Source organism: Candidatus Omnitrophota bacterium (assembly GCA_041648975.1).
In the GTDB taxonomy this organism is placed as follows: Bacteria; Omnitrophota; Gorgyraeia; order 2-01-FULL-45-10; family 2-01-FULL-45-10; genus JAQUSE01.
The window spans coordinates 1-57,671 of sequence record JBAZNZ010000005.1; the positions used below are offsets into that span (position 1 = coordinate 1).

Genomic DNA, 57,671 nt, shown 5'->3' on the forward strand with positions numbered 1-57,671 from the left:
TATTATGGTGCATAGCCTAACCCTCCTTATATACCGACGAGAATCGGTAGTTGGTGACGGTTCTGTTCTATCACCATCATAAGGATTCGGTTGGGCTTTTTCAATCATAATTTGGACACGAGTGATTTTCTATCTCAATTTTCCGCTTCTCTTCTCCGAGCACGGACAATTTCACTTTGACATATTTTTTCGGCAAAAGACCTTTGACCTTATCCGCCCATTCTATCACTGTTACGCCGCTGCCGTAAAAATATTCCTCATAACTCTCGGCGTCTATTATACTCGATCCGTCCAGCCGGTAAAGATCGAAATGATACAGGGGCAGCCGGCCTTTGTATTCCTTTATTATAACAAATGTGGGGCTGTTGACATAGCGGACGTCCTTTACCTTCAGACCCTTCGCTATCCCCTTCGTCAGGACGGTCTTACCCGCGCCGAGGTCGCCGATAAGAGCTACGACGTCGCCTTTCTTTAATTTTACCGCGAGCTTAACGCCTATAGCTATCGTCTCTTCTACACTATTAGAAATATATTTCATGCTTGCCCTGGAAATGGAGGTAGCCTTTCGGCTTCAGTTCCTCGACCTCACCCTCTTCTCTTATGAGCTTATATCCATGCTTCTTGTCGATAACCTCTCCTATCAACGCGACCGACGTCGGCATACGATCGAGAGCCGTTTTAAAGAACCGCCGCGCCTCTTTTACGCTCATCGTGAAGAGGAGCTCGAAATCCTCACCCTCATAAATGGCTTTATCGAACGAACGCTCTTCTCTTGAAAGAGGGACAGCGCTTTCGTAGATCCTGCCGCCGACGCGGCTCGAACCCAATATCCGCCAGAGGTCTATAATGAGCCCGTCGGAAATATCTATCATCGAATTTACCTTAAAATCCCTTACGAGCCGCCGGGCCTCTTCGACTCTCGGCGTAAAACTCAAGTGCTTTCTTTTTATGGAGCCGCCTATCGAACCCGTTACCAGGATAAGGTCGCCTGCCTTTGCACCGCTCCTTAAGACAAGGTTCTTCTTCTCGACCTCGCCTATCAGTGACACATCTATTACTAATTTCTTCGACCTGGTAGTGTCGCCGCCAACTATGCTTACGTTGAATTTTCGGGCAAGGGAGGCCATTCCTTTATATACGCCGTCGGCAAATGATAAAGGCAGTTCAGGGTCGAGGCCTATCGAGACGACCGCGTATTTAGGCAATCCTCCCATCGCCGCGATATCGCTTATATTTCGGCCGAGCGCTTTCCATCCAATTTCAAAGGGCGTTGCGGCTTTGCGCCGAAAATGGACGTCCTCGACGAGCATATCGCATGTAAATAACAGGTATTTATCTTTTGTCCATTTAATGACCGCCGTATCGTCGCCGATGCCTTTCACCACACCGCTACCCGGCCTGGTCTTTCTCGCAAGGCGTCTAATCAAACCGATCTCACCGGCGTCTTTTATCTTCATCTCTAAGAGCCTCTTTTCGCCAATGTCTTCAAATAGGGTTTCCTAAATATCCCCTTCTCTGTCACGATCGCCGTTATAAGCTTGTTCGGCGTAACATCAAACGCCGGATTATAGACCTTCACCTTTGCAGGGGCTATCCTCTTACCGGCGATCATCCTCACTTCATTGCCGTCGCGTTCTTCTATCGGGATATCCTTGCCGCTCTTCAGCCGGAAATCGAACGTCGAGAGCGGAGCGACTATGTAAAATTTAACCCCGTGATATTTCGCCAGCACAGCAAGACTGTAAGTGCCGATCTTGTTGGCGGCGTCCCCGTTCGCGGCGATCCTGTCAGCGCCGACGAATATCTTGTCTATCTTACCCTTTTCCATGAGACTTGCGGCCATGTTGTCGCAGATGAGTGTCGTATCGATATGTTCATGCATCAATTCCCATGTCGTGAGCCGCGCTCCCTGCAATAGAGGCCTGGTCTCGTCGGCGTATACCTTAAAGCGTTTACCCTGTTTCTTTGCCTCGAACAGGACCCCGAGAGCAGTGCCGTAATCTGCTGTCGCCAATCCTCCGGCATTGCAGTGCGTCAGGATATTGTCGCCGGACTTTATCAGGCGCTCGCCGTACCCGGCCATCCGCCTGCAGCTCGCTTTGTCCTCCTCGACGATCCTGATCGCCTCTCTCTTCAAGATCTTTTTGATCTCGCCTACCGGAGCGTTCCTGTTCTCCTTCGCGACCCGTTCCATCCTCTCAAGCGCCCAGAAGAGATTGACGGCCGTCGGCCTGGACGACGCCAGATATTCAGTGACTCCGCGCAATTCTTTGAAGAACTTCTGGAAATCTTTCGCTTTCGAATCTTTTACCCCGAGGACCGCGCCCAGAGCTCCGGCAATGCCTATGGCCGGCGCGCCGCGTATCTCGAGGGTCTTGATCGCCCTCCAAAGCCGTTTTACATCGCCGCAGTCGACGTACTTCAATTCGCGCGGCAGCCGCGTCTGGTCGACGTAGCGTATCTTATTATTCTTCCATCTGATAGTATTTACCGGCATGTTACCCCCACACCATCTTGGTAAGGATATTGCGTTTTATCCCTATCGCCTTATACGGACAGACCTCCTGGCAGCACAGGCACCTGACGCATTTCTTATAATCGATCGCGCATGAATCTCTTTCTATCTTTATTGCGCTGACCGGGCATGTGATCTTGCATAGGTTGCATCGCGTGCAGACCGAGACATCTATGTAAGGTTTGAACCGTATTAATGAACCGAATCCTTTTGCGACCGCCTGCGGAATAAGTTTAAGCGCGGTCGTCTGCGGTAATTTAAAATCAGCAGCCGCAAAATCGCCTATCTTCTCACCAACTATCTCTATGCGCGACAGGTCCGCTTCCCCGTATCCCATCGCGTAAGCCTCTTTAGTAATTAATATATCGAACGGCTCCAGCCCTATCATCTTCGCGATGCAGGAATCGATAGCGACAGCGTCGGGTCCGGCCATTACCAGCCCCATGTTCCGGGGGTATCCTGCGGAAGGGCCGTCGCCTTCCATGGCAGTGATCCCGTCCAATACCGTTAGATGAGGCTTAGTGATAGAATATACCTTTGCGATCACTTTGGCAAAATCTTTTTCTTTCGGCGCCCTTGAGTGGCATTCGGCCTTGTATAGCCCGACGACCATACCGTACGTGTTCTTAATAGCCGCTGTGAGGATCGTTATGCCGTGTGTCTTCAGTTTGGGCAGAGATATTATGCACCCGCAGTCGAATACATAACGGCTTATCGGTATGCCGTCCACGGTTTTTGAGCTCGTGAACTTTACCAGTTCCACGGCCTCCTCACGCGCCATCTTCCGCATGCCGGACTTATTGAATACCTCGTCGATGTTCTTGCCATACCCGCCGGGCGAATCGCCTATAAGCGGCGTCGCGCCGGCAGACTTCACCAGCCTCACGACAGCTCTGACTACCTCCGGATGCGTATCTACAGCGTCATCGGGGGGCCTGGCTGAAAGGAGATTAGGCTTCAACAGAACCTTCATGCCGGGTTTCACGTAACTTCCGATCCCGCCAACGAGGTCAACCGCCTTTTTCACGGCTTCGAAGACCTTGGTCGTATCGTAATCCGCGCATTTGGCCAACGCAACTTTAGTCATTATTTATCATTCTTTCAGCTCTAACCTAAGCCTCGCTATTCGAGCACTGAAAATATTCGCTCCTTATGAAATTTTTCCAACCTATGCCCAATGGCCATCTCGGCCGTGGGCTTCGCCTAATTTTACTTTCAAGAATGATCACTTTTTCATTAACTAATACGTATTATACAGTTCTTCTGGGCACCCTGCTCCAATATACTTTGGGTAATAGCTATAATCTTAGCAAAATTTACGGCTCCCGCCTGCCAGCAAGATACTCTTTCAGGCGGGCAGGCAACCCACATGGCCTCGTGGCCATACAGCATTATGCCGACTGTAAAAATTTACCACTCGCTCCACCTGGGAAATTTTTCGCTCCTCAGGTGGCAGAACTTTTGGGCGATTGCCGGAGCTTCCCGACCTGCCCCCTAAAAAATTTCTTCGCGCCCGACTCAGATGGCGGAACTTTTGTGGTTCGCCTGAAGCGACTGTTAAAATTTTCGATACCTATTGGCGGTTTAGCAAGGACTCGCAAACCTGTCAATAGTATCAGTCGGTCCGGGTTGCGAGGCCATCGAAAATTTTCAGAGCAAATTTGCGCGCCCTCGCAAATTTGCGGCAAGCGGAAGGCGGCCACAAAAGTAACCGCCTGACTTCTGAGGGAGCGAAAAATTTTTCATGCACTCACCATCTTGGTAAGTAAGACGAGCATCACCATGCCCAGGTTGTGCATAATGTGCACCGTAATTGATGAAACGAGCGTCCCGGTCTTCTCATACAGGTAAGCCAGCACGATGCCGAGGACCATGATAGGCAGAAATCCTACTAAGTGCGCGTGCAGCCCGGCGAATACGGCCGCGGTTATGAGCATCGCCCATATGATCCCGGCCCGTTTCTTAAGGGCATTGTACATGAATCCCCTGAAGAAGAGTTCTTCGACCACAGGTCCGGCTATAGCCGCGAATAGTGTAGTGAAGATAAGGAGCGGCGCGTTCTTCTCCTTCAGGAACAATTCCACTATAGGCTGTTTTTCCGGCATGTATTTTAACGCGGTTATCACAGCTACCGTGATGATCAGGATGGCGACCAGGATGGGGACCGCAGCGATATACCCGACTATGCCGTAAAATACATTACGGGAAAAATTTTTTGCGGATATCCCGAGGGAGGCGAGCTTCTCTTTATACTGGCCGACGGCAAAATATAGGATAAATACTATCACAAGCGTATCCAGGATGCTCGAGTTCACCACCATACGGAAATTATCGTTCTTAATAATTGAAAATATGCGCACAAGCGCGGATTCGGTAAGGGTTACCATGTAGCCGAAGAACAAGCACAGGATGGCTACCTTAGCCACATCCAGGATGCCCCATTTCACTGGCTGGGGAACGTAAGTCGCGATATCGATCTTTTTCCTGCTCAGCCTGACCGAAACGAGCGCGCCGAGCACGAATATCCCGAGGAGAAGCACCGCAACGATCAGGAGCGATACCATGCCGAATACCATGGCCAGCCCGGGCTCTTCCTTGAACTTCTCCTCCATCTCCTTGCGCTTGACGAGCATCTCATCGTCAAGCGTCTTCGCCTTCTGCGGCTGACCCGACTCCAGCGACGCGAGCTTCCTGGCCTTTTCTTTTGCGCTATCCGGGACAGCCGCGATCACAACATTCACCAGGATGATGAATATCAGCAGGAGTATATACAACCGTTCCCTTTTAATAAGATCGTTCAATCTGTTCATGATCAACCCACTATGCCCAGTTTTCTATGCCTGAACTTCGCGCCTAATGATAGGGCTATGCCCTCGCATTTTTTGACATCGACGCCCGGCAGGTCTAGGCACGTCGCCTCCGCTTCGATATTATTCTTAACGCATGAGGCGATAAAATCCATGACATGCTTATGCGTTCCGGGGCCGAATTGCGGTCTGCAGGCTTCATTATAAATATTTTCAGTGTCGGCGTTGAGGCTGACCGATACCTTGTCGACCAGTCCCGCAAGCTCGCCCGCGATCGGCCTAGAATTTATCAGGTCTCCATGGCCGTTCGTGACCATCCTTATGCGGCCGCCGCGCGCCTTCACTTCCTTCGCAACAGCCTTTACTACATCGAGCCTCATCGTCGGCTCGCCGTAGCCGCAAAATACTATTTCCCTGTATCTCTTAGGGTCGCCTACGCATTCCAAGATCTCTTCCGTCGACGGTTCCCGGTCAAGCTTGAGGTTGTGGCCTTTGACGAACGAGGTCCGGTTTCTTATGCAGAAATCGCACGCGTTCGTGCAACGGTTGGTTATGTTAAGGTAGAGCGAATCCCTGATCTCATACGCTATCCTGGAAGGCTCAGGCGCCTCGAGGCCGAAAAGCCTGCAGGCATTGTGGGTCGTTATCCTCGCTATGTCATCTTTGGACAGGCCGAGTATCTGCGATAATTCCTCGGCCAGCCGCGCTATGTTCGACGGTTCGTTGCGCTTGCCTCTCGATCCCTGAGGCGCCAGGAACGGCGCGTCGGTCTCGAGCAACAGCCTCTCTACCGGAACGGCCCTCGCGGTCTCGCGCAGCTTTTTGGCGTTCTTGAACGTAATGTTGCATGTGAACGAAACGAATAGCCCGAGGTCGAGGCATTTTTTCAGGAACGCCTCGTCTCCGGAAAAGCAGTGCATGACGCCGCTTAAGCCCTCTTTCTTTTCTTCGTTCAGGATCTTAAGGACGTCCTCGTCGGCTTCCCTGGCGTGGATGATTAGCGGCAGGTCTAATTCGCGGGCAAGACGTATAAAGGTCCTGAAGGCCATGGCTTGCGCGTCCCGCGGCGAGAGGCCCTTGTAATAATCGAGTCCCACCTCCCCGACGGCGACCACCTTGCTGTCTTTTGCAAGAAGCCTGAACTCAGCTATTACCTCATCCGTAACGGACGTTGCTTCGTGGGGATGGACGCCTAATGACGTGTAGATTATGGGGTAACGGCCCGCGAGCTCTACCGAACGCCGCGTCCCCTCAATGGAACTGCCGACGTTCACTATCTTACCCACGCCGGCTTTTACGGCTCTATTTATGACTTCATCCCGGTCGCTGTCGAAATCGCGGAAATCGAGATGGCAGTGCGTGTCTATGAGCATTTAATTATGATAACCCTTTTGTGTAAAGTTAATTGTGTAATGTGTAATGCATCACACATTACACTTCGCACATTACACAAATGTAAATCATGCAGCTAAACCTCTATCCGTGGGAACAAAGGCTCCGCCTTCTTTAACATTCTCCCAGCTTCCAGCTTCCCCCAGGCCATCTCCTTTTCAAAATCCATCTTTTGAAGATCTTCCTCAAGGCCAAGCTGCCTGTATATCCGCTGGGCGGTTCCCGGCATAAAAGGATATACCGAAACAGCCGCTATCCTTAACGCTTCCAGAAGGCTGTATATCACCAGAGCAAGCTCATCGGTCTTGCCTTCCTTGGATAGGGCCCAGGGTTTGGATTCTTCGATATATTTATTGGCGATGTTAATTACTTCCCATATCTTCGACAACGCGTTCACAAAATCGAAATTCGGTATCGACCTCTGCATCTCGCCCGCCAGATCACTTGCTTTTTTCTTCAATACCTCCCCCTGACGCTTGATTTCCGGCACCTTGCCCCCGAAATACTTTTCCGCCATGGTCAGGGTGCGGTTCAGGAGATTCCCCAGGTCGTTGGCAAGGTCGCTATTGTAACGCCCGACCAGGGTCTCCTCACTGAATACTCCGTCGAGGCCGAAAGAGACCTCGCGCAGAAGGAAATACCTGTATGGGTCTATGCCGTATTTATTTATCATCTCCAGCGGGTCGACGACATTGCCTTTGGATTTCGACATCTTCTCGCCCTTCACTATCCACCATCCGTGCGCGAATATTGCCTTCGGCGGCTCTATGCCGAGCGCTTTCAGCATGATCGGCCAATAAACCGCGTGGTGGCGCAGTATGTCCTTCCCGATCACGTGGAAATCGCAGGGCCATATTTTTTCAAAACGCGGCATGTCGTGCGGATATCCCGCGCCCGATATGTAATTTATAAGCGCGTCGAACCAGACATAAGTGACATAATCCCTGTCGAACGGTATCTCGATCCCCCAGGCCATGCGGCTTTTCGGCCGCGATATACAGAGGTCAAGCAGCGGTTCTTTGAGGAACCCTAAGACCTCGTTCTTGCGGAAATCAGGCCTTACGAAATCGGGATTGGCCTTTATATGGTCTATGAGCCATCCCTGGTACTCTGAGGTCTTCAGGAAGTAGTTCGCCTCGTCCAGTCTTTCAAGCGGCCGTTTGCAATCCGAACATATGCCGTCCGGGCTCTGGCTCTCGGACCAGAAAGTCTCGCACGGCGTGCAGAACCAGCCCTTATAAGCCTTCTTATATATCTTTCCGTCTTTATACAATTTTTCGAGTATCGCCTGAACGGTCTTTTCGTGATAATCGTCCGTTGTCCGTATGAAATAGTCATACTGTATGCCGAGCTTCGTCCACAGTTCCTTAAATACGGGAACGATCTCGTCGACGAAACGCTTCTCTTCGCCGGCTTTGTATCCGCGTTCAATAGTTGACTTCTCTATCTTCTCACCATGTTCATCGGTCCCGGTCATGAAGAATACGTCGCGGCCGCTTCGTCTCATGAACCTGGCCACGGTGTCACAGGCTATCTGGGTATAGGAATGGCCTATGTGGGGTTTGGAATTGACATAATAGAGTGGGGTTGTGATGTAAAATTTTTTCATATCAATCTGATATTCCGTAACGTTAGGGAAAGTTAATTAAAGTTACGTAAGGTTACATCCCTTGATTTTCGCAACTTTACGTAACCTTCTCTAACCTTACATAACCTTATGTAACATTATTTATAGCTCACCTCGAACAGCGTCCCATCCTCGAGTTCAACGGTCGCGGACCGTTTTATCGCATTGATGCTTATGACCTTGCCCATGCCCTTTTCTGTCTTGATCGATTCGCCTTCACGCGGCATCCCTTTCATGAGGTCCTTGTATGTCTTATGCTCGTATCCCAGGCAGCACATAAGACGGCCGCAGAGGCCGGATATCTTTGTCGGGTTGAGCGGAAGGTTCTGCTCCTTGGCCATCTTTATGGTCACGGGCTCGAAATCCTTAAGATACGTAGCGCAGCATAGCGCCCTGCCGCACGGCCCGAGCCCGCCGAGTATCTTCGCCTCATCGCGGACGCCGATCTGTTTCAGCTCTATCCTCGTCTTGAACGCGTTCGCGAGGTCCTTTACGAGATCCCTGAAATCGACCCTGCCCTCGGCGGTGAAATAGAACATTATCTTCGAGCGGTCGAACGAGAACTCCGCGTCGATGAGCTTCATGGCCAGACGCCGGTCGTGTATCTTTTTGGAGCACGTATCCATTACCTCCCTGATCTTCTTCTTGTTCTTATCTATCTGGTGCATATCCCAGGGGTTGGCTTTTCTTATCACGCGTTTCAACGGCTCTTCGACGTCGGAATCCAGTATAGCCTCCGTATCCGACAGGACATGTCCGTAATCCAGCCCTCTATCCGCTTCAACGATGACGCAATCTCCCACCTTGAACTTCATGCCGCCTGTAGAGAAATAGGTTATCTTACCCGCCTCGCGCAGCCTTACCTGTATTACTTCGTACATATTTTCCTCTCAAAATATACGTTTTATTGATCTTAATTCAATTTCAACCCCAGCGCCGCCATCGCAAGTTTCGTATTGGCGCTCTGATCCAGCATCTCACCCGTCGATATTATCTGCTTTATGGCGTCGTCGAGCATATCGAATTCCGCATCTCTTGCTGAAAGCTCGATCGCTGAGCGCTCATCGAAATTGATGAATTCCGGGGCGCCTTCGGTCCCGGCTTTCGCTACTAATAGGTCCCTGTACCATGAAAGCATTATCTCGAGCCGCATCTTCAATTCCGTCTTGGACAAGCCGTCGGTCTCCATCTCCAGGAACCTCTTCTTCTTCAGAGCCTCTATTACCTCTTTACGCTGTCCCGAAAAATCAGCGTTGTCATAAAGAAGGGCTTTCCCGGCGCTGCCGCATGAAATACGCGACAGGATGTCCGCTTTCGCCCCGTCTATCTTATGCCTTTTCGTAAGTATATCCTTGACTGTCCCAGCCTGGAGCGGGAAAAATTTAACGTGCTCGGCGCGTGAGGCGATCGTCGGAAGAAGCTCCCTGACGCTCTTCGCCAGTAATATCATAACCGTTTGCGGCGGAGGCTCTTCCATGGTCTTTAACAATGCGTTCGACGCCTGCGAGGTAAGATACTCAGCCCCGTCTATTATATATACTTTTGTATGCGCTTCGTAAGGTTTCAGCCAAATCCGTCTTTGCGCCTCCCGGATCTCTTCTATGCCTATAGAAGTTTTCTCCTTTTCCCTTTCGCCGGTGTCTGCTAAATTCAGCACGATTACATCGGGGTGATTACCAGCGTCTATCTTCCTGCACGAAACGCATTCATCGCACGCTTCGACAAGCTCAGCGTGCGATCCTGAGCCTGCCGAAGGATCGCAGGGGGCGTCTTTTCCTCCGCAATTGAGCGCCTTAGCGAAATTCAGGGCAGCCGATCTCTTTCCGACGCCTTCAGGGCCGAAGAATATGTACGCGTGCGCGACCCTGCCTCCCGCGATGGAGCTCTTAAGGAAAACTACGGCTCTATCCTGCCCTAGTATGTCTTTGAATGACACGGCCTACCTCTCGTCTGACAAGTTCTTGAGTTCCGTCGATAGTCGACGTAACACTTATGATTTTCATCCTGGCGGGATCTTGCCCGGCCAATTTCAGATAACCGTTACGCACCCTCTTGTGATAAGCGATATCCTTCTTCTCCATCCTGTCAACGCCTTTTTTTCTGGCGCGCCCTAGTCCGGTCACGGCATCTACATCAAGCAGTATCGTCAGGTCAGGTTTTAAACCACCCGTAGCCGCCGTATCCAGGGTTTTGATCGTCTTCATTGGGACCTTTCCGCCGTATCCCTGGTAGCTGAACGTCGCGTCATTGAACCTGTCGCATATCACGATCTTCTTCTTCGCCAGGCACGGCCTTATCAGCTCTTCCACAATCTGCGAGCGGCTAGCCTCAAAAAGAAACAATTCCGTAAGGTCGGATATTTCAACACCCCTGGACCTCAAAAGGACGTCCCTTATAAGCTCGCCGGCTTTGGTCCCACCAGGCTCTCTCGTTATTACGCAATCGTAAGAGAGTTTCGAAAGATGATCATAGATAAGGCGCGCCTGAGTGCTCTTACCGCAGCCCTCAACACCTTCGAACGTTATGAATAAGCCGCGTTTCAGGCCTTTCTTCGCCATACAGTGCCTTCTTTAGTGTCTTCGAGAAGCACGCCTTTGTCCGAAAGGGTCCTCCGTATATCATCGGCTTTCTTAAAATCTTTTTCGTTACGCGCCTTGTCTCTCTGGCTTATCAATTTTACAACATCCGCCTCGTCTACCTGTCCGCCCGAAACGCTCTTTGCCAGGTCAAGCCCAAATACGAAACTTAGCTCTTTTATCAGCTTTCCTATGCCCGATATTACGGCCTTCTCATCTTTTGAGAATTCGTCTTTGCCCTGCATCAACTTATTGGCATGCGTTACAAGGTCGAACAACGACGCGAACGCAAGAGGCGTATTGAAATCATCGTCCATCGCCTCTTCGAATTTTTTTCTGAAATTTTCGATAGAAAATTTCATCCCGTCGCCGCGACGAATAGGAGCGGCAGAGGAACTACCTCCTATATCTTGACTTTTCTCAACACGTCCTATCTTCTCGAAGAGAATGACAAACCGTTCCTTCTGGCTCTTCATCTCGCTTATCTTCTCTTCGGTGTAGTCGACCGGATGCCTGTAATGGGTATTAAGGAAGAGAAGCTTCAGATAATCAGGGTCACGGTATTTAGCGATAAAATTTTGAATCGAAATAAAATTACCCAGCGACTTCGCCATCTTCTCGTTATTTATGGTCAGAAGGCCGTGATGCATCCAGTATTTCGCGAATTTCTTCCCGGCTCCTTCGGACTGCGCTATCTCGTTCTCGTGATGAGGGAATATCAGATCCAGGCCTCCGCCGTGTATGTCGAATTCATCTCCGAGGATATCGGAACTCATCGCGGAACATTCTATATGCCATCCAGGCCGGCCATTCCCCCAGGGGCTGGGCCAGGACGGCTCTCCCTCCTTTGCGCTTTTCCATAACGCGAAGTCGAGCGGGTCTTTCTTCTTCCCACCGGACGGTACGCGCGCGCCTACCTCCATCTTATCGAGCGACTGGCGCGACAGCTTTCCGTAATCCTTCGCCTTTTTTATGTCAAAATATACGTCCCTGCCCGATTCATAGGCGCATCCTTTTTTAATGAGAATCTCTATGAACTTAATCATCTTAGGAATGTACTCAGTAGCCTTCGGCTCTACGTCGGGTTTCCCTATGCCGAGAATCTCCATATCTTCACAATATGCTTTATAATATTTTTCTGCTACTTTTCGTGTCTGTTCGGCAAGTCCGCCTGATGTTTCACTGCTTTCTTTAATAAATGTATTCGATAGAACGAACTTATTTGCCTTATCTATTATCTTATCATCTACATCCGTTACGTTCCTGACGAACTTGACCTTCAGCCCTTTATATATAAGATAGCGACGAATTACGTCGAATATGTAGGCGCTCCTGGCGTGGCCTATGTGCGGCTCGTCATATACCGTTGGACCGCAGACATACATGCCGACTTTATCAGGTTTGAGCGGGGCGAATTCCTCTTTAGTCCTGGTGAGAGAATTGTATATGCGCATCATAAGTTATAAGTTATAAGTTATAAGTTATAAGTTCCATGCTTACAACTTATAACTTACGACTTACAACTATCTTTTCTCCAGTTTATCCAGCCTCTCCCTCAACTCATCCATCTCCTGCAATATTGGATCAAGGACATGTATATGGTCGAGGCCCACATCTATCTTCCTACCTTCCTGTTTCGTTATTCTCCCGGGAACGCCCACAACGGTAGAATTAGGCGGGACATCTTTTATAACAACGGCGTTGGCGCCTATATAGGAATTATCCCCTATCGTAATATTTCCCAGGACCTTTGCGCCGGTCCCTATTACAACGTTATTCCCGATGGTCGGATGGCGCTTGCCTTTTTCCTTACCTGTGCCGCCGAGCGTTACCCCCTGGTAGATGGTTACATTATCTCCCGTTATAGTCGTCTCACCTATGACCACGCCCATTCCGTGGTCGATAAAAAACGATTTGCCTATCTGTGCCCCTGGATGTATCTCTATGCCCGTAAAGAACCTGCCCGTCTGCGACAACATCCTGGGCAATAACGGTATGCCGGCTTTACGTATGGCATGGGCAATCCTGTATATGACCATGGCGTGAAGTCCGGAATATGTCAACAAGACCTCGATGAAACTCGCTGCTGCCGGGTCGCGCTCAAATATGGCGTCTATCTCTTTCTTGAACACTATTGCCACAACGGCCCAGAATGTCGTGAATGCCGCAATGAGAATAAACAATACCTTCAGGCAAATAGTCATCATGGTCACCTCTTTTCCTCCAGCATCACAGTGGCGAACGCGGCTATAGCGTCGCCTCTACCGATGGAGCCCACGCCTTCATTGGTAGTCGCTTTTATATTTATCCGCTCTTTCGGCATCCCCAATATCTCCGATATGGTCTGGCTCATCTTATCATTGAAAGGAAAGACCTTGGGTTCTTCGGCAAGGATCACTGTATCGACATTGATTATCGTGAACTTCTTTTCCAGGACAAGTTCGGCCGCCCTTTTAAGTATCTTCCTGCTAGGCATATCTTTATACTGCGGATCCGTATCCGGGAAATGCTGACCTATGTCTCCTAAGCCGAGCGCGCCCAGTATTGCGTCCGATATCGCGTGGATAACGACATCTCCGTCCGAATAACCTATTAAACCCTTTACATAGGGTATCTCGACGCCGCCCAGGAATAACTTCCTATCCTCGACAAGCCTGTGTATATCGTAACCTATTCCGACCCGCATAACAGCACCTCCGCAAGTTTCAGATCTTCTTTCGTCGTTATCTTTATATTGCGGTAAGAACCCATTATGACCTTCACCCTACCGCCTGCCATCTCTACAAGGCCAGCGTCATCCGTGGCTTTTGCATGCTTAAGCCTTCCGTACGCCTTTTGTATCAGATCCCGTCTGAATACCTGCGGCGTCTGGGCTCTGAATACCCTGTTCCTGTCGAGCGTATCCTTTATAAAAAGCCCGCTATCGACGAGCTTTACAGTATCGCTCTCAGGCACCGCAACTATACAGCCGCCTGTCTTTCTTGCCGCGCGTATGGATTTTTCTATTAAATAACTTTCGATAAAAGGCCTTGCCGCGTCATGGATGAGGACAATATCGGCCGAAGGCCCTATTCTTTTCAAACAATTCCTCACGGACTCCGAGCGCGTCTTTCCTCCGACAACCACGTCCACTACTTTCTTAAAACCGCACTTTTTTACAAGTACCCTGAACCTCGCTACGCAGGATCTTTCGGCGGCTATTATAATACCGTCGATCGAGGCGCAATCTTCAAGGGTCCGGAGGGAATAATATACGAGAGGTCTCGAGCCTAACAGGACAAAAGGTTTCTTCTGTCTAGAACCCAACCTTTTCCCGTGCCCGGCAGAGGGTATTATGGCTATAGTCTTCATTGAGGCTCACTTCGTCTTCCTACTTTCCTTTCCAACCGCCCCTGGGAGCGTCCTCAAGCCTTGCGAATATCATCCTTCCGGCGGAAGTCTGGAGAACGCTCGTGACTACTACCTTGGTGACCTGGCCGATGATACTCCTGGAATTATCCACGACCACCATGGTGCCGTCATCAAGATACGCAACGCCCTGGTTGTATTCCTTGCCTTCTTTGGTGATCCTGACTTCCATCGTCTCGCCGGGCAGGACTACGGGCCTGAGCGTGTTCGCAAGCTCATTTATGTTCAGCACCGCGACGCCCTGGAGCTCAGCGATCTTATTAAGGTTAAAATCGTTCGTGAAGACCTTGGCGCCTAAAAGCTTTGCCAGCTTTACGAGCTTGGCGTCCACCTCTTTTATCTCCGGGAAGTCCTCTTCCTGTATCCTGACGTCAAGCGCCGTCGATTTCTGTATCTTATTCAATATATCGAGGCCGCGCCTCCCGCGGTTCCTCTTGAGGGAATCCGACGAATCGGCGATCTGCTGCAACTCTTTCAACACGAAGCGAGGTATGACGATCCTCCCCTCGACGAAATGGGTCTGGAATATCTCGGCTATCCGGCCGTCGATTATCACGCTCGTGTCGAGCAGGATTATGTCGTCCTTCTTGTCCTGCCTGACGAACTTCACATAAGGCACAATAAGATTGAACTCGTCCTTACCCCTCATCGCGATTATCATCCCGAGATAACAGAATATCAATATCAGGATTATCTGGAGCGAGGAGAACATTTCAATAGACATCGGGATGAGTTTCATGACGCTGGTCAGTATCCATGCCATAAAGAACCCGAAGAAAAGCCCGAAGACAGCGGCAGACAAATTCCTTACGGAGAATCTCTTCATGCCCATCTCGACCAGGATTACAAGGAGAGCTCCGAAAAATCCTGCCACGGCTCCCGATAAGGCCCAGCTCATCCGCAGATCTCCCAGCGTAGAACCAACGTAATAACCTGCAACGCTCGACAGGAATACAAAAAATATCCTAAGGAATATTACTGTCATATATTACCCCTTATTCTTCGCTTCGCGGTTTGTTCAGCAGTTTCCAGGGATGCCTTTTGACATCCTCGCTGAATTCCCTGAAATTACCGGTCATGGCCTTCACGTCATTATATACTGCGTCTTCCATCAAAAGCTTGCCGACCGTGCCTTCGCCTTTTTTAAGTTTATCCACTATGGTCCTGACCGAATCGGAAAGGCTGGCCAGGTTCTCTGTGATCTTCTCCATTGGCACGGGATCCTTACCTATAAGCATCCCGTCATTCTGTACCAGCGGCTTTCCTATCGTTCCGGGCACTATCTCAAGATACTTTTCTCCGAGGAGACCGAGAGTGTTGATCGTCGCGACAGCATCCTCCTCGATATGCGTGCCTTCCTGTATCCAGACGGTCAATTCGGCCTTCGTCTGTTTGGCGGCCTCGTCATATACTACTTTTATACCCTGGACCTGGCCGACGCCGACACCCGCAAGCCTCACTGGCGCGGCAGGCCCTATGCCGCTCGCGAAATTGAACGTCACCTTGATAAGGTATCCATTTTTAGAGAAATTGATGTCGCCGATGGAAAAGACTATTAAAAATAATATAGCTATACCGATCAAAATAAAGATGCCGACCTTCAACTCAAATGTCCTTGTGCCTTCCATTGTTACCCCCTTAAATTGACTTTTAGTTGTAAGTTGTAAGTTGTAAGTTGTAAGTTTTAAGCGGTAAGTAAAAATTTTTATCTTACGACTTACAACTTATAACTTACTGCTTAAATCAGGTGTTCGAAATCTATCCCTTCGGTTATCGGCCCTTTACCAGTGCCCGTTATAAACTGATGGACTATCGGATCTTTCGTATTTTTTATCTCTTCCGGTTTGCCGTTAGCTATTATCTTCCCGTTGTACAGCATGGCGATCCTGTTGGCTATCTTATAGGCGCTCGACATATCGTGCGTCACGGCTATAGATGTTACCTTGAGCTGGTTATGAAGCTCTACGATCAGGTCATTTATCGCGTCGCCCATTATCGGATCGACGCCCGTAGTCGGTTCATCATAAAGGATTATCTGCGGCCTTAGCGCGATCGCCCTGGCCAGGCCTACTCTCTTCCTCATACCTCCGGATAATTCCGCGGGTTTCTTATATTCGACATCTTTCAATCCCACGAGCGCAAGACATTCCTTGACCCTTTGTTTTATTTCCTGGCGGCTGGAATTCATATGCTCTATCATTCCGAATGCGACGTTCTCCATGACATTCAGCGAATCGAAGAGCGCGGCCCCCTGGAAGAGCATGCCGAACTTCATACGAAGGGCGTTTAATTCCTTCTCATCCATCACCGCAACGTCCTTACCGTCGACTATGACCTGGCCGCTGTCCGGTTTTAATAATCCTATGATATGTTTCAGGAGCACGCTCTTGCCGCATCCCGACCTTCCTATTATTACGGTCGTCTCGCCTGTATTGATGGCCAGGTTCAGGTTATCAAGCACCACGTGGCCTTCGAACGATTTGCACAGGTTAATGATTTCGATCATGTTTAGCTTTCACTTTTTATTGGTTCATGACAAAATAGAATAATGCCGTAAAGAAACAATCGGACGCTATTATCAGTATGAAACTCGTTACAACGCTCGACGTAGTCGCGCGCCCTACACCCTCCGCGCCGCCTTCCGCGGTCATACCTTCATAACAGGCTACTATACAGATTATTATCGCGAAGAAATAACTTTTTATAAGTCCGGTAAAAAGATCCTTATATTTAAGCGGATCCCACGTGTTCTTCATATAAAGTCCGTGGGATATACCGAGTTTATATACACCTATGATGTAACCGCCGAGTATGCCTATCATATCGGCAAATACCGTAAGGAGCGGAAGCATTATCATGAGCGCCATGAACCGGGGGACAACCAGATATTTCACGGGATTCGTGGCCAGCGTCTCAAGAGCGTCTATCTGCTCGGTAACCTTCATTGTGCCGAGTTCGGCGGTGATAGACGCTCCTACCCTGCCCGCGACTATCAAAGCCGTCAGGACGGGACCGAGCTCCCTTGTCATCGATATGCACACCAGTGAGGCTATATACATCTCAGCGGAAAACCTCTTCATCTGATATGCGCTCTGCAGGGCGAGCACCATTCCGGTAAAAAAGCTTATAAGAGCTACTATGGGAAGGCTGTCAACCCCTATCTTGGACATCTGTTCTGTTATCTGCTTCCTCCTCAAAGGCGGGATAGGTATCCAGAAAAGTGTCTGCCCCATCAGTACCGAAAGCCCTCCCGCATACCTGATAAACTGCATGAAGCCGCTGCCGAGACCCTCTAATACCTTTCTCATCAGAATTTATCCTTATGTTCAAACCCTAAGAAATCCTCATCCTGCCCAAGCATCATCTTAAGACTTTCATGCTGATGAAGCTTATACTCGAGCTGGACCTCGTCCGTATGCCCGATGCTTTCTCCCATCTTCTCCTCGGCGATGAATTTCTTGAAATCGAGGCTGATCACATCGTCTATCTTCTTTGTCATTCGTATTTCCTGGGCATCCTTTAGCTTTGTAGTCTCCAACACGTCCCAAGAAAGAGCCTGATCATCGTTCAGGATCTTTATTCCCGCAAAGAGATCGTTCCTGCCTATCTTACGCAGGTCCATCTCGCCGGACAGCGTAAAGTAACCGCTCTCCCGGGTTATTCGTGAGTCCTCGATATGCATAATAGGCCCGTCACCTGTAAAACTGGCTGTCAGATATTTGAAATCCAGCGTCGCGATAGTCCCGTTGCGTATTTCCATGCGTATATCAGTTTTCAGGGTTTCCGGCTTACCTTTAAATGCGAACTTTCCGTTCAAAGTGCCCGACAACATGGAAGAAGGATCTTTTACCCCCAGGTTGGCAAACAACCAGGTCAAGCTTACGTTATTTGCGGTAAATACGGCGTCTACGTTATAGGGTTTACTTAAAAATATTTTCGCTCGGGCTTTGACTATCTCACCGAAACTAAAATCGGGGATCTCAAGCATACCGCCTGAATAACGATAAGACGCCTTAGCGTTAAATAACGGCCTGAAATTGACCACGAGGTTTTCCGCATCCACTTCTCCTTCTACAAAGGCCTTTTTTACACCGCCCCCCGCGCCCTCTATCCTGTTCTTTAAATTCAGGTCGCATACTATATCGCATCCGTATAGTTGTATATGTTCAACCCTTATTTTGGCGTCAAGAACGCCGCTTGACGATAACGCCCCTTTTGCTTTTAATGTGCCTGCCGCCGGACGTATCTCTATGTCAAAAGAGTCATCTTTGACCTTTCCTACAAAATCGACTTTCTCTTTATTGGGCAGATTGACGTACCCTTTAACATCGGCGTCGGCAAAGCTCCCTTCCAGCTTAACAAAACCGGTCATACCGCCGTTCTTCGTGACAAAATTTATATAAACGGAAGAGTCCCCGGATAATACATCACATACCGCGGGGCCGCCTTTTCCGTCCCTGCAAAAGACAGAGAACAGAAAATCCCATATCCTGTAGTCGGTCCTGATGCTGTTAATATCCACGGACGAGAAGAGGAATGTCCCTTTTTTGTCCTCTATTTTTATATCATTGAAGACGAAGGGCCTGAATACGCCGCCGTCTATGCTGCCTATCGAAAAACTGACTTTATCATTAAAGGTCTTTTCGATGCCCATTTCGGCAAGATTCTTCATCTGCGGGACAAACGCTTCCATCCTGCTCTCGGCGAATACCGTCAGGCAGGTTATGAGGAGCGCCGCCAGTATAAATTTAAACCTTCTTCTCGTTCTTGAATGCCGCATCGCTTACCGTTTTGAACTCCAGATGATCGACCTTTGCGGTTACCAGTACCCTGCCGCCTTTTTTAAAAGACCCTCTTATTATCTCCTCGGCCAGCGGATCCTCCAGGAACCGCTGTATCGTCCTCTTGAGGGGACGCGCGCCGAAAGCCTTATCGAACCCCTTATCGATCAGGAAGTTCTTTGCCTCGTCGTTAAGGTCTATCTTTATGTCTTGCTCCTTGAGCCTTGACTCGACGTCCTTTATCTCAAGCTCTACTATATGCACCAGGTCATCCCTCGTAAGGGACCTGAATACTATTATATCGTCAACCCTGTTAAGGAATTCCGGCTTGAATGCCCTTTTCACTTCGTCCAGGAGCCTCTCCTTCATACCCTGATAGGTAACGTCCTCGGCCTGCGATTTGAACCCTAAAGACCCCTGCTTCTTCAGCATCTCAGCGCCTATATTGGAGGTCATGATAATAATGGTATTCTTGAAATCGACCTTCCGCCCGAAAGAATCGGTCAGGCGGCCTTCCTCAAGCATCTGCAGGAGCAGGTTGAATACGTCCGGATGCGCCTTTTCGATCTCGTCCAGCAGCACTACGGAATAAGGACGGCGCCTTACCTTCTCTGTCAGCTGGCCCCCTTCTTCGTATCCGACGTAACCGGGAGGCGCGCCAACGAGTCTGGAGACATTGAATTTCTCCATGTACTCCGACATATCGATCTGTATAATAGCGTCGTCGTCACCGAACATGAATTCGGCAAGAGCCCGCCCTACCAGCGTCTTCCCCACTCCGGTAGGCCCCAGGAACACGAATGACCCTATGGGCCGCTTCGGGTCTTTGATGCCCGCGCGCGAACGCCTGACGGCGTGCGCTATAGCGCTTATGGCCTCGTCCTGCCCTATGACACGTTTATGCAGGGTCGCTTCCATCTTCAGGAACTTATCCTGTTCTTTCTCTTCAAGTTTAAGGATAGGGATGCCCGTCCATTTGGATACTATAGTGGCGATATCATCCTCGCCGACTTTGGGCTCGAATTTCCCCTTTGACTCTTTCCACTCCCTTTTTATCTTGTTAAGTTCGTCTTTGATCTTGCGTTCCTCATCCCTGTACTTCGCGGCCTTCTCGAAATCCTGGTCTTTTACGGCGGATTCCTTCTCTTTTTTTACTCCCGCCATCTTGTCCTCGATATGTTTTACGTCCGGCGGCGCGGTCATAACGGAAAGCCTTGCCCGCGAGCCCGCTTCGTCCATAAGATCTATAGCCTTGTCGGGCAGGTACCTGCCGCTGATGTATCTGTCGGAAAGCTTTGCGGCAGCCTCAAGCGCCTCGTCGGTAAATTTTACCTTGTGATGCGCCTCGTACTTGTCGCGAAGCCCTTTCAATATCTCTATCGACTCTTCAACGCTCGGCGGCTCGACCATTATCGTCTGGAACCTTCTCTCGAGCGCCGCGTCCTTCTCGATGTGTTTCCTGAATTCATCCAGGGTGGTGGCGCCTATGCACTGTATCTCACCCCTCGACAATGCCGGCTTCAATATATTCGAGGCGTCTATGGCGCCTTCAGCCCCTCCGGCGCCTACCAGCGTATGCAGTTCGTCTATGAATACGATCACGTCCTCGGAACGCTTTATCTCGTCCATGACGGCCTTGATCCTCTCCTCGAATTGCCCCCTGTATTTTGTGCCGGCTACCATCATAGCCAGGTCCAGGATTATCAGCCTCTTATCCTTAAGGGTCTCAGGCACATCTCCGGCTATTATCTTCTGGGCGAGGCCTTCAACGATAGCGGTCTTCCCAACGCCGGCCTCTCCCAGAAGGACGGGATTATTTTTGGTCCGGCGCGACAATATCTGTATGACGCGCTCTATCTCGTTCTTCCTGCCTATGACCGGATCGAGTTTATTGTCCTTTGCCAATTTTGTCAGGTCTCTCCCGAACGCATCCAGAGCCGGCGTCTTCGCATGGGACACCTTCTGCCCCATCTCGTATCCGGGAATCTCCGATCCAAGCAGGTTCATGACCTCTTCTCTGACCTTTTCAAGCTCAAGCCCGAGATTCATCAATACCTGGGAAGCCACGCCTTCGCCTTCCCTGATCAATCCCAAAAGCAGATGCTCCGTCCCAATATAATTATGGCCAAGCGAGCGCGCCTCATCCATCGCAAGTTCTATGACCTTTTTTGCCTTAGGAGTAAACGGGAGGTCACCGGATATAACAGTGCTCGGGCCCGGCTGGACGAGCTTTTCGACCTCAAGCCTGATCTTATCCGCACCCATCCCAAAGCTGGCCAGGACAGCGGCGGCAACGCCTTCGCCCTCCCTTACGAGCCCCAGCAGTATATGTTCCGTCCCTATATAATCATGATTAAACCTCTTGGCCTCCTCCTTAGCCAGGAGTATGACCTTCCTCGCTCTTTCCGTAAATCTATTGAACATTGGCATGTGTAACTACCCTCCGTCTCAAGTTTCAGTTATAAGTTATAAGTTTTTGGTTGTAACTAAATCGCTTACAACTTACGACTTATAACTTACAACTATTTCAGTTTTTCCTTAACCAGATCCGCCCGCTTTATATCCCTCTCGCTGGGATTCAGCGTCTTGCCCCACAATTTCTGGAGATGGCCCGGTTGCGTCAATATGAATAGCTCGTTCACCATCCTCCTGTCGAGGTTCTTCACTATCCCCAGATCCACGCCGAGCCGTATAGCTGAGAGAAGCGTAACGGTCTCATTGCTCGTGATTATATGCGCGTTCTTCAGCGTCCCGTAGGCCCTGGAGATCCTGTCTACAAGGGCTTCTTTGGATCTCGTCAGTATCGATTTCCGCGTCGCGTCTTCCCTGGATATCAACTGGTTGGTCACCCTTTCGATATTGTCTATCGAGTCGGCTTCGGTTATACCCATGGCAACCTGGTTCGATATCTGGAAAATATTACCCATGGCTTCCGTGCCTTCGCCGTACAATCCCCTGATATTCAATCCTAGTTTAGCGATCGCCTGCAGTACCTTGCCTATCTGCCCGGCGAAGACAAGCGCAGGCAGGTGCAGCATAGTTGAACATCTCAAACCTGTCCCTGTATTCGTGGGGCATGCAGTAAGGTATCCCCATCTTGCGGAATATGAGTAAGAAAGCTTCTTGCTTAAGTCCGTATCTATCTCGTCTATGATCCGCCAGCATTCGAGCAGGTTCAGGCCCGACTGCATGACCTGTATCCTTAAGTGGTCCTCTTCATTGACCATTATGCTGACTATCTCTTTGGGATCGACGATTAGCGCCTTATACTCGACGTCTTTCGCGTGCTCCGGGCTCATCAGGTGCCGTTCCACCAACAGCATCCTATCGGTCTCGTTCAGGTCCTTCAACCGCAGGAACATGGCGTCTTTAAGAAAATTACATGACCTGGCCGCGTCCCTGACCGAACCGAGGATCTCCTCAAGCTGTTTCTTGTTCGCCCAGTTCGAGAACGGGACCTTATCGAGGTTCCTCGCCAGCCTTGTGCGGGACGACATAACTATGTTGGAGCTCGGTCCCGACCCCTTCAACCATTCGCAATTCTGTCCCAGGAAATCGTCCATCTTCACCCCGCCCATTCCTCCCCTCGCAAACCAATCCTGACTGTTAAATCTGTATAGTCGATATAAAAATCTTTGCCATTATTAAGAATATATGAATGGGCGGGGTTCATTTTTTCTCGCCGCCGTTCTTGCTCTTCGACTCAAGTTCTTTTATCTCATCACGGAGCTTCGCAGCCTCTTCAAATTGCTCCGCCTGGATGGCCTTTTCCATCCTCAATTTAAGCTCCTGCAATGTCCTCGTATCCTTTACGGTCTTGCCGACCCTTAACGGCACCTTCCCGACATGCCTGTCGGCGCCGTGTATCCTTTTAAGCAAAGGAGCTAACTGCCCCTTAAAAATCTCGTAACAGTTGCCGCAGCCCAACCTCCCCGTCTTTTTAAAATCCAAAAAAGTAAACCCGCAGGTAGGGCACTTCATGATATCCGTAGATTCAGGTTCTATATTAGCCCCAAGGTCCGCCAGTCCCGCCAGGAGATCGCTCAGTCCGAAGTGCTCTTCCATCTCGCTTCCCTTTTCCTTAGCGCACCCCTCGCAAAGATGGAGTTTCGTCACCTTTTCGTTAACGATCTCTGTCAGGTGCACTGTCGCTTCATTCTTACCGCAAACGTCGCATATCATTTTAGTATTTCACTCCATCGGTCTTCGTCAGTTCCTTAAACCTTTCGGTAAGCTTGAGCGTAATCTCGCCCGGCTTACCGTCGCCTATCTTCCTCTCGTCTATATTCACGACCGGTATCAGCTCAGCTGCAGTCCCGGTCAGGAAGACCTCGTCCGCGCCGTAAAGATCGTCCATCTTCAGGAGTTTTTCTGTAAATGGTATATCCATGCCCTTGGCCAGGCTTATCACGGCGTCCCTTGTGATGCCCTCCAGCGCTCCGAGGCTGACCGGCGGCGTAATGAGCTCTCCGTTCTTCACCATGAATATATTGTCTCCGGTGCATTCCGCGACATAGCCCTCATATGTAAGCATGATCGCCTCTTCAGTACCTGATTTAATAGCGTCGATCTTGGCAAGGATGTTGTTCAGGTAATTCAGGCTCTTTATCCGCCCGTCGAGAGCCTGTGGAAGATTCCGCCGGGTAGTCGCGGTGACGATCTTCAGCCCTTTCTGGTAAAACTCTTTCGGGTAGAGGGCGATCTTATCGGTGATTATGAATACCGTCGGGATTTTGCATTTCCTGGGATCCAAACCGAGATCGCCGACCCCTCTGGTGACGACAAGCCTGATATAGGCGTCTTTAAGCGAGTTAGCTTTCAGCGTGACGATAACAGCCTCTATCATTTCGATCTTGGTAAGGGGGATCTTCAGCTCGATAGCGTCGGCAGACTTATAAAGCCTGTCAATATGTTCTTTCAGCCTGAAGACGAGGCAATTGTATGAGCGGATACCTTCGAACACACCATCGCCGTATAAAAGGCCATGGTCAAAGACCGAGATCTGCGCTTTAATCTTCTCTACAAGTTTTCCATTCAGGTATATCTTCACCCCGCCCACTCCCAAACCCCTAACCCATCATAGGATGGGCGGGGTCCATTATCTTAGCCTTATAATAATTATATAAGTATATTATATAAACAATATAGTGTCAAATGGAAACCTACATTATGTGGGCGCTGCGGTTGGGTTCGGCGTACTCGATGTGCGGGTTTTGCTTCAATTTCGTCACTGCCTCTTCTACATTCATGCCTTCGGACAAGGTAACCTCGCAACTTCTATATAGCGACTTTTCTACCTCCGGCAAATCGTTGTAGGCCGCTGCAAATACCTCTTCATCGGTCATAGCCGCCGCTTCAGGGTGGTCCTTCTTATATCTAGTCACAGCAGGTTTTATCGTATGGATGCGCCTTATTTCCTTCGATTCTATTCCTGCGGATCGCAATATATCCCGCGGATCGACGCCTTCTTTAAATTTAACCAGGATCTCGCCCGGCGCGTATTGCGGGCCATTCGATTGTTCGACGATGGCGGACGAGCCGTCTACCACCACACTGTTAACGAGATCGTTGAAAAATAGGGCAAGCGCCGTAAAACCTACAACAAGTACAACACTCTTAATTACGGTATTCGCATTCATAGGTTAAATAATTTTTCCGTCTCTCATCATGATGCCTTCGTCGGTCCGGCGGGATATTTTCTCGTCGTGGGTCACGATGGCAAGGGCCATCTTCGACCGCGATTTCAGGTCAAACAGGAGCTCATATATCGACTCACTGGTCTTTGAATCGAGATTGCCGGTCGGTTCGTCGCATAATAGAATTTCAGGTTCGTTGATAAGGGCTCTCGCAATCGCGACGCGCTGGGATTCACCGCCCGATAATTCGCCGGGCCTGTGGTTCGCCCTACGTTCCAACCCTACCGATTTTAAAACTTCGCTCGCCCTCTCTTTGATAGCTGATAGCTGAAAGCTGAATGCCGACAGCTTTATCAGCGCCGGCATCATAACGTTCTCCAACGCAGTGAACTCAGGTAAGAGATGGTAGAATTGAAAAACGAATCCCACCCTCTTATTCCTGATTCGGGACCTTTCTCTATCGGAAAGTCTGTAGATATCAATGCCGTCCATGGTGACTTTCCCTGATGTAGGCCTATCCAGACCTCCAAGTATATGCAGAAGCGTCGACTTCCCCGCGCCGGACGGTCCTATGATAGCTATTGATTTGCCGTTCTTTACGCTCAGGTCTATCCCGTTCACAGCCCGGACTTCTTTTGAGCCGTTCTTATACGCCTTATGCAGGCCATATCCCATTAATAATATCTTATCCATAGTTATCCACAATGTAGCTGACGTTTAAACGTCAGCTACTATTCGTATCTCAACACCTCTATCGGATCGAGCCGCGACGCCTTGAAAGCGGGATATATCGCGGCAATAAGGCTAAGTAAAATACTCGAGCATATTATTACAGATATATCCTGGAGATCCAGCTTAACGGGTAACTTATCAATATAATAAATATCTTTAGGCAATGTTATGAATTTATATGTCTTAAGACACCAGCAGACGCCGACCCCCAGCAAGGCTCCGGACAACGTACCCAGCAACCCTATGATCCCGCCCTGGATAGAGAATATGGTCATCATATCCGACCTTGTAGCGCCTATCGATTTCAGTATGCCTATATCTTTCGTCTTTTCCAGAACGGTCATGATGAGGGCGCTGGCAATATTAAAGCAGGCTACCGTCACAATAAGCGTCAATATTATGAACATCACGGTCTTCTCCAGCTTTATCGCCTCAAGAAAATTCCTGTTAGAGTCCATCCACGTCCTTACCACATAAGGAACGCCTAACTTGGCCTGAAGCTCTCTCTTCAAATCTTCCACCGCCAGAGGGTCGTCAGACCTTACCGCTATACCGCTCGCCATATCCTTGACGCCCAACAGCTCCTGCGCCGCGGTTATGTTCACATAAACTAGATTCATGTCGTATTCGTACATGCCGGAAGTGAATATACCGGTTACCTTGAAGGATTTGCCTTTGGCATAGTTCGACGGGTTAAGGAAAAATTTATTTTCAAGGTTCGCGTTCGTTGGCGAGACCAGGGAGACTGTGTCGCCGATCTTTACGTTCAGTTTGTTCGCAAGCTCGCTTCCCAGCACCACCGAATCGCCGTTAAGGTCCAGAGATCCGGATTTTATGTACCCGCCTATCTTCTTTACCTTCACTTCGTCTTCGCTCACGATGCCTTTGGCCACAACGCCCATGATATTGTCGCCGCTGCGCACGAGGGCCTGGCTGTTCAGGAAATAGGCCGATGCCTCTACGTGTTTTGCGCTATTTATCGCATCGGTAAGTTCTGCGGAGGGCTTCACGCCGTATTCGGAGAGTATCTCTATGTGGGAATATGTGCCTATTATCTTCTCTTTCAGGTCTTCATCGAACCCGCTCATGACGGATATAACTATGATGAGCGCGGCTACGCCTATCGCCACCCCAAGTATCGAGATGAGGCTTACCAGAGAAATGAACTTCTCTTTAGGTTTTGCAGTGAGATATCGCAGAGCTACGAATAACTGCCAGACCATTGTTATTCTCAAACTCCTTAGCCGTAAGCTATAAGTTGTAAGCTGTAAGCTATTTTTAAAACTTAATTTATTGCTTATAGCTTAAAGCTTATGGCTTAAAGCTATCGCTCTCGGGTTTTAACTGAGGAAACAATATGACGTCGCGGATCGAAGGCGAATCCGTAAGTATCATGACGAGCCTGTCGATCCCTATGCCGAGCCCGCCGGCAGGCGGCATCCCGTATTCGAGCGCGCGCACGAAGTCTTCGTCTATAGATCGCGGGGCGTCGGCGTCTTTGCGCCCGGAGTTCTTCGCGGCCTTCAACTCTTCTTCGAACCTCATCTTCTGTTCTATCGGGTCGTTAAGCTCCGAATACGCGTTGGCGATCTCCATCCCGCCCATATACAGCTCAAACCTGTCCGTGAGGAGAGGGTTGTCGGCTTTTGTCTTTGCGAGAGGGCACATCTCTTTGAATATATCTACGACGAATACAGGATGGTTCCCGGCTTTAGGCTCGACGAGCTCCCCGACTATGTTCACGATCTGAGTGCGCGAGACGTCCTTGCCTTCTATCTCGATCCCCTTCTTCTTCAATTTCTTTATCCACTCTTCCTGCGTGTCCGAAGGAGATATTCCGAACTGCTCTTTCATCAGGTCGGCGAACGAGACCCTCTCCCATTTCGACAGGTCGATCGTCCGGCCCTGGTATTGGAGCTCGGTCTTTCCGAGCACTTCACGCGCAAGGCTTGTGACCAGCTCTTCCGTCAACTTCATCATCCCTTCGCAATCTGAATACGCCTGGTAGACCTCGAGCATGGTAAATTCCGGATTGTGCCTTACGGAGATCCCTTCATTCCTGAAGTTCCTGTTTATCTCATAGACTCTATCAAATCCGCCGACCAGCAGCCGCTTCAGATATAATTCAGGCGCGATCCTCAAATACAGGTCGATGCCGAGCGCCTCGTGGTGCGTCTTGAAAGGCTTCCCGGCCGCGCCGCCCGGCATGCTCTGCATCATCGGCGTCTCCACTTCAACAAAACCCTTCTCGTCGAGGAATCTTCTTATACGGCTCACTATCCTTGAGCGCGCGATGAAGACCTTCTTCACCTCATCGTTCACTATCAGGTCTACATAACGCCGGCGGTATCTCGTCTCGACGTCCTTTAACCCGTGCCATTTTTCAGGGAGCGGACGGAGGGATTTTGACAATATCGTCAATTCTTTTACGACAATGGTCGGCTCACCTGTCCTCGTCTTGAACGTATCGCCTTTCACGCCCACAAAATCCCCTATATCTAGATTCTTCAAAAATTCAAATTTCTGCGGCCCGATGATATCGGCCTTTATGTATGCCTGGATCTTACCGGACGAATCTTTCAGGTCGTAGAACAGGCTCTTCCCGTGTTCGCGGCACGCCATGATGCGGCCGGCCACAGATACTGTCTTCCCTTCGGAAAAATTGTCCTTAAGGCCTTTTATATCCGTCGAAAAGTCAAAACGTCCGCCGTAGGCATAGATGCCGCCGCTTGTTATGCTTTCGAGCTTCGCCTTCCTTTTCTTTATAAGCTCGTTCTCTTCCACATGCTCATTCATTTTATTCTCTTCCCTTCTTCGTTTCGATCACCTTCAGAAAAGCCCCGACCACTACAGGGTCGAATTGCGTGCCTGCGCCTTTCCTGATTATCTTTATGGCCTCTTTTTCGGAAAAGGCTTTTCGGTACGGCCTGTCCGATATCAGCGCCTGATAGACGTCCGCGACGGCGATGATGCGTCCGCCGACGGATATCTCCTCCCCCTTCAGTCCGTCGGGATAACCCTTACCGTCCCACCTTTCGTGATGGCGAAGGATCAGGGGGATGACATCGTGCAGGAATTGTATAGGCCTTATGATATCGACCCCTATCTGGGGATGTCTCTTTATCTCCTCATATTCCTTTTTTGTAAGGATGCCTTTTTTATGCAATATTTTTTCGCTTATCCCGACCTTACCAAGATCGTGCAGTATAGCCGCCCTCTTTATCCGCTCTATTTCGTGTTCAGGCAGGCGAAGCTCCCTGGCAATATCCGTAGCGTATAATACGGTCTTTTCCACATGTTTGCCCGTGTAGTTGTCTTTCAATTCGATCGTCTTGGCAAACGCGAATATCGCCTCGATCAGGCTCTGGTTCGCGCGTTTGGTCAATTTATCTATCTTCTCTTTAAGAAAGCCTACATCCTCTTTAGTCTTACCGTTCTCATCATAAGACGGCGCGCAGGTCCTGAGGTCCAGGGACGAACATACTTTGTTGCCGCCGAATTCCTTGGACTTGTCCAATACCTCTTGAGCCAGGTTCAGCAGATCCGAAGGCCTGGTGACACCGTCTTCCGGATATGACGCTACGGACAGGCTTATCCTGAGTTTCACAGACTGCTTCCTGTTCCCGAAATTCTGCAGGTTAGTGGCCTCGAGGATCCTATGGGCCAGGTTTATGACTCCGGTCCTGTAAGCTCCGGGTGCGACTATGACAAACTCTTCGCCGCCGTATCTGACGATCACATCATATCTGCGCAGCACTTTCCTGAGATGGCCCGCAAATTGTTTCAGCGCCATATCACCGAACTGATGGCCATAGACGTCATTTATTGATTTGAAATAGTCTATGTCGACCATTATTATCGACACGGGCTTCGATTCCCTCTTGGCCCTGGCAAACTCCGCCTCCATCGCGTCTTCGAGATAACGATGGTTATAGAGCCCGGTCTCGAAGTCCTTCATCACCATCTGTTTCAGCCTGGCATTGGTCTTCGAAAGCTCCTTATTCAGCGCAACCACTTTCCCTTGCGCCTTCTTGAGCCCGGTGATATCGGTTATTATAGCCTCTGCCATCTTTTCTCCCGTCACCGGATCTGCAGTAAGAAACGATTCGCTGATGACCCACCTGTCATCCCCTTTTAATGTCTTAAAATGGTATTCGTATCCGTGAACCTCGCCTTTCTTCAGAAGGATCTTCCTTAGCGCTTGCTCCGACTCCACATACACCATCATTTCCTTCAAAAGTTTGCCTTCCAGATCGGAAGCCTTGCAATCAAGGCCCAGGATATTCACAAACCCCTGGTTTGCCGAAATTATCCTGCCTTCGTCAAAAGAATAGCTCAATACACCGTCTTTGGTAAGTTCAAATAATCTCGAGTATTTTCCTGACATATTATCTCATCTTCCTTATTTTTATACCGGTGCGCCTTTCTCTCTTTACGGGTTTTTTCGCCGGCGTCTCTTTTTTCAAAATTATCAACAGGGCGTCCACGACAAGCGGATCAAACTGTGTGCCGGCGCCGTTCTTTATTATCCTCATGGCCTCATTTTTAGGATACGCTTTCCGGTATGTGCGATTAGAGGTGAGCGCCTGATATACGTCGGCGATGGCTATTATGCGCGCTCCCATCGGTATTTCATCGCCTGCCATGCCGGCCGGATAACCGTTACCGTCCCATCTCTCATGATGGTAAAGGACAAGCGGCACGATGTCATGCATAAATTGGACCGGCCTTATGATGTCGGCCGCTATCTGGGGATGTCTCTTTATCTCCTCATATTCCTTTTTACTCAGCTTCGACTTCTTATGCAGTATCTTGTCGCTTACGCCTATCTTCCCGAGATCATGCAGGACAGCCGCCTGTTTGATATTCTCGATCTCTTCCGGAGGCAGGTCAAGCACCTTCGCTATCTGGGTAGCGTAATGCACGGTCTTCTCCACATGCTCCCCGGTGTAATGATCTTTCAGCTCGATCGTCCTTGCAAACGCGAATATTGATTCGATCAGGTTCTGTTTTCCGCGCTTGGTAAGTTTTTCTATCCTGTCTTTCAAGAACCGCACATCAGTGCTGGCGTTTTTTCCCTCATCATCCTTCTTCTCTTTATTTAAATTCTCCGAGGAATAGATACTATTCCCCCCGCTCTCCTTGACTTTGCTCAATATGCTGTCGGCCATGTTAACGAGATCCATCCCTATCATGATCTTGTCTTCAGGATACGCCGCTACGGCGACGCTCATCTTTAATCTTACGGAATGTTCCTTATCTCCGAAATTGTAAAGGTTGATGGCGTCCAGGATCCTCTGTCCGAGCGCAAACGCCTTATCCCTGGCTATTCCCGATGACAATATGATAAACTCCTCCCCTCCGAAACGGATCACTACGTCATACCTGCGGACCATCCTCTTCAGATAATGGGCTAGCTGTTTCAACACAAGATCCCCGAATTCATGTCCGTAAAGGTCGTTTATCGATTTGAAATAATCGATATCGAGCATTATAAGCGAAAGAGGATGACTATACCTCTTGGCCCGGTAGAACTCGGACTCGATCATCTCGCTCAAGTACCGATGGTTATACAGCCCTGTCTGCGTATCTTTCAGCGCCAATTGTTTCAGGCGTTCATTCGACTTAACAAGCTCGGCGTGCAGGTCCTCGCGCGACTTTTCCGCTTCGGAGCGCTTAGTTATATCTTCCGCGAACCCGTAGAAATTCACGATATCGCCGCTTGCGTCCCGGTACGGCACAACCACGAGCCGGCAGCGGACGAATCTGCCGCTCCTGTGCACCATGTTAAGTTCCCTGTCGAAGATACCCTCTTTCGCGGCTGTGCGCAGGACCTCATCGGCGTCTTCCTTCGATTCATGGATATCCGCGGGCGTCAGCTTGCCTATCGCCTCCTCCGAGGTATATCCGAACATTTTCTCGGAATACTTGTTCCATATAGAAAACTTCCCGGACTTATCAATGACGCCGATATGAAGCGGTATGTTTTCGGTCACCAGCTTATGTCTTTTGCCGCTCTCTGAAAGCGCGCTCGCAGCCTCTTTTACGTTTACTACCATTTTCGCGTTTTCCAAAGCCACCGCGGCGCCTGCGGCCAATCCCTGAAGCATAAAGACATCCTGGGTATCAAAGGGACCATGGTCTTTCTTGTTATGCATAGACAGGCATCCGAGAAGTTCACCGGAATACCCTATGATAGGGATATTTACAAGATTGTAAAAACCAAACTCTTTCCCTGCCTCGGGGAGAATATGAGAGTCATGCTCGGGATCATTCGCTATATAAGGCTTCATAGTATTAATGACCCAGCCTGCCACGCCGCTGCCCGGTCCGAATACATAATGTACAGGTTCTAGACGCCCTCCCCTGTTATATTCATTAAATTCCATGACGCCGCCCGCTAAAAGGCCGGCTGTCCCCGCATTCGCTTCGACAAGCTCCATCGCTGCGGCGACAAGCGTCCGCAATATGACAGGCGCCTCAAGTATCTGGTTTATATGCTGACTCGTACGCGACAATATCTCCAACTGGTAATCTCGTTTAACCAGCGCGTCGGATTCGAGCCTCCGCTCTTCCTCCACGCCGATGGCTGACGCGAGGATCCCTATTATCTTCTTATCTTCGACGCTCGGCACGTAATCGTACGTATATACCACACAGAGCGAACCGACGCACGCCCCTCCAAACTTTACCGGATAACCCATATATGACTTGAGATTATATTGAGCTATATTAGGATCGGTCTTCGCGTATTCGCTGTCCTGGAGGTTCGGCATAAAAACAGCGTCTTCGCCACCGCCTTTTATGACGTCGTAGCATATATGGCCGTCGGGTTTACCGCTGGGGTTGAAACCGGGAGGCGTGTTCCACTGCCCGCACGAACACAGCAGGCCCTTTTCCAGCCTATTATAGAGGGCGGAGTCCGCGTTAAGAAGTTTGCCGCAAAGCGCTGTAAGATGGTTTATGTTTTCAAGGGGCTCGGTCGTAAATGCCAAAAATGCCTCATTTATCGCCTCCAGCCTCTGTTCAGTCTGTTTACGTTCGTCTATGTCGCGCACCATCGCCAGAAGCCTGTACCTGCCGCCTATAACCGCGCGCTTGAGATTTACCTCGACCCAGAAGAGCCTTCCCAGTTTGTCTCTCGCAAGCCATTCAAATATTTGAGGCTCGTCGTCAGCCGCTTTTCGCATGAACTTCATCGCCTCATCCTGAGTAAACGGTTTTTCTCCGGCGCTCAAGGCATGGACGCTCAGATTAAGCATCTCCTCCTTGGGATAGAAATACATCTCACAGGTCTTATTATTGACATCCACTATATGGCCGTTCTCTATATCGTGAACGAAGATGGCGTCGTTGCCGCGTTGAATATGGCGCTGTAAGTGGCCTCCTGCAAGAGTTCCGCCACGTTCAATTTTTCACCGTCTATCTTAGACGATTTAAGGCTCGACACAAGCTGTTTCAACGTCTCCAGCTGCGCCGTAAGCTCTTCTATTGTCTTATCTTTGTCTTCCATGAATGTATTTATCCTTATTAATTGCTAATAGTATAATAGAGTATACTATCTGGATCCTAATAAGTCAAATGGGACAGGAAAAAGCTGATTGAGCGGCTATTTGATATTTAATTAAAAATGATTTGACTTTTTAACATATATTATGTTACCCTGCCGTAATGAAAGCAGGAGATAATGGCAGGGACGAAAAACTTATAGACGCCTGTCTGAAAAGAGACGCAGCCGCATGGGCCTTATTTGTGGAAAAATACTCCGGGCTCGTCTCAACTTCTATCACAAACCGTTTGAAGAAATACGGGCTGGCGCTTGCGCATCAGGAGATAGAGGACATTCGGCAGGACGTCTTCACGTCCATATGGAGTGGCGATAAACTCGGGAGCGTAAAGAACCGTAAGGCCATATCGTACTGGCTCTCTATAGTTTCCGGTAATACGGCGCTCGAATACATGCGAAGCAAACTCCGGAAGGAACCTGTAAAGCCTCTATCTATATCCGACAAGATAGGCGAAACCGAACTGGCGGGGCTGATCCCCTCTTCGGGACCATCTCCTTATAAAAAGCTGGAAATAGACACTATCGTATCAGGGATAGAATCGGCCATAGAATCGCTTGGCGGAAAAGATAGATTGATAATGAAATTAAATATCCTGTATGACAAGAAGCATGAAGAGATTGCGGAAATATTGAATATTCCAGCCGGGACTGTCTCATGCTACATAAAGAGGTCCAAGGAAATATTGAGGAGAAAATTGCGGGATTTGATGGAGTGAAAAAATGTTAAAATAGTTGCAAGAAAATCCCGATTTTTACCGTCTTATATAGTGGGGGGCTAAAAGATATAAGTCGTAAGTTATAAGTTATATGGAGGAAAGATGATAGATATAAAAAGTCATACGACCCATCCGACAGACGTAGAGCTTGCCGGCTTCCTCGGCAACTCGCTCGCCGCTGACGATAGAAAACGCGTTGAAACTCATATCTACGGGTGCGAGGAATGCCTTGCCAGGGTCGTTTCAGCTTATGAATCGGTCAATTCGTTCAACAAGAAAGGTCTGCCTAAAAAAAGAAAGGGTAACATTATGAATAGGATAAACCTCTATTTCGTGCTGGCCGCTATATCGTTCGCACTGTCTTTCGCGGTCCCCAGGTACTTCCTGCAGTTACTGGCAGCTACTCTGCTTTTGGGGGCAAAGTGGATAGCCGATTCAAAAACGACAAAGATGCTCGTAATGATCCATGAGGCATGGAAAAACGGCGGCGGAAGAGAAGCTTCCAGAGTGCTAGAAAAGTTTGAATCGGCGTATAAGGGAAGGTTATAGATTATCAATGGAGAAAGCCGAAAGATGACTGATATCTTAAATCGACGCCATCAATATGTATCTTTCGGCATAAATTCGGCCTAACGGTCAAACATCACAAACAACTTATGTTCGCTAACGCTCTATAAGTTGTGGCCTCATTTAAGAAAAAGGCCCAAGTCTATTTAGGCTTGGGTCAGTTCCTGAAGAAGGTATACCTTCCGCTTTTCAGCGGCTTGAGATCGATCTATGCGAGAAGAAGATCTCAAAACCGGCAAAGCGTCTTTCAATCGCCCCCTTTGAGGTTAATGCCGATCGTGATACGGCCGCCCTTTCGGGTGACCATCCGGCTTCTCCGTAGAAAAGCCGTACTTCTTTCGTTCAATCGACCACTCTCCCTTCTTCTAAATAAAGTATAACACACCCTCAGCAATTTTCAATAGCCGGCGCTCTTCCTATTTTATTATTAACAAAATAGTTATTTAAACAAACATTGCCTCGGTCGGAGACCTCGGCACACGGCAAATAGACTTTTTTAAAAAACTTGCAAGAATTTTGGCGATTTTACCGTCTTATATAGTAGGGACAATTCCGGAGGGAGGTGATAACTATGATAAAAGATGACCTGAAGCTGGAGGTATCAAGGCTGCACAAGCTCGACGGCAGCGGCGCGACAAAGGCGTTTTGCGATATCTCAATATTCGGCAGCCTTGTGATAAACGGCCTGCGCGTTGTCGAGGGAAAGGACGGCCTCTTTGTAAGTATGCCCAGAGAGGAAGGCAAAGACGGAAAGTGGTACAACACCGTGATACCGTTGAACAGGGATGTAAAAGATGAGATAGAAAAGGTCGTATTGGAGGCTTACGGAGGGTAGATAGATGGGCCGCGAGAAGAAGATAGTCGGCGCGATCGGGGAAAAGGTCGCGATAAAGTTTTTAAAGGATAAAGGTTATAAGATCCTCGAAACCAACTATCGCACCACATTCGGAGAACTGGATGCGATAGCTAATAAAGACGGCTTAATGATCTTTATCGAAATAAAAACACGGGCTTCTTCTTCTCTCGGCCCTCCCTATCTCGCGGTTACGGCATTAAAAATTCGGCACATAATAAAGAACGCGCTCTATTACCTGAAGCTGCGCGGCCGCGTATTTTGCGACTGGCGGATCGATGTCGTATCTGTAAAATTAGGACCCGATAATAAAATCGAATCGATAGAATTAATCGAAAACGCGGTTTGCGACAACTACTAAGGAGAAATTTATGATAGCAAGGATATTTTCAAGCGGCATCGCCGGCATAGACGCATATGAGGTCACCGCAGAAACCGATATCGGCGGAGGTCTGCCGCAATTCAACATAATAGGCCTGCCCGACACCGCGATAAAAGAATCTCGCGACAGGATTAAATCCGCGATCAGGAATTCCGGTTTCGTATTTCCCTCCAAGAAGATAACGGTAAACCTCGCCCCTGCCGACAGCAGGAAAGAGGGCGCGTCCTTTGACCTGCCCATAGCCCTTTCTATCCTGGCTTATGAAGGCGTGATCGATTGTTCGGCGCTGGCCGACTTCGTATTCTGCGGCGAGATGTCGCTGGACGGAAAATTGAAGCCTGTTAAAGGGTCCCTCTCGATAGCGATGGGCTTAAAAGCCATGGGTAAGGCCAGGCTTGGACTGCCAAAAGCTAATATTAAAGAAGCCGGAGTGGTAAAAGGTATCGAGGTCTATCCTTTGGAGACGCTTAGAGATACCGTAGCTTTCATAAACGGTAAATTAAAACTGTCTGCCTATTCCGCGAACAGCGAATGCGCGACAAAAAAAACTCCCAGATACAAAGTGGATTTCAATGACGTAAAAGGCCAGGAACACGCGAAACGCGGCCTGGAAGTCGCTGCCGCAGGCGGCCACAATGTAATGCTGATCGGTCCCCCCGGTTCCGGAAAGAGCATGCTGGCCAAACGCCTTCCTACGATATTATCCGACATGACACTCGAGGAAAGTCTTGAGACATCTAAAATCCACAGCGTAGCAGGCTTACTGTCTCCCAACAAAGGACTGATCTGGGCCCGTCCATTCAGGTCGCCGCACCATACCATATCCGACTCGGCGCTCGTCGGCGGCGGGACGAATCCGACACCAGGAGAAATAAGTCTGGCACATAACGGCGTATTGTTCCTCGATGAGCTTCCTGAATTCAAAAAGAACGTACTGGAAGTATTAAGGCTGCCTATTGAAGACGGTTCGATAACTATATCTAGAGTCGCCAGGACCCTGACATACCCTTCGAAGTTCATGCTCGTGGCGGCAATGAACCCCTGCCCGTGCGGAAATTTTACAGACCCGAAGCGTGAGTGCCACTGCACTCCTATTCAGATACAGCACTATCTTTCGAGGATATCGGGGCCGCTTCTCGACAGGATAGATATTCACCTCGAGGTGCCGAGATTAAAGGTGGAGAACCTGACGGATAAGCGGCGCGGTGAACCGTCCGAGGATATCAGGAAACGGGTCGATGAGGCACGAACGCTACAAAGACAGCGCTACAAGACCGATGCCGTATACTTCAACGCGCACCTCGAGCCAAATGAATTGGAAAGATACTGCGTCCTCGACAGAGAGAGCGAAGAATTGCTAAAGCTAGCGATATTGGAGCTTGGTCTATCGGCCAGGGCATACGACAAGATACTCAAGGTTGCCCGAACGATCGCCGACCTGGATCATAAAGACGTGATCGAAGCCCATCACATATCAGAGGCTATCTCTTATAGAAGCCTGGACCGCAATTTATGGGGATGAGCGATTATCCACAGAGTAGCCGACGTTTAAACGTCGGCTACTACCAATATAAGGAGATAAAACGATGAATACAGCTACGCCTTTATCTAATATAGCTAAAGTGTATGGAAAAAATGCTGTGGTTTCCCTTGTAAATGGCTATAGCATAATACATCTGGATAATCCTACAGATGAACAGATAAAGCAAAGGATTAAAGAAGTACTTGAAGGACACATTGATGATGACCTCGAAGACGATTGTCCGCTTTGCCAGGAGATGAAAGGCAAACCGTACGACATCGTCTACTACAAACAATAACCCAACTCTCAGTAGGGGATGTTTAAACGTCCCCCTACATTGTGGATAACTTATGGGAAATATAAAACGATTTTACGAAATAAATGCCGCTTATTTCCTGACTACTAATACGGAAAATAATCAAACCATATTCAGCGACCCTAAAAATTGCAAAATACTTCTCGTTACACTTGAATATTTCAAGCTTGTCCTGGACTACCGCCTGTACGGCTTCTGCATTATGCCAGATCATTTACATATTGTGATACATCCCGTCGGCATATATAACTTTTCATACATTATGAAGATGATAAAAGGTTCTTTTACAAGAAAGCTAAACAAGGCTAATGGCAAAACGGGTAAGATTTGGCAGAAAGGATTTTACGATGAATATATCAGAGACGAGCTGCACCTTGTGAAGGTATTGGAATATATACATAACAATCCATTAAAAGCAAGATTAGTTGTGGAGCCTGAAGAATATCCTTTTTCGAGCTATAATCACTATTTTCAAACTACTTGCCAATCAAACCAAATCATTGAAATTGACAAGCCTGTATTATAAAGTTATCCACAGAGTAGCTGACGTTTAAACGTCAGCTACTACTAGGTAGGGGAGGTTTAAACCTCCCCTACTAGTGTGGATAACCCATCAAACTTAATCGTGATTACAGGCAAATATGGCGAATTAATGTGGCAATTCCGAAGGTATCCAGGACGATCGCCGACCTGGACCATAAGGACGTGATCGAAGCCCATCACATATCAGAGGCCATATCTTACAGGAGCCTGGACAGGAATTTGTGGGGCTAAATCTATGAATCTAACCAGGTTAGAAAGGAAGTATTTATTTTGCCGGTTCGGCAAGGATCGCGTTCGATATTTCATACGTCTTGATCATCTTCAGGACAAGACGTTTTGGCACCTCGCCCCTGCCCCGCAAAAGATAATAATATTCACGGGCTGTTTCCAAACCGTCAAGTTTCACCGGCTCCAACCATGTCATCCTGTTCCGCATTATGTAATAATTCACGCTCGGCTTGAACAGATGGTTTATTCCTATCCTGCATCTGCCGGGTATTTCCTTAGTTTGCATATTTATTTTGCAGATAGTACCCATGGCGTCTTTCGTCGACGCGTCGTATCTCCACTGATGGAAATAGCCGATATTCAGGCACAGCATGTTATGAACGAGCGCCGCGAATATCAAGATACAAAATACGCCCTTGTAAAGTACCCGGCAAACAACGTTTTTACCTCCATTGACATATTCCCACAATATCAGGAGAAAAATAATATACAACGGGACCAGGTATATCGCGATCCTGTCCGTTGGATATTTGATATCAAGAAAAAAGAATTGGGATTTTATGCATGCGGCAATGAGGAACAATATTGATGCCAGCGCCAGAAGATATCTGTTTAACGGTTCCGCCATTTTTTTATTCACATAATTAAAGAGCAAAATAATAACTGCCGACGCAAACGATATGAAGATCACCGAATCTGTAAACCATATCATGTCAATATTCGCATATCCCTTTCCATAAAAATAATACCGCAGGATGCTGTCAACTGTATCGACCCAAAAACCCGCTGTTCCCCCATATTCCGCAACACCCTGAAAAATCGCTTTTAAGGCCGACGGCGGATATACGATCATCAAAAAAAGCGCCGCAATAACGACGGGAAACATTATTCTTATTATTCCTTTTATCTCAATAAAAAACATAACGGCGATTACCGCGATAAAGACATTTAAAAAGGACAGGTTAGACAATACAGCCAATGTCAGCATTGCAACAGACGCTGCATTATATCCTGTGTTCTTTCGGGTATCCCGGCATTCTATCCTCTTCAGTAAAAAATAAAGCGCCGCTGCGGTGAAGCCTATGCCGATGGAATAACCTCTGGCGCATGAGAAGAAATCGAGTAAAAAAGGATTTGACGCGGCCAGGAGGAAGCCGACAGCAAACCTTCCTCCCTTCAAAAACATTTTCAATATATTGAAAATGCTTACCAGATAAATGGCGTGCCCTGCCAGGGCCGGTATCCGTATAACGAATTCCGAATTCCCGAAAAAGTGAGCAAGGACCTTGATAGCTAGCGTATTGAGCAGATGGTTATTTGATCCCACAGGGCCCTCGAAGGAAAAAATATGCTTCAGGCTGCCGCAGGAATGATACAGGTAAGTCCACGCCTCATCAAACGATAGAGACAGATTATATGCGCGCATGCAGGTATAGGCAAAAAAAGCCGCTCCCGCCAGGATGGCGATATTCTCATATAAGTCTCTTTTCCGTATCATCTATACCTGACCTTCATCGCTAATATCAAAAGTATAAAAAATAGCGTGACACAATTGGCTATGATGATGGGGCGTTCGCCTATGGTTATACCGTATATCAGCCACAACAGGACCCCGAGAGAAAAAATAAGGAACATCAGTATAGACAGATCTTTGGCATTCTTGGTCTTATATATTTTTATTATCTGCGGTATGAAAGATATTGTGGTAAGAGTCCCGGCGATAATACCTATAGTGAAACTATCCATATGGCTTATCTCCTGATATAAAATAAATTCACGAACAGATAAAACACCGCCAGTAAAGCGCAGGCGTACGCAAAAAGGTCGCCATAGGCGGTATAGAAAGTCCTGGTGTTCGTCAATATCATCCCGTTAACCGCGACGCCGTTCACGAAGAGGTCCCTGCCGAGCTCCTCTACCCTTTTAACTATACGTCCCTTCTGGTCTATAAAACAGGATAATCCTGTATTGGCGGCCCTTACGACATTCAACCTGTTCTCGACGGCCCTGAATACGGAACTCTGGGCATGCTGGTAAGGCGCGCTCGTATTTCCGAACCAGGCGTCATTGGTGATGACTACCAAAAAGTCCGCGCCGCTGTGCGCAAATTGCCTGACAAGCCCGGGGAAGATATCCTCGAAACATATAAGGCAGGAAAAACTCACCTTCTTTACCAGCCTCCTGACATAATCCTTATCTCTGGAGCTCCTCTGCGTAAATACCTTAAAGACCGTATAGTCTTTTCCTCCCCTGAAATCGCCTATGGGGTTGGGAGCGAAATTTTCGACGAATGAGAGGATGCCTTTGAACGGCAGATACTCGCCGAACGGCACGAGATGGATCTTATCATACCGGCCTGAAATCCCGCCTTCCTCATCGAATAATACAGCGCTGTTATAATACGCGTCAGGCAAAGCTGGATCTTCTCTTGGGGCGCCGACAAGAAGCGGTGTCCTGACCCCTTTGGCAAGAGCCTCTACGCGTCCAAACAGGTCGTGCTCACTCTCCAGGAATCCGGGCACCGATGTCTCAGGCCAGATTATCAAGTCAACTTCCTCTTTTGCCGCGTCTTTTGTAAGACTTTCGTACTTACCTAATATTTCCTGCCTGAAACTCGCGTCCCACTTCTCTGTCTGGGGAATATTGCCCTGCACGACGGCTGCATTAAAAATTTCTCCCGTAAATATATTCTTTACCCTTATTATTCCGTATGCAAGCGAGACAAAAATAAGAATCAGCGCTATGCCCAGGATCGGCGACGAGTATTCCTTTTTCCGCAAGTCCTTTATGGTGAGAAAAATTGCCGCGTTGGCCATCATAACGAGAAAGCTCACCCCATAAGCGCCTGTGATATCGGCGATCTGTATAACGGGTAGGCAATTACTCTGGGAATGGCTTAGCAGGGCCCATCCGAAACCGCTGAAGACATTTGAACGGGTGAGCTCCAGCGCCACCCATGCCGCGGGCGCAAAAAATAATACCGCCAATGGTTTCGACCTTCCCATGACAAAGGAAAGCGCCGAGCCAAATAATGCGAAATATAGCGCAAGATAGGCGGCCACTATGATCATGCCGGGAAGCGTCACATGGATAAGCCAGTAGATGGTCCCCAGGAAGAAAAGGAATCCGGTAATATAGGATATGAGGAATGACTTAAGCGGTTTCCGGCCGTCTATCGCGAAAAAGAGGGGCACAAACGCTATCCAGGCAAGAGGCCATAAATTGAAATTCGGGAATGCAAGTATTTGAAGAGATGCAGATACTACGGCAAGTACAAGCTGAAGGCTTTTTCTCATTTTCCGCAGCACTTTTTATATTTTTTACCGCTCCCGCACGGGCAAGGCTCATTCCTTCCGACTTTAGGCTCTTCCCTTTTATAAGTCGGCACTTTCTCCTGCGGCAATTGTCCTTCATAAGGCCCGGTAAAAGATCCCCCTTCCGGAGATTGCGATAACGGCACGTCCTGGAATTGCGCCTTCTCTTCATGCATAGTATTCTGCTTGCTGAGATCGAATACAGCCGCTTCCTTCTCTTCCTTCACTGCCTTTATCTTGAAGAGGTACTCCAGCGTCTCTTCTTTAATCCTCTCTATCATGTCCATGAACATGGAGTAAGCCTCATGCTGGTATTCCACCAGTGGATCGCGCTGGCCATACGCCCTTAATCCTATGCCTTCTTTCAGGCTGTCCATGGCATACAGGTGGTCCTTCCATCTCGAGTCGACGACCTGAAGAAGTATCATCTTTTCCAGGTACCTGGCCATCTCGCTGCCTAAAGCGGTTTCCTTCTCTTCGTAACGCTTTTTCATCAATTCCAGGACCGCATCCTTGACCTCGGGTATCCTCATCTCCTCCATGTTAAGTTCGTTCGTCTTGATAGAGAACCTCAGCTCGACATACTGCCTGAACCCGTCGTAATCCCATCTATCGGCGCTCACCTTTTCATTGAGGTATGTATCAACAGCTCTGTCGAGCACCTCTTCCATTATCTCATAGATATATTCCTTGAGGTCCTTCCCCGATAATATCTTTTTCCTCTCGTCGTATATGACCTCGCGCTGCCGGTTCATAACGTTGTCGTATTCCAGAAGGTGCTTCCTTATCTCAAAGTTATGCTGTTCCACCCTCTTCTGCGCGGTCTCAATAGCCTTCGTGATAAACGGATGTTGTATGTCCTGTCCTTCCTCCATCCCGAGCTTGTCCATTATGAGTTTTATCCTGTCCGAACCGAATATCCTCATCAGGTCGTCTTCCAGGGACATATAGAACTTGCTCGAACCGGGATCGCCCTGCCTGCCGGATCGTCCGCGCAACTGGTTGTCTATGCGTCTTGCTTCATGCCTCTCTGTGCCCAGGACATGAAGGCCGCCTTTTTCCGCTACATCGTCGCCCAAGACTATATCCGTTCCTCGGCCGGCCATATTCGTAGCTATAGTGACGGAATACTTCTGTCCCGCGTTCGCTATTATCTGCGCTTCCTGTTCGTGGTATTTTGCGTTCAGGACATGATGCGGGATACCCATCTTTTTCAGGAAATTGCTTAAGGTCTCTGATTTCGATATAGAGATCGTACCGACCAGGACGGGCCGGCCTATCTTATAAAGCTCGGCTATCTCCGCGCACGCGGCGTTGAACTTCTCTCTCTCTGTCTTATATATTACATCGGGGTGATTAGTCCGGCTCATAGGCTTGTTCGTAGGCATTACTACTACGTCGAGGCCGTATATCTTCGCGAATTCCGCGGCTTCAGTCTCCGCGGTGCCTGTCATGCCGGCAAGCTTCCGGTACATCCTGAAATAATTCTGGAATGTGATGGTCGCAAGCGTCTGGTTCTCCCTCTCGATCTTAACGCCCTCTTTCGCCTCAACTGCCTGATGGAGGCCGTCCGACCACCGCCTGCCCGGCATAAGCCGGCCGGTAAATTCATCCACTATGAGGACTTCCCCGTCTTTGACGACGTAGTCTACGTCATTCTTATACAGGACGTGGGCCCTTATGGCCTGCCGTATGTGATGTTCCCATTCCGACTGGATATCGTCATATAGATTTTTAACGCCGAGCATCTCCTGGCACCTGACAACGCCTTCCTCGGTAAGATTTGCGGTATGGTTCTTCTCGTTGACTATATAATCTATGCCCTTCTCTATGTCCAGCCCCTTATGCTTGGCCTCGATCTCTTCTTTGTCCGTTATTATCTTGCCTTTCAATTTCGGGACTATCTTGTTGATGATATAATATTTGTCCGTCGATTCCTCGGCGGGACCGGATATGATGAGCGGCGTCCTGGATTCATCGATCAGTATGGAATCGACCTCGTCTACGATCGCGTAGTTAAGCGGCCTCTGGACCATCTCCTGTTCGCTGACCACCATATTATCCCTCAGGTAGTCAAAACCGAATTCGTTGTTCGTGCCGTATGTGATATCGCAGGCGTATGCCGCTTTCCTGTCCCTGGGATGCATATCGTGCTGTATGACGCCGATCGTCAGCCCCAGGAATTCGTATATGGGCCCCATCCAGTTCCTGTCCCTCTTCGCGAGGTAATCGTTCACCGTCACGACGTGCACGCCTTCGCCGGTTAACGCGTTCAGGTATACCGGAAGGGTAGCGACAAGGGTCTTCCCTTCGCCTGTGGCCATCTCGGATATCTTTCCCTGGTGAAGGACGAGCCCGCCCATCAGCTGGACATCAAAATGGCGCATCTTCACGGTCCGTTTCGCGGCTTCGCGCACTACCGCGAACGCCTCCGGTAATACGCCCTCAAAGATCCTGTTCTTTGAATCGCGCAGCTTTCTCTTGAGCTTCTCCTTTTCATCGGGCGAAGTGGAACTTAAGAATATCTCCTCCAATCCTTTTATCTCATCCGCGAGCTCTTCGCGGGCCCTGGTTATCCTTGCTCTGAATTCGTCTGTCTTGGCGCGCAGCTGGGTGTCGGACAGTTTGGAAACGGCCTCTTCATGAGAGTTTATCGCGTCTACTGTCGGCCGCAGGACCTTCACGACCCGTTCATTTTGGGTACCTATTATTTTCTTAAGAATAAAATTGATCATACGTTATCCTGTTACGCAACCTTTCCTTGTCTCCACTTCAAATACGCCTCTATAAACTCATCGAGCTCGCCGTTAAGGACGGCCTCGGCCTTGCCCGTCTCATAACTTGTCCTGTGGTCCTTTACCATCGAGTAAGGATGAAGTACATAAGACCTGATCTGGCTTCCCCATGCGATCTCCTTTTTAGCGTCGTAAGCGTTCTCAATCTCTTTTGCCTTCTTCATCCGTTCTTTTTCATAAAGTTTTGCCTTTAATATCTTCATCGCCACAGATTTATTCTTGAGCTGAGACCGCTCGTTCTGGCACTGGACGACTATCCCCGTCGGCATGTGCGTTATCCTTACGGCGGAATCGGTCTTGTTGACATGCTGGCCGCCCTTGCCGCCGGCGCGGTATGTGTCTATCTTAAGCTCCGCTTCTTTTACATCCACCTGTATGTCATCCGATATCTCCGGGATGACGTCTATGGACGCGAAAGAGGTATGCCTCCTCTTATTTGAATCAAAAGGCGATATCCGCACAAGGCGGTGTACGCCCGACTCCGACTTTAAATATCCGTAGGAATATTCGCCCTTCACCAGCATGGTCGCGTTCTTGATGCCGGCCTCTTCACCGGAAAGCTGGTCGGTCACGCTGATCTGGCGGCCCCTGGCTTCAGCCCATTTAACATACATACGCAGGAGCATCGCCGCCCAATCACACGACTCGGTTCCGCCCGCGCCCGCGTTGACGCTCAGGATGGCATTATTCTTATCGGTTGGATCGTTTAAGAGGGTCTTGAACTCAAGGTCGTCTATCTTGCGCCTGAGCTTGGATATGTCCTTTTTGAAATATTCGAGAGATTCCGCGTCCTCCGGCCCCGCGATCCCGATGACATCTTTCATCTCCTTAAGCTCTTTTTCGATGTCCGCCACCGGTTCCGTGACCGTCTTCAGGTCTTTCAGCTCCTTAAATACCTCCTTAGACCTCGATTCATCATTCCAAAATTCGGAACCCGACGCTTCGCCTTCGAGGACCTTGGCCCTTGACATCTTTTTATCAACGTCAAAGATACCTCCGCAGATCCCTCATCTTCTCTTCCAGAAACTTCAGTTCTTCAAATATCTCTTCTATCATTAATTCCTCGCAATATCCAAGGTGTAATTAAGCGATTCTGAAGTAAGATAAACTTGGCGATTAAGTAATTAAGTCGTGCTTAATCGCTACGCGTATTCTACCAGCAGAATCGCTAAGCGGGTCAGACTGGCAAATCGCTTAATCACCTGCATGTCGCTATACTGGATTATAACAATGTTTTCCGTTGCCGTCAATGGCTTCACGCCTAAGCAGCCGCGCTTTCATGGCAGAGCCCTTAGCATACCCGCCTATAGAGCCGTCCGACTTTATGACACGGTGGCACGGGATCTCGCCCGGGTAGGGGTTCTTATTGAGCGCATTGCCTACAGCCCTGCAGGCTCCCGGCGCAAGCGCCTCTTTTGCGACCCATTTGTATGTCCTAACCTCGCCGGACGGTATCCTGCATACAGCCCTGTAAACCCTCTTTTCGAATTCACTGAAATCTTTATCTTTTAAAATATCCGATAACGCTCCGCGCCGATCTTTCATCTATGCCTTTCACCTGTAAAAGCTCATCAAGGCTTGCCGCCTTTATCCTGTCCACCGACCCGAAATGATTGATAAGCAGTCTTTTGCGTTTTGATCCTATCCCGCTTATAGCATCGAGTTCAGACGCCTCTATCTTCTTAGACAACAGACTCTTATGATAAGTTATCGCGAACCTATGGGCCTCATCCCTTATCCTGTCCAGCAGATGGAGCGTCTTTGACTCCTTAGGAAGCGTAACGGGTTCCTTCCTGTCTTTCAGGTAAATATGTTCGGATTCGCCGCCTGAAGGCCTGCGCTCCGCAGGGCGGACCTGCCCACCTGCAAGTGCTTCCCTTTTGGGCAGGCGGGCCTGCTTTGCTATGCCGATAGCCGGTATCCGGGAGAGCCCGAGTTTTTCAAGCTCATCCAAGACAGCCGAAAGGTGCCCCTTTCCGCCGTCTATAAGTATGAGGTCCGGCAGGCCTTTCATCTCCCGCAAAAGCCTCGAATATCTCCTGCGCACCAGTTCGCGCATCATCGAGTAATCGTCTATCGCATCGACCGTCTTTATCCTGAACTTCCTGTATTCGTTCTTCCTGGGCCTTCCTTTGTAGAAATATATCATCGAACCGACAGCGGACTTTCCCATTATGTTTGAAACGTCGAACGCTTCTATCACATCGAGCGGCCCTTTCACATCCAATATATTCTTAAGCTCTTCTATCTCCCCCGATGGCGCGTAATCGACCGCCTTTTCTCTTATAGAGCCGAGCGCCTCAAGCCTAATCTTGATCCGGGCGGCCTCCTCGAACCTTTCGGCCCTTGAGGCTTCAGCCATCTTTTTCGATAACAGCGATAGAAGCTCCGGCCTCTTGCCCTCCAAGAACATCTTCAATTCCGACACGATCTCGCCATAACCGGAATCGTCTATCTTGCCTTCGCACGGCCCGAGACATTGTCCGATATGATAATAGAGGCATACACTTTTGGGAAGCTTGCCGCAGCTTCTTAAAGAAAATACCTGGCGCAGACCCAGTAAAGCCTGACGCAGCAGCGTAGCGTCGCTGTAAGGTCCGTAATATATGCTCCCGTCATCCTTCTTCTGCCTGGATATGAAAAGACGCGGATATTTTTCATTGATCGTCAACTTGAGCATGGGATAACTCTTATCGTCCCTGAGCGCCACGTTATATTTCGGGGCCAGCTGCTTTATGAGGCTGTTCTCATATATCAGAGCCTCTGCCTCTGTGGACGTAGGGATACAGGAGATATCCCTGACCTTATCTACCATGATCTCGATCCTCTCCTGCAGCCGCCGGCTCGGCCTGAAATAAGATGAGACCCTTTTACGCAGGCTTGACGATTTGCCCACATACAGGACTATGCCGGATCCGTCCTTCATTAAATATACGCCCGGGGTGTCCGGGAGGGTTTTTATCTTCTCTTTGATGTCCATGCGATAAAGTCTCTTGCCTCCTTGACGTTAAACAAAAAACAGGCCGCGAAAAAAACCATACCTCCTATCAACAAGGAGACGATAAGGCTGAAAATACCGAAATCGGCCGTCCTGACGACAAATATCTTTACTGCAACTCCCATAGCGACAGACGCATACAATACCCGGAGGAAAGAATCTACTATGCTCCTGGTCCCGAAATCGCCCAGTTTCTTCCTGAGGAGGATAAACAGGGCCACGAAATTGAATGTGGCCGATATCGACGTGGCAAGCGCCAGTCCGCCCAACTTCAGATGCCGCATAAGAGCGAGGCTCAGGATGATGTTTATTATAACGGCCGCAAATGCCGTCTTCACCGGAGTCATGGTGTCGTGCATGGAATAAAAAGAGGTGACAAGGAGTTTTACTCCTCCGTAAGCCAGCAGCCCGAATGAATAATAGAAGAGCGCGCTTTGCGTAATGGCTGTAGAGTAAGAAGTAAATTCGCCTCTTTCAAAGAGTATCCTTATTATGGGCTCACCCAGGACCGCAAGGCCTATCCCGGAAGGCACCATTATCAGGAATACCATCCTGAGCGAAAAACACAAAGTATCTTTGAACCTCTCAATGTCATTTTTTGCGAATTCCTCGCTCATCTTCGGGAGAGCCGCCTGGGCGAGCGCGATGCCGAATATCCCGAGCGGGAATTGTATAAGCCTGTTGGCGTAATAAAGGGCCGCGACGCCGCCGGAGCCGACTATCCATGCCAACGAGGCTAATATTGTGTCGACAAATATATTTATCTGGTATACGGCTGTGCCGATCGTCCTCGGGACGAGCAATCTGCCTATCCTCGAAACAGCCGCGTGACGGAAACCCTCCTTAAAATCGATCTTTATCCCGTTCCTGTACAGGAACGGGATATTCAATCCAAGCTGGAAAACCCCGCCTATGAGCACGCCTATCACGAGCCCCATAACACCTATCCTGGGACAGAACCAGACAGCCGAACCTATGAGCGCGATATTTAAAAGCGCCGGACCGAACGCGGGACCGGCAAAGTGTTTCATGGCGTTCAATACACCCATCGAATACGCTGTTAGGCCTATAAGTATGAGATATGGGAATATCACCCTGTTCAGGGTCACGGTGAGATTGAATTTGTCCGGCTCTGCGGTAAACCCGGGCGCAATAAGCCGGACGATCACGGGCGAAAATAATATACCGAGGATCGTGAGAACGGAAAGGACTACGAACGAGATATTGAACAGTATTTTGGATACACGTAAGAACTCTTTTTCATCGTTAAGCGACCTGTATTCTGTAAGCACGGGCACTATAGCCGAATTAGTCGCTCCTTCTCCGACAAGGTCCCTGAGGCTGTTAGGTATCCTGAAAGCCACTACGAATGCTTGAGCACCGAGGCTAGTCCCGAAGTAATTCGCTATTACTATATCCCTTACGAAGCCAAGGCCCCTGGATAAAGCGGTAGCTATGCCTATTACACCCGTTGATTTTATAAGAGTGGCTTTGCTCACCCTTCACCTTCTCCTAATGTCCTGCCCTTCTTTAGAAGGTGCAGGACTAATAGTTTTAGATTGACCTTTAAAGGATTAAATGATACAATTTGTTCCTTAGTAATAACAAAAAGGAGAACTAAATTGCCAAGAAAAAAAGCAGCCTACAAGGCTATCAGGAAATCGAAACTGCGCCGCTTCAAGAACATATCGACAGTCTCTGAATTAAGGAGCTTATCGAAAAATTTTGAGAAGTTCATCTCCCAAAAGAAGCTCGATGAGGCCAAGAAGATGATCGGTACGCTCGTCTCAAAAATAGACAAGGCCGCTTCAAAAGGAGTAATAACAAAAAATAACGCTTCCAGGAAAGTCGCCCGCCTTATGAAGAAGCTCTCGTCGCCGGAAAGGTCCCGCCCGGACTCAAACTAGGGGCGGGATAAACATAGTCTTATGATCGCGAACTCCAGTACGGTTTTTGGGTCAAATTTTGTCCTCTTTATATCCAGATCAGCCTCTACTAGAATGTCTATCTTTGAACGTATGCGGGAGATATCCAGCCGGTTCATATGTTCGAAAAAATCCGCCTGATAGCGTCTGCCAATTTTTAGAGTGCCGGCTATAGCGTATTCCGATTGCCCTGCCATCTGGAGCGCTTTTGCCCTGACCAGCCTCCTGAGGTACCAGCACAAAAGGCCTATTATTTCATAGTGCTTCTTACCCGTCAACGTCAGGTCCGATACTATCCTGAGCGCATCTTCAACCTTATTCCGTTCGATGGCGTCGGTCAGCTCGAAGGCCGATACTATAAGGCTTTTACCGACGACCTCCTCGACGTCTGAGGCCTTTATAACAGGCCTTTCGCCTGCAAAAGCTATCAGCTTTTCCAATTCCTGACTGATCGACAGCATGTCCGAGCCTTGCAATTCCCTCAGCATCTCGATGGCTTCAGGCTCTATCTCTTTTTTACCGCGCGATGACAGGAAACCCCTTATCCATGAAGCGGACTCAAATCCTGCAGGGTCCTTGAACCTGCGGATATCGACACTGCCTGAAAACCGCTCCAGATCTTTTGAGTTGGGATCGTTTTTGGATTCCAAAATAAGGCAGGCGGATCTTGACGGTCTTTTTATGTAATCGGTAAGGCGGGCCTTGAACTCATCTTCCAGTCTGTCGAAGCCCCTCACAAGGGCCACTCTTTTCGGCGCCCGGAACGGCAGTGTGCTCAGATAGTCGAATATTTCTTCCGCGCCGGTTTCATCTCCGTAAAACACTTTATAGTCGAGCTGCCGCGCGGACGTATCCAGGATAGAAGAGACCAGGGCCTCTATTGCCTTCTCTTTTGAATAAGTATCACTGCCCGCAAATAAAGATACCGGGTATCCTCGGTCTACCATGCCTCAACGGTTCTTTCCACTACCCTGCGCGCCAGGTCCGCGATCGCGTCTTTGATGGCGCTTGCTTCTGTTTTGGCGAGGCCCCCGGATGTAGTATAGGTGGTTTCTCCGGTAAAGCCCTTTTCGGTCCATACGGTCTTGCCGGCCTTAACATCTTCAAGGCTGATATCCACTATGATCTTTATCCTGTACTCCTCAACGTTATCGTTGGTATCATACCTCAACGCTTCCCGCCTGAAATCCGTCATATCCCCTATTAATATGAGATCGGAGCCTTTATCGGAATGGATAGCCAGGTTGCCGTCATCCAGGAACTTATCGATCACGGCTTTTGTCAGTTCGATCTCCATGCCCGGCCTGTAACCTCTATACATCCGCACGTTGTTCTGCTCAGCGGTCACGGGGATGCTGTTCTTGAAATTATCCACATGCAGCGTCTTATAATTGGACGGAAGGAGAGAGCGTGTAGTGTACCCGCATCCGCCTGCGCAAAAAATAAACGCCAGGCACAAAATGCCGGCGCACTTCGCGATTGATGTCTTCATTTCTTCACCTTCATATTTAAGCTTTCGATCTTGGCCCTTGCTTCCTCCACAAAATAGCTTTCAGGAAACCTGTCTACGATATCCTGGTAATATATTATAGCGCTCGGATAGCGTTTCAACCTTTCGTAAAAGCGGGCCGTCATCAGCGATTTTTCCGCGTTCTTGTCCTTCAGGCGCTGGATGGTCTTTTCGGCCTCTCTAGACAACTCCTCATCTCTGTTTTTGTTTGAAAACTCCTCGAAAGCTCTTATGGCCTTATCGGTGGGTTCTAAATCATATGCCGGCTTAAGTGACGCCATATAAGCGCAATGAGCCGTTTCGTATTGCGCGCGTTCCGCGAACTTTGAGTCCGGATAATCGTCTCCTATCCTCTGGAATGCCACTATGGCCTCGTCATAACGCTCGGAACGTTTAAGGGCCTCTCCCAGCCTGAATTGCGCCTCATCCGCCAGTCTTCCGTAAGGAGCGTCATCAACGACCTTTCTATATATCTCGACCGACCTGTCCAAAGAAGTCATTATATCCGTGCCCAGGACTTTCGGATTGTCTTTACTTTCGTATATATTCCCTATGTTGAATTCCCTGGCTATTATCTCCTCCAGATTTTCTATCTGCGGATAATTATCTATGGTTTTTTGATAATTCTGGAATGCGATATAATACTTGCCCATATTCTCGTAGCATAAACCCGCGTAATATTGCGCCTTTGAGGCGTATTCGGAATATTCGTAGTTCTTCACCAGCTTTTCGAATTCCGAGGCCGCTTTCTTGTAATCTTTCGAATCATAAAAACTCATAGCCCAATCGAACTGTTCTTTCGGGCTATCCTTAACGGCATGCTTGGGATTTACGAACTTTTTAGTCTCGGGCGTCCACAACCAATAGGCTGAAGCGGTATTTGCGAAAATCGACACTGCCGCCGCCAATATGATTACGGTATATAATTTTATTTTCATGGTATATCCGTTAATTAAATGACACGACTTTTAACGGTTGGATTATACCATGTAAGAGGACGGATAGTCAACGTAATCTGAGACAGATACAGGCGGCTTGGGAGGAAAGATGGTTACGGTATTCGAAGGGGAGAGTCTATGTTCAGCGACTCATGGATAAAATTCAGGATCATCTTCTTGTCTTCTTTGGTCATTTCCAGAAATTGATTGCCTACTTCATACTGATCGCCTACGGGAAGTTTTCTTATCCAAGCCACTTTAGATATCGCCTTCACCGGCTTCGGCGCGGCGGGCAATTCCAATTCAACGACAAGACGGCACGCCAAAGAGATAAACTGCGACGTCTTAAAGCAGATACCCCCTTCGCTGATATTTCTCGTCAGCGATCCGGTGGAGGATTCTCCGCTTTTCCTGAGGTTTCTATATTGCACAGGTATAACAGATTCAACCCTCTTATACCTTCTCTCGTCTTCCACACTCTGCCTGATATTATCCACGTAGGATACACTTCTCCTTCGCGTTAAGGTAATATAAATTCTATAATTTACAATAAATTTACCATATAATACATCATTTGTCAAGATAAGGAATAAAAAAGTTAGTTTTTATTCAATTTAGCTACCCTTATTAAAAACCGCTTTGGATCTGCCAGAAGTGTCACTGCTCCAACATCTTTTGTATCATAAACCATTGTATTCAAATGTGTTGTGTATTTTGCGACGCTTTCCGAAGAGGATTTTTTATCATGCGCCGCTCCGGAACTCACCACACATATCTTCGGAGAAACATTCCGGAAAAAAGTTTCAACTACAGCATCGTCTCCCATCTTCCCGCCGTGATGCGGCACCTTCATTACATCAGACCTTAGAAATCCGCCGTAAGAATTCAACCTCTCTACCGATCTTCCGGTCACATCGGCGCAGAATAATACGCTCGAGGACTTAAATAAAAGTTTCATCACGATGGAATTTTCGTTGGAATCCGACAGGCCTTCTGTTTTTTCAGGGTTCAACACTAAAAAAGAGGCAGAACCCGAAAGATCTATCATGTCGCCTTCGCGAACAACCAGATGCGGTATGCCGCGGTCTTTGATGATCCTGGAATACTCACCGTGCAGCTTTCCGCCGGACGGCGAAGCGCCGTTATCGATAACGCATCCTACTTTAAAATTCTTCAATATATAGATTATGCCGCCGATATGGTCCTCGTGAAAATGCGTGACGATGACCGCGTCAATATTGGTTATACCTTTACTCCACAGGTACGGCGCGACGACAGCCTCTCCGACATCGAACCTGTTCTCTTCACCGCCGCTGCCGCCGTCTATCAGGATTTTGCCTTTCCCTGGCAGTTCTATTAAAGCGGAGTCCCCGTGGCCCACATCGAGAAAAGTCACCTTTGGGTATTCACGCCCGGCGATTAAAACTCCTTGCCAGATAAAGAAATTCGCCGCCGCCAATAAGACCATTAAGATGTATTTCCTGCGCGTCTTTCGCCTTCCGAGTGAAAACTCTTTGGGTATAAGGACCAGGGATATCAGCGCGTAATAGGAGATGATTAAACCGGCGGGAATATTGCCGAACCTGAAATAAGAAAACGGCAATCCGGCGATATAATGGTTGATTGAAAACAAGACCGCGTCGATCGTACTCAATACCTCCGCGAGAATAGCGGCCATGAATCCGGATATCCCTGCCGTCAACAGGAACAAGAACGACACGGCAATCAGCAGAAAAAGCGCCGGAATAGCGATGAGATTTGCCAATACGGATATAGGAGAAACTATGTTGAAATAAGATACGACCACAGGCCACGTTCCGAGCCAGGCGGCTATAGAAACTGATATTCCTTTTAAAATGTACAGCCTTGCTTTAGCAATGAAAGTGTCCGGCTTGATATCGCTCATTCCAAATGCTTTGTCTATTTTCGGGCCAAAAATGACTATGCTGCCCAAAGATACGAATGAGAGCTGAAAACTCGGGTCGAACAACTCTTTTGGGTTATACAAAAGTATCACAAGCGCCGCGACGGCCAGGGAATTCAGCACATCGGCGTCCCTGTTTACCAGGTATCCGGCCGCGAGGATAGAGAACATTATGACGGCTCTTACGACTGGCGGATTTGAGCCTGACGCAAAAGTATAGACGGTCAGGAATACGACCGTAAGTATAAGATTAAGTTTTTTAGGGACTCTTAAGGCGCCAAGTAATGCCAGTATCACGGCCCCTATCAGCGCTATATGAAGGCCGCTTATCGCCAGTATATGCACGGTTCCCGTCTTGACAAAGTCATCTTTCACGCCTTTTCCAAGGCCGGTTCTGTCGCCTATAAGGATGGCTTTTAAAAAACCGTTGTGAGGCCCGGTAATATATTCATCTAAATATGAATTGATCTTATTGTGCAGGGCATAGGCCGCCCTCTTGACGATACCGGCGCGGGCGCGGCCCGTCTTTTCACAGACGAAATCTTTATTCGTCTTGAGCGAAGAATATATCCCTCTTAAGGCCATATATTCGGAGTAATCGAACAACCCGGGATTTTTCAGCGAGGTTATCTTTGATATCAGCCCTTCAAGCACCACCTCATCGCCATAACGGAATGACCCGGCGTTTTTGGAGTAGCATATGACCCTAAGGATACCTCTTGCTTTATTCCATCCCGAAGCGTCCTTCAGTGACATCACATCGAGATCGAAGGTCGTTTTATCCGTCCCATAAAATGACTCGCCGGCGACAGGATCTCCGGCGACGGTGCCTCTGACGAATATCCTATTAGGGCCGCCTGAAACGAGTGTGGATATGTGGTCGGAAGGCAGGATAATTGAATTCTGGTAAAAGGCCATCCCCAGAAACAGCATCGCCAGGTAAATACCAAGGTGTGATGCAGACTTTATTCTGGAAAATATTAACGTCAGAAGAACGGAACATAATACAACGGGCAGGGTCAGGATAAACGGAAGGTTGAACGACCTTGCGGCAATAATACCGACGGAGAAAAATATCGCCAGATACAGCGCGGGTCTCTTAGCCCCGCCCTTTCTTGCCAAATCTTTATCTGGATTAGAAAGGGCGGGGTTCATTCTACTGTTATATTGTCTTTAATCTTTTCAAAAAAAGCGGGCCCTATTCCTTTCACTTTCTTGATATCTTCGACGTAGGTAAACGAGCCCTCAGACGAGCGGTATTCTATTATACGGTCCGCCATGACGGGCCCCACGCCTTTCAGCTTCATAAGCTCTTCCCGGCCGGCGGAGTTTATGTCGACCTTTACTCTGCGAAAGGAGGTCTCTTCAGCGTCAGAACCCCGGTCTCTGACCCCTGTATCAAAACTGCGCATCTTTACCGCAATGGGCCGCCCTGACCTTTTATGGGCGCTTACGGCAAGGCCGAGCAAGAGCGACAGTATAAGAAAGATGATTATGTAACGTTCGATTTTTTCCAGATTGAACATCAGACTACTATGTTGACCAGTTTTTTGGGAACTATGATGAACTCTCTTATGGCTTTTCCCCGTATCCAAATTTCTAATTTAGGATCGTCCAGGACTGTCTTTTTAAGATCCTCTTCTTTTATGTCAAATGGGACTTCCACCCTGGACCTGACCCTGCCGTTCACCTGCACGGCTATCGTCAGTACCGCGTCTACGACCGCGGCCTTATCGTATTCGGGCCAATCGCATTTGAATATACTGTTCGTCTTTCCAAGAGAGTGCCACATCTCTTCGGCTATATGCGGCACAAACGGCGAGAGGAGCATTACGATGACCTCAACGGCTTCAGCGAGCACCTTCGGGCGGTCATTATCCGTTGCGGGAGCCTCCGCTATCACGTCATACGCCTGGTTTACCAGCTCCATTATTGAACTTATAGCTGTATTAAAATGAAAACCGCCGTCCAGGTCTTCGGTTACCTTTTTTATAGTCTGATGGGCTTTCTTCTTTAATGCCGCTTCCTCTTTCGTCAATTCTTTACTGTCAACTATCGACTTCGAACTATGAACTTTTTCTACAAGCCTCCAAACTCTTCCCAGGAACCGGTATGCCCCTTCCACGCCTCTGTCGGACCATTCGGCGTCTTTTTCGGGCGGACCTATGAAAAGGGTGTAAAGCCTGACCGTATCAGCCCCGTAAGACGCTATCAAAGCGTCGGGGCTTACTACATTACCCTTCGACTTCGACATCTTTGCCCCGTCCTTGATTATCATCCCCTGGGTAAAGAGGTTCTTGAACGGCTCGTCAAAACCTATCGTTCCTATATCGCATAAGAACTTGGTGATGAACCTCGAGTACAATAGATGCAGTATCGCGTGTTCTATGCCTCCTATGTACTGGTCAACCGGAAGCCATTTGTTCACCAGGTCCGTATCGAACGGCCTGTCTTTCATATGAGGCGATATATAACGGAGGAAATACCAGCTCGAATCGACGAACGTATCCATCGTATCAGTCTCCCGCTCGGCGGGGCCATTGCACTTCGGACATTTGACGTTCACGAAGCCTTTGGCGAACTTCAGCGGAGATTCGCCCGTCGGGCGGAATTCGACGTCTTCGGGCAGCAGGACCGGCAGTTCCTTTTCAGGGACCGGCACGACCCCGCACTTTTTGCAGTAAATAATGGGTATCGGCGCGCCCCAATACCTCTGGCGCGATATGAGCCAGTCGCGGAGCCGGTACTGGACCGTCTTCCTGCCGTACTGTTTCTCTTCGAAATAAGCGGCGATCTTGACCATAGAGTCCCGCGAATTGAGGCCGTTGAACTGTCCCGAATTTATCATGACGCCCTCTCCGACATACGCCTCTTTCATGGTAGCAGCATTTAAATGATTTTCGGGATCGTCTATAACTACTTCTACCGGCAGTTTATATTTTTTTGCGAATTCAAAATCTCTCCGGTCATGCGCCGGCACAGCCATTATCGCGCCGGTCCCGTATTCCATGAGTATATAATTAGATACCCATATAGGCACCTTCTTCATGTTGACGGGGTTTATTACGTATTTGCCGGTAAATACGCCTTCTTTCTCCACATCTTCCTGCGACCGGGAGACCTTGGATTCATCGCGCATCTTCTGAACGGCCTTCAGTACGCCGGCTTCGTCTTTGCAGCCCTTGACAAGCCTGTCGACCAAAGGGTGCTCAGGAGCGAGCGCGATGAATGTAGCGCCGTAGATAGTGTCTACTCTGGTCGTATAACACTCCAATATATCGGCCATGCCGTCTATCTTGAAATCTATCCGGACGCCCTCGCTCCTGCCGATCCAGTTCGATTGCATTATCTTCACCCGTTCAGGCCATTCGGTCAGCTTCTCCAGGTCTTTAAGCAGCCTGTCGGCGTACTTCGTGATCCTGAAGAACCACTGTTCCAGCTCTTTCTGGTTCACTTCCGTCGAACATCTTTCGCATCCGCCGTTAACCACCTGTTCGTTGGCAAGGACCGTCTTGCATGAAGGGCACCAGTTAACATAGGCCTTCTTCTTATAGGCGAGCCCCTTCTCATAAAGTTTGATGAATATCCATTGCGTCCACTTATAGTAATCAGGAAGGCATGAGATCACTTCCCTGTCCCAATCGTATTCAACGCCCCATTGGTTGAGCTGCCTCTTCATCGTCTTTATGTTATTAAGGGTGGAGACCTTTGGATGTATGCCCCCCTTTATCGCGGCGTTCTCGGCCGGCAGGCCGAACGCATCGAACCCCATAGGCGCAAGGACATTAAAACCTCTCATCATCTTGTATCGCGCGACGACGTCGCCTATTATGTAGTTCCTGCCGTGGCCGACGTGGAGCGCCGCCGACGGGTATGGGAACATCATGAGGCAATAGTATTTATTTTTTGGATCGCCCGTATCTACGGTGAAAAGCCCTTTGTCCCGCCAGAACTTCTGCCACTTGGTTTCTATTGTATCGAAGGGATATAATTTTTCGTCGATCATTTTATCCTGCACATCCTTTTAGCCGCTGCCATGTTCTTTTTGTCGTCTTTGTCCGATTCCTTCGGCGTCTCCATGATGAACGCCGCATTCTTA

The 57,671-nt window shown here is 48.8% G+C and carries 54 protein-coding genes and 1 pseudogene (1 of these 55 running past the window's edge); 9 read left to right on the forward strand and 46 right to left on the reverse strand.

All coding sequences use genetic code 11. The features are described 5' to 3' along the window. Positions 1–100 precede the first annotated feature (100 nt). The 30 genes from tsaE to WC592_02270 all read right to left on the reverse strand — a co-directional run bounded on the left by tsaE (position 101) and on the right by WC592_02270 (position 32,987). Complete coding sequence (gene tsaE / locus WC592_02125) at positions 101–538, reverse strand: tRNA (adenosine(37)-N6)-threonylcarbamoyltransferase complex ATPase subunit type 1 TsaE (protein ID MFA4981253.1); 438 nt, start codon at positions 536–538, stop codon at positions 101–103. Beyond that, a complete protein-coding gene (gene thiL, locus WC592_02130; GenBank protein ID MFA4981254.1) occupies positions 522–1,457 on the reverse strand; it encodes a thiamine-phosphate kinase in 936 nt (311 codons plus the stop codon). The genes tsaE and thiL overlap by 17 nt, the downstream gene beginning before the upstream one ends. Before the next feature lie 2 nt (positions 1,458–1,459). Beyond that, positions 1,460–2,497 carry an S-methyl-5-thioribose-1-phosphate isomerase gene (mtnA, locus tag WC592_02135; protein MFA4981255.1) on the reverse strand — a complete coding sequence of 346 codons (1,038 nt, stop codon included), beginning with the start codon at positions 2,495–2,497 and terminating at the stop codon, positions 1,460–1,462. A 1-nt stretch (position 2,498) separates the two neighbouring features. Continuing rightward, a complete protein-coding gene (locus WC592_02140) occupies positions 2,499–3,602 on the reverse strand; it encodes a DUF362 domain-containing protein (protein ID MFA4981256.1) in 1,104 nt (367 codons plus the stop codon). Between the two features lie 655 nt (positions 3,603–4,257). Beyond that, positions 4,258–5,325 (reverse strand): CPBP family intramembrane glutamic endopeptidase, encoded by a 1,068-nt coding sequence (locus WC592_02145; protein ID MFA4981257.1) that lies wholly within the window; start codon positions 5,323–5,325, stop codon positions 4,258–4,260. A 2-nt stretch (positions 5,326–5,327) separates the two neighbouring features. Then, complete coding sequence (locus WC592_02150) at positions 5,328–6,695, reverse strand: TatD family hydrolase (protein MFA4981258.1); 1,368 nt, start codon at positions 6,693–6,695, stop codon at positions 5,328–5,330. A 95-nt stretch (positions 6,696–6,790) separates the two neighbouring features. Beyond that, on the reverse strand, positions 6,791–8,329 hold the full coding sequence (metG, locus tag WC592_02155; GenBank protein MFA4981259.1) for a methionine--tRNA ligase: 1,539 nt from the start codon (positions 8,327–8,329) through the stop codon (positions 6,791–6,793). 110 nt (positions 8,330–8,439) lie between these two features. Beyond that, complete coding sequence (locus WC592_02160) at positions 8,440–9,222, reverse strand: stage 0 sporulation family protein (GenBank protein ID MFA4981260.1); 783 nt, start codon at positions 9,220–9,222, stop codon at positions 8,440–8,442. Positions 9,223–9,254: 32 nt separating this feature from the next. Next, positions 9,255–10,277, reverse strand: a complete 1,023-nt coding sequence (gene holB / locus WC592_02165) for a DNA polymerase III subunit delta' (protein MFA4981261.1) — start codon at positions 10,275–10,277, stop codon at positions 9,255–9,257. Further along, entirely contained in the window at positions 10,246–10,899 is a 654-nt protein-coding gene (tmk, locus tag WC592_02170; GenBank protein ID MFA4981262.1) for a dTMP kinase, read from the reverse strand. The genes holB and tmk overlap by 32 nt, the downstream gene beginning before the upstream one ends. After that, a complete protein-coding gene (cysS, locus tag WC592_02175; GenBank protein MFA4981263.1) occupies positions 10,881–12,374 on the reverse strand; it encodes a cysteine--tRNA ligase in 1,494 nt (497 codons plus the stop codon). The genes tmk and cysS overlap by 19 nt, the downstream gene beginning before the upstream one ends. 66 nt (positions 12,375–12,440) lie before the next feature. After that, entirely contained in the window at positions 12,441–13,124 is a 684-nt protein-coding gene (gene cysE / locus WC592_02180; GenBank protein ID MFA4981264.1) for a serine O-acetyltransferase, read from the reverse strand. Positions 13,125–13,126: 2 nt separating this feature from the next. Beyond that, positions 13,127–13,603, reverse strand: a complete 477-nt coding sequence (gene ispF / locus WC592_02185; protein ID MFA4981265.1) for a 2-C-methyl-D-erythritol 2,4-cyclodiphosphate synthase — start codon at positions 13,601–13,603, stop codon at positions 13,127–13,129. After that, positions 13,588–14,268 carry a 2-C-methyl-D-erythritol 4-phosphate cytidylyltransferase gene (gene ispD / locus WC592_02190; GenBank protein MFA4981266.1) on the reverse strand — a complete coding sequence of 227 codons (681 nt, stop codon included), beginning with the start codon at positions 14,266–14,268 and terminating at the stop codon, positions 13,588–13,590. Before ispD ends, ispF begins: the two co-directional genes overlap by 16 nt. Positions 14,269–14,287: 19 nt before the next feature. Continuing rightward, on the reverse strand, positions 14,288–15,310 hold the full coding sequence (locus WC592_02195) for a PIN domain-containing protein (protein MFA4981267.1): 1,023 nt from the start codon (positions 15,308–15,310) through the stop codon (positions 14,288–14,290). Positions 15,311–15,320: 10 nt separating this feature from the next. Further along, the gene (locus WC592_02200) at positions 15,321–15,953 is read right to left on the reverse strand and encodes an MlaD family protein (GenBank protein MFA4981268.1); all 633 of its coding nucleotides are present in this window, start codon (positions 15,951–15,953) and stop codon (positions 15,321–15,323) included. A gap of 110 nt (positions 15,954–16,063) precedes the next feature. Further along, a complete protein-coding gene (locus WC592_02205) occupies positions 16,064–16,831 on the reverse strand; it encodes an ABC transporter ATP-binding protein (GenBank protein MFA4981269.1) in 768 nt (255 codons plus the stop codon). A gap of 16 nt (positions 16,832–16,847) precedes the next feature. Then, a complete protein-coding gene (locus WC592_02210; GenBank protein ID MFA4981270.1) occupies positions 16,848–17,633 on the reverse strand; it encodes an ABC transporter permease in 786 nt (261 codons plus the stop codon). Next, positions 17,633–19,105, reverse strand: a complete 1,473-nt coding sequence (locus tag WC592_02215; protein MFA4981271.1) for a hypothetical protein — start codon at positions 19,103–19,105, stop codon at positions 17,633–17,635. Before WC592_02215 ends, WC592_02210 begins: the two co-directional genes overlap by 1 nt. Then, the gene (locus WC592_02220; GenBank protein MFA4981272.1) at positions 19,074–21,530 is read right to left on the reverse strand and encodes an ATP-dependent Clp protease ATP-binding subunit; all 2,457 of its coding nucleotides are present in this window, start codon (positions 21,528–21,530) and stop codon (positions 19,074–19,076) included. Before WC592_02220 ends, WC592_02215 begins: the two co-directional genes overlap by 32 nt. A gap of 98 nt (positions 21,531–21,628) precedes the next feature. Further along, on the reverse strand, positions 21,629–22,684 hold the full coding sequence (locus WC592_02225) for a protein arginine kinase (GenBank protein MFA4981273.1): 1,056 nt from the start codon (positions 22,682–22,684) through the stop codon (positions 21,629–21,631). A gap of 91 nt (positions 22,685–22,775) precedes the next feature. Next, positions 22,776–23,288 (reverse strand): UvrB/UvrC motif-containing protein, encoded by a 513-nt coding sequence (locus WC592_02230; protein ID MFA4981274.1) that lies wholly within the window; start codon positions 23,286–23,288, stop codon positions 22,776–22,778. Position 23,289: 1 nt separating this feature from the next. Further along, a complete protein-coding gene (ilvE, locus tag WC592_02235; protein MFA4981275.1) occupies positions 23,290–24,156 on the reverse strand; it encodes a branched-chain-amino-acid transaminase in 867 nt (288 codons plus the stop codon). A gap of 112 nt (positions 24,157–24,268) precedes the next feature. Continuing rightward, positions 24,269–24,745, reverse strand: a complete 477-nt coding sequence (locus WC592_02240; protein ID MFA4981276.1) for a hypothetical protein — start codon at positions 24,743–24,745, stop codon at positions 24,269–24,271. 3 nt (positions 24,746–24,748) lie between these two features. Beyond that, a complete protein-coding gene (locus WC592_02245) occupies positions 24,749–25,435 on the reverse strand; it encodes an ABC transporter ATP-binding protein (GenBank protein MFA4981277.1) in 687 nt (228 codons plus the stop codon). Positions 25,436–25,473: 38 nt separating this feature from the next. Beyond that, positions 25,474–26,709: a lipoprotein-releasing ABC transporter permease subunit gene (locus WC592_02250; protein MFA4981278.1), complete on the reverse strand. Its 1,236-nt coding sequence runs from the start codon at positions 26,707–26,709 to the stop codon at positions 25,474–25,476. A 76-nt stretch (positions 26,710–26,785) separates the two neighbouring features. Further along, the gene (lysS, locus tag WC592_02255; protein MFA4981279.1) at positions 26,786–28,270 is read right to left on the reverse strand and encodes a lysine--tRNA ligase; all 1,485 of its coding nucleotides are present in this window, start codon (positions 28,268–28,270) and stop codon (positions 26,786–26,788) included. A 1-nt stretch (position 28,271) separates the two neighbouring features. Next, positions 28,272–29,861, reverse strand: a complete 1,590-nt coding sequence (locus WC592_02260) for a diguanylate cyclase (GenBank protein MFA4981280.1) — start codon at positions 29,859–29,861, stop codon at positions 28,272–28,274. Between the two features lies 1 nt (position 29,862). Further along, entirely contained in the window at positions 29,863–32,886 is a 3,024-nt protein-coding gene (locus tag WC592_02265; GenBank protein ID MFA4981281.1) for a diguanylate cyclase, read from the reverse strand. Continuing rightward, the gene (locus tag WC592_02270) at positions 32,802–32,987 is read right to left on the reverse strand and encodes a hypothetical protein (GenBank protein ID MFA4981282.1); all 186 of its coding nucleotides are present in this window, start codon (positions 32,985–32,987) and stop codon (positions 32,802–32,804) included. The genes WC592_02265 and WC592_02270 overlap by 85 nt, the downstream gene beginning before the upstream one ends. Positions 32,988–33,145: 158 nt before the next feature. Here WC592_02270 and WC592_02275 point away from each other — a divergent pair, with 158 nt between their 5' ends. From WC592_02275 to WC592_02310, 8 genes and pseudogenes are all read left to right on the forward strand, one after another. Continuing rightward, positions 33,146–33,757: a sigma-70 family RNA polymerase sigma factor gene (locus WC592_02275; GenBank protein MFA4981283.1), complete on the forward strand. Its 612-nt coding sequence runs from the start codon at positions 33,146–33,148 to the stop codon at positions 33,755–33,757. A 102-nt stretch (positions 33,758–33,859) separates the two neighbouring features. Then, on the forward strand, positions 33,860–34,306 hold the full coding sequence (locus tag WC592_02280) for a hypothetical protein (GenBank protein MFA4981284.1): 447 nt from the start codon (positions 33,860–33,862) through the stop codon (positions 34,304–34,306). 589 nt (positions 34,307–34,895) lie between these two features. Next, positions 34,896–35,159, forward strand: coding sequence for a SpoVG family protein (locus WC592_02285; protein ID MFA4981285.1), 264 nt, complete (start codon positions 34,896–34,898; stop codon positions 35,157–35,159). Positions 35,160–35,163: 4 nt separating this feature from the next. Next, positions 35,164–35,538, forward strand: a complete 375-nt coding sequence (locus WC592_02290) for a YraN family protein (GenBank protein MFA4981286.1) — start codon at positions 35,164–35,166, stop codon at positions 35,536–35,538. A 10-nt stretch (positions 35,539–35,548) separates the two neighbouring features. After that, complete coding sequence (locus WC592_02295) at positions 35,549–37,081, forward strand: YifB family Mg chelatase-like AAA ATPase (GenBank protein MFA4981287.1); 1,533 nt, start codon at positions 35,549–35,551, stop codon at positions 37,079–37,081. 64 nt (positions 37,082–37,145) lie between these two features. Then, complete coding sequence (locus tag WC592_02300) at positions 37,146–37,379, forward strand: hypothetical protein (protein ID MFA4981288.1); 234 nt, start codon at positions 37,146–37,148, stop codon at positions 37,377–37,379. Between the two features lie 52 nt (positions 37,380–37,431). Continuing rightward, positions 37,432–37,923: a transposase gene (locus tag WC592_02305; GenBank protein ID MFA4981289.1), complete on the forward strand. Its 492-nt coding sequence runs from the start codon at positions 37,432–37,434 to the stop codon at positions 37,921–37,923. A 134-nt stretch (positions 37,924–38,057) separates the two neighbouring features. Beyond that, positions 38,058–38,171: pseudogene (locus tag WC592_02310) on the forward strand (hypothetical protein). A gap of 34 nt (positions 38,172–38,205) precedes the next feature. Here the strand turns inward: WC592_02310 and WC592_02315 are convergent. From WC592_02315 to murJ, 8 genes are all read right to left on the reverse strand, one after another. After that, entirely contained in the window at positions 38,206–39,666 is a 1,461-nt protein-coding gene (locus WC592_02315; protein MFA4981290.1) for a glycosyltransferase family 39 protein, read from the reverse strand. After that, positions 39,663–39,914: a SemiSWEET transporter gene (locus tag WC592_02320; protein ID MFA4981291.1), complete on the reverse strand. Its 252-nt coding sequence runs from the start codon at positions 39,912–39,914 to the stop codon at positions 39,663–39,665. Before WC592_02320 ends, WC592_02315 begins: the two co-directional genes overlap by 4 nt. Positions 39,915–39,919: 5 nt before the next feature. Continuing rightward, positions 39,920–41,464, reverse strand: coding sequence for an apolipoprotein N-acyltransferase (lnt, locus tag WC592_02325; protein MFA4981292.1), 1,545 nt, complete (start codon positions 41,462–41,464; stop codon positions 39,920–39,922). Then, on the reverse strand, positions 41,461–44,217 hold the full coding sequence (gene secA, locus WC592_02330) for a preprotein translocase subunit SecA (GenBank protein MFA4981293.1): 2,757 nt from the start codon (positions 44,215–44,217) through the stop codon (positions 41,461–41,463). The genes lnt and secA overlap by 4 nt, the downstream gene beginning before the upstream one ends. 11 nt (positions 44,218–44,228) lie before the next feature. Next, a protein-coding gene (prfB, locus tag WC592_02335; GenBank protein ID MFA4981294.1) for a peptide chain release factor 2 occupies positions 44,229–45,333 on the reverse strand; the annotation gives its coding sequence in 2 pieces (ribosomal slippage) (positions 44,229–45,272 and positions 45,274–45,333; 1,104 coding nt in all). Between the two features lie 156 nt (positions 45,334–45,489). After that, a complete protein-coding gene (locus WC592_02340) occupies positions 45,490–45,822 on the reverse strand; it encodes an MGMT family protein (GenBank protein MFA4981295.1) in 333 nt (110 codons plus the stop codon). Further along, the gene (locus WC592_02345) at positions 45,779–47,257 is read right to left on the reverse strand and encodes an excinuclease ABC subunit UvrC (protein MFA4981296.1); all 1,479 of its coding nucleotides are present in this window, start codon (positions 47,255–47,257) and stop codon (positions 45,779–45,781) included. The genes WC592_02340 and WC592_02345 overlap by 44 nt, the downstream gene beginning before the upstream one ends. Next, positions 47,236–48,774 carry a murein biosynthesis integral membrane protein MurJ gene (murJ, locus tag WC592_02350; GenBank protein ID MFA4981297.1) on the reverse strand — a complete coding sequence of 513 codons (1,539 nt, stop codon included), beginning with the start codon at positions 48,772–48,774 and terminating at the stop codon, positions 47,236–47,238. Before murJ ends, WC592_02345 begins: the two co-directional genes overlap by 22 nt. Positions 48,775–48,897: 123 nt before the next feature. Here murJ and rpsT point away from each other — a divergent pair, with 123 nt between their 5' ends. Continuing rightward, positions 48,898–49,182, forward strand: a complete 285-nt coding sequence (gene rpsT / locus WC592_02355; GenBank protein MFA4981298.1) for a 30S ribosomal protein S20 — start codon at positions 48,898–48,900, stop codon at positions 49,180–49,182. Here the strand turns inward: rpsT and holA are convergent. The 8 genes from holA to WC592_02395 all read right to left on the reverse strand — a co-directional run. Then, on the reverse strand, positions 49,179–50,147 hold the full coding sequence (gene holA / locus WC592_02360) for a DNA polymerase III subunit delta (GenBank protein ID MFA4981299.1): 969 nt from the start codon (positions 50,145–50,147) through the stop codon (positions 49,179–49,181). The genes rpsT and holA overlap by 4 nt on opposite strands. Beyond that, positions 50,141–50,692 (reverse strand): LPS assembly lipoprotein LptE, encoded by a 552-nt coding sequence (lptE, locus tag WC592_02365; GenBank protein MFA4981300.1) that lies wholly within the window; start codon positions 50,690–50,692, stop codon positions 50,141–50,143. The genes holA and lptE overlap by 7 nt, the downstream gene beginning before the upstream one ends. Continuing rightward, complete coding sequence (locus WC592_02370) at positions 50,689–51,648, reverse strand: tetratricopeptide repeat protein (protein ID MFA4981301.1); 960 nt, start codon at positions 51,646–51,648, stop codon at positions 50,689–50,691. The genes lptE and WC592_02370 overlap by 4 nt, the downstream gene beginning before the upstream one ends. 113 nt (positions 51,649–51,761) lie before the next feature. Further along, positions 51,762–52,145 (reverse strand): PilZ domain-containing protein, encoded by a 384-nt coding sequence (locus tag WC592_02375; GenBank protein MFA4981302.1) that lies wholly within the window; start codon positions 52,143–52,145, stop codon positions 51,762–51,764. A 101-nt stretch (positions 52,146–52,246) separates the two neighbouring features. Beyond that, positions 52,247–54,727 carry a DNA internalization-related competence protein ComEC/Rec2 gene (locus tag WC592_02380; GenBank protein ID MFA4981303.1) on the reverse strand — a complete coding sequence of 827 codons (2,481 nt, stop codon included), beginning with the start codon at positions 54,725–54,727 and terminating at the stop codon, positions 52,247–52,249. Beyond that, positions 54,724–55,098: a helix-hairpin-helix domain-containing protein gene (locus WC592_02385; GenBank protein MFA4981304.1), complete on the reverse strand. Its 375-nt coding sequence runs from the start codon at positions 55,096–55,098 to the stop codon at positions 54,724–54,726. The genes WC592_02380 and WC592_02385 overlap by 4 nt, the downstream gene beginning before the upstream one ends. After that, a complete protein-coding gene (gene leuS / locus WC592_02390; protein ID MFA4981305.1) occupies positions 55,098–57,578 on the reverse strand; it encodes a leucine--tRNA ligase in 2,481 nt (826 codons plus the stop codon). Before leuS ends, WC592_02385 begins: the two co-directional genes overlap by 1 nt. Continuing rightward, a protein-coding gene (locus tag WC592_02395; GenBank protein ID MFA4981306.1) for a deoxyribonuclease IV crosses the window boundary here: on the reverse strand, positions 57,575–57,671 show its end. It continues 752 nt past the right edge of the window; only the last 97 of its 849 coding nucleotides appear in the window; its start codon lies beyond the right edge, outside the window — the gene reads right to left on this strand; it ends in the stop codon at positions 57,575–57,577. The genes leuS and WC592_02395 overlap by 4 nt, the downstream gene beginning before the upstream one ends.

Coding starts and splice junctions, on each gene's coding strand:
- tsaE (MFA4981253.1), bottom strand. CDS start 538: ATGAAATATATTTCTAATAGTGTAGAAGAGACGATAGCTATAGGCGTT.
- thiL (MFA4981254.1), bottom strand. CDS start 1,457: ATGAAGATAAAAGACGCCGGTGAGATCGGTTTGATTAGACGCCTTGCG.
- mtnA (MFA4981255.1), bottom strand. CDS start 2,497: ATGCCGGTAAATACTATCAGATGGAAGAATAATAAGATACGCTACGTC.
- WC592_02140 (MFA4981256.1), bottom strand. CDS start 3,602: ATGACTAAAGTTGCGTTGGCCAAATGCGCGGATTACGATACGACCAAG.
- WC592_02145 (MFA4981257.1), bottom strand. CDS start 5,325: ATGAACAGATTGAACGATCTTATTAAAAGGGAACGGTTGTATATACTC.
- WC592_02150 (MFA4981258.1), bottom strand. CDS start 6,695: ATGCTCATAGACACGCACTGCCATCTCGATTTCCGCGATTTCGACAGC.
- WC592_02160 (MFA4981260.1), bottom strand. CDS start 9,222: ATGTACGAAGTAATACAGGTAAGGCTGCGCGAGGCGGGTAAGATAACC.
- tmk (MFA4981262.1), bottom strand. CDS start 10,899: ATGGCGAAGAAAGGCCTGAAACGCGGCTTATTCATAACGTTCGAAGGT.
- cysS (MFA4981263.1), bottom strand. CDS start 12,374: ATGATGCGCATATACAATTCTCTCACCAGGACTAAAGAGGAATTCGCC.
- cysE (MFA4981264.1), bottom strand. CDS start 13,124: ATGATGACTATTTGCCTGAAGGTATTGTTTATTCTCATTGCGGCATTC.
- ispF (MFA4981265.1), bottom strand. CDS start 13,603: ATGCGGGTCGGAATAGGTTACGATATACACAGGCTTGTCGAGGATAGG.
- ispD (MFA4981266.1), bottom strand. CDS start 14,268: ATGAAGACTATAGCCATAATACCCTCTGCCGGGCACGGGAAAAGGTTG.
- WC592_02195 (MFA4981267.1), bottom strand. CDS start 15,310: ATGACAGTAATATTCCTTAGGATATTTTTTGTATTCCTGTCGAGCGTT.
- WC592_02200 (MFA4981268.1), bottom strand. CDS start 15,953: ATGGAAGGCACAAGGACATTTGAGTTGAAGGTCGGCATCTTTATTTTG.
- WC592_02205 (MFA4981269.1), bottom strand. CDS start 16,831: ATGATCGAAATCATTAACCTGTGCAAATCGTTCGAAGGCCACGTGGTG.
- WC592_02210 (MFA4981270.1), bottom strand. CDS start 17,633: ATGAGAAAGGTATTAGAGGGTCTCGGCAGCGGCTTCATGCAGTTTATC.
- WC592_02215 (MFA4981271.1), bottom strand. CDS start 19,105: ATGCGGCATTCAAGAACGAGAAGAAGGTTTAAATTTATACTGGCGGCG.
- WC592_02220 (MFA4981272.1), bottom strand. CDS start 21,530: ATGTTCAATAGATTTACGGAAAGAGCGAGGAAGGTCATACTCCTGGCT.
- WC592_02225 (MFA4981273.1), bottom strand. CDS start 22,684: ATGGGCGGGGTGAAGATGGACGATTTCCTGGGACAGAATTGCGAATGG.
- WC592_02230 (MFA4981274.1), bottom strand. CDS start 23,288: ATGATATGCGACGTTTGCGGTAAGAATGAAGCGACAGTGCACCTGACA.
- WC592_02240 (MFA4981276.1), bottom strand. CDS start 24,745: ATGAATGCGAATACCGTAATTAAGAGTGTTGTACTTGTTGTAGGTTTT.
- WC592_02245 (MFA4981277.1), bottom strand. CDS start 25,435: ATGGATAAGATATTATTAATGGGATATGGCCTGCATAAGGCGTATAAG.
- lysS (MFA4981279.1), bottom strand. CDS start 28,270: ATGAATGAGCATGTGGAAGAGAACGAGCTTATAAAGAAAAGGAAGGCG.
- WC592_02260 (MFA4981280.1), bottom strand. CDS start 29,861: ATGTCAGGAAAATACTCGAGATTATTTGAACTTACCAAAGACGGTGTA.
- WC592_02270 (MFA4981282.1), bottom strand. CDS start 32,987: ATGGAAGACAAAGATAAGACAATAGAAGAGCTTACGGCGCAGCTGGAG.
- WC592_02275 (MFA4981283.1), top strand. CDS start 33,146: ATGAAAGCAGGAGATAATGGCAGGGACGAAAAACTTATAGACGCCTGT.
- WC592_02280 (MFA4981284.1), top strand. CDS start 33,860: ATGATAGATATAAAAAGTCATACGACCCATCCGACAGACGTAGAGCTT.
- WC592_02285 (MFA4981285.1), top strand. CDS start 34,896: ATGATAAAAGATGACCTGAAGCTGGAGGTATCAAGGCTGCACAAGCTC.
- WC592_02290 (MFA4981286.1), top strand. CDS start 35,164: ATGGGCCGCGAGAAGAAGATAGTCGGCGCGATCGGGGAAAAGGTCGCG.
- WC592_02295 (MFA4981287.1), top strand. CDS start 35,549: ATGATAGCAAGGATATTTTCAAGCGGCATCGCCGGCATAGACGCATAT.
- WC592_02300 (MFA4981288.1), top strand. CDS start 37,146: ATGAATACAGCTACGCCTTTATCTAATATAGCTAAAGTGTATGGAAAA.
- WC592_02305 (MFA4981289.1), top strand. CDS start 37,432: ATGGGAAATATAAAACGATTTTACGAAATAAATGCCGCTTATTTCCTG.
- WC592_02315 (MFA4981290.1), bottom strand. CDS start 39,666: ATGATACGGAAAAGAGACTTATATGAGAATATCGCCATCCTGGCGGGA.
- WC592_02320 (MFA4981291.1), bottom strand. CDS start 39,914: ATGGATAGTTTCACTATAGGTATTATCGCCGGGACTCTTACCACAATA.
- lnt (MFA4981292.1), bottom strand. CDS start 41,464: ATGAGAAAAAGCCTTCAGCTTGTACTTGCCGTAGTATCTGCATCTCTT.
- secA (MFA4981293.1), bottom strand. CDS start 44,217: ATGATCAATTTTATTCTTAAGAAAATAATAGGTACCCAAAATGAACGG.
- WC592_02340 (MFA4981295.1), bottom strand. CDS start 45,822: ATGAAAGATCGGCGCGGAGCGTTATCGGATATTTTAAAAGATAAAGAT.
- WC592_02345 (MFA4981296.1), bottom strand. CDS start 47,257: ATGGACATCAAAGAGAAGATAAAAACCCTCCCGGACACCCCGGGCGTA.
- holA (MFA4981299.1), bottom strand. CDS start 50,147: ATGGTAGACCGAGGATACCCGGTATCTTTATTTGCGGGCAGTGATACT.
- lptE (MFA4981300.1), bottom strand. CDS start 50,692: ATGAAGACATCAATCGCGAAGTGCGCCGGCATTTTGTGCCTGGCGTTT.
- WC592_02370 (MFA4981301.1), bottom strand. CDS start 51,648: ATGAAAATAAAATTATATACCGTAATCATATTGGCGGCGGCAGTGTCG.
- WC592_02380 (MFA4981303.1), bottom strand. CDS start 54,727: ATGAACCCCGCCCTTTCTAATCCAGATAAAGATTTGGCAAGAAAGGGC.
- WC592_02385 (MFA4981304.1), bottom strand. CDS start 55,098: ATGTTCAATCTGGAAAAAATCGAACGTTACATAATCATCTTTCTTATA.
- leuS (MFA4981305.1), bottom strand. CDS start 57,578: ATGATCGACGAAAAATTATATCCCTTCGATACAATAGAAACCAAGTGG.